The organism is Alcaligenes sp. Me129 (assembly GCF_050487245.1).
GTDB classification, from domain to species: domain Bacteria; phylum Pseudomonadota; class Gammaproteobacteria; order Burkholderiales; family Burkholderiaceae_B; genus Alcaligenes; species Alcaligenes phenolicus.
This window is the reverse complement of record NZ_JBKQGX010000005.1, coordinates 112,873-170,543: the sequence shown is the minus strand read 5'-3', so window position 1 is coordinate 170,543 and position 57,671 is coordinate 112,873. Positions and strand designations below refer to the sequence as shown.

46 protein-coding genes, 1 tRNA gene and 1 other RNA gene (2 of these 48 only partly in view) are annotated in these 57,671 nt (G+C 57.0%); 38 read left to right on the top strand and 10 right to left on the bottom strand.

Features of this window, described 5'->3' with window-relative positions; all coding sequences use genetic code 11:
• A protein-coding gene (locus tag ACLPGZ_RS07550) for a glutamine--tRNA ligase/YqeY domain fusion protein (protein WP_009455073.1) crosses the window boundary here: on the bottom strand, positions 1-446 show its 5' portion. Its footprint begins 1,312 nt before the window's first position; the window shows 446 of its 1,758 coding nt (coding positions 1-446); it begins with the start codon at positions 444-446; its stop codon lies beyond the left edge, outside the window.
• A gap of 161 nt (positions 447-607) precedes the next feature.
• Here ACLPGZ_RS07550 and ACLPGZ_RS07545 point away from each other — a divergent pair, with 161 nt between their 5' ends.
• The 8 genes from ACLPGZ_RS07545 (at position 608) to yfaE (ending at position 11,707) form a co-directional block, all read left to right on the top strand.
• Positions 608-1,948: a cytochrome ubiquinol oxidase subunit I gene (locus ACLPGZ_RS07545; protein ID WP_239055168.1), complete on the top strand. Its 1,341-nt coding sequence runs from the start codon at positions 608-610 to the stop codon at positions 1,946-1,948.
• A complete protein-coding gene (locus tag ACLPGZ_RS07540; protein WP_009455069.1) occupies positions 1,945-2,994 on the top strand; it encodes a cytochrome d ubiquinol oxidase subunit II in 1,050 nt (349 codons plus the stop codon). The genes ACLPGZ_RS07545 and ACLPGZ_RS07540 overlap by 4 nt, the downstream gene beginning before the upstream one ends.
• 8 nt (positions 2,995-3,002) lie before the next feature.
• The gene (locus ACLPGZ_RS07535; protein WP_060185606.1) at positions 3,003-4,775 is read left to right on the top strand and encodes a ClcB-like voltage-gated chloride channel protein; all 1,773 of its coding nucleotides are present in this window, start codon (positions 3,003-3,005) and stop codon (positions 4,773-4,775) included.
• 21 nt (positions 4,776-4,796) lie between these two features.
• On the top strand, positions 4,797-5,933 hold the full coding sequence (locus ACLPGZ_RS07530) for a fimbria/pilus outer membrane usher protein (protein ID WP_035271098.1): 1,137 nt from the start codon (positions 4,797-4,799) through the stop codon (positions 5,931-5,933).
• 9 nt (positions 5,934-5,942) lie between these two features.
• Positions 5,943-7,769, top strand: a complete 1,827-nt coding sequence (gene recQ, locus ACLPGZ_RS07525) for a DNA helicase RecQ (protein WP_035271096.1) — start codon at positions 5,943-5,945, stop codon at positions 7,767-7,769.
• 198 nt (positions 7,770-7,967) lie between these two features.
• On the top strand, positions 7,968-10,247 hold the full coding sequence (gene nrdA / locus ACLPGZ_RS07520; RefSeq protein ID WP_239055169.1) for a class 1a ribonucleoside-diphosphate reductase subunit alpha: 2,280 nt from the start codon (positions 7,968-7,970) through the stop codon (positions 10,245-10,247).
• Between the two features lie 18 nt (positions 10,248-10,265).
• Positions 10,266-11,402, top strand: a complete 1,137-nt coding sequence (nrdB, locus tag ACLPGZ_RS07515) for a class Ia ribonucleoside-diphosphate reductase subunit beta (RefSeq protein ID WP_026485169.1) — start codon at positions 10,266-10,268, stop codon at positions 11,400-11,402.
• The gene (gene yfaE, locus ACLPGZ_RS07510) at positions 11,399-11,707 is read left to right on the top strand and encodes a class I ribonucleotide reductase maintenance protein YfaE (RefSeq protein ID WP_009455057.1); all 309 of its coding nucleotides are present in this window, start codon (positions 11,399-11,401) and stop codon (positions 11,705-11,707) included. The genes nrdB and yfaE overlap by 4 nt, the downstream gene beginning before the upstream one ends.
• 15 nt (positions 11,708-11,722) lie before the next feature.
• Here yfaE and ACLPGZ_RS07505 read toward each other — a convergent pair whose 3' ends face one another.
• Positions 11,723-13,537 carry an ATP-binding cassette domain-containing protein gene (locus tag ACLPGZ_RS07505; RefSeq protein ID WP_083054110.1) on the bottom strand — a complete coding sequence of 605 codons (1,815 nt, stop codon included), beginning with the start codon at positions 13,535-13,537 and terminating at the stop codon, positions 11,723-11,725.
• 65 nt (positions 13,538-13,602) lie between these two features.
• Here ACLPGZ_RS07505 and rnpB point away from each other — a divergent pair.
• From rnpB to lpxC, 16 genes are all read left to right on the top strand, one after another.
• Positions 13,603-14,009, top strand: an RNA gene (gene rnpB, locus ACLPGZ_RS07500) — RNase P RNA component class A.
• A gap of 289 nt (positions 14,010-14,298) precedes the next feature.
• Positions 14,299-14,727 carry a division/cell wall cluster transcriptional repressor MraZ gene (mraZ, locus tag ACLPGZ_RS07495; protein ID WP_009455053.1) on the top strand — a complete coding sequence of 143 codons (429 nt, stop codon included), beginning with the start codon at positions 14,299-14,301 and terminating at the stop codon, positions 14,725-14,727.
• 7 nt (positions 14,728-14,734) lie between these two features.
• Positions 14,735-15,805, top strand: a complete 1,071-nt coding sequence (rsmH, locus tag ACLPGZ_RS07490) for a 16S rRNA (cytosine(1402)-N(4))-methyltransferase RsmH (protein WP_415708999.1) — start codon at positions 14,735-14,737, stop codon at positions 15,803-15,805.
• On the top strand, positions 15,802-16,104 hold the full coding sequence (gene ftsL, locus ACLPGZ_RS07485; protein ID WP_009455049.1) for a cell division protein FtsL: 303 nt from the start codon (positions 15,802-15,804) through the stop codon (positions 16,102-16,104). Before rsmH ends, ftsL begins: the two co-directional genes overlap by 4 nt.
• Positions 16,101-17,840 (top strand): peptidoglycan D,D-transpeptidase FtsI family protein, encoded by a 1,740-nt coding sequence (locus ACLPGZ_RS07480; RefSeq protein WP_115634209.1) that lies wholly within the window; start codon positions 16,101-16,103, stop codon positions 17,838-17,840. Before ftsL ends, ACLPGZ_RS07480 begins: the two co-directional genes overlap by 4 nt.
• Positions 17,837-20,614 (top strand): bifunctional UDP-N-acetylmuramoyl-L-alanyl-D-glutamate--2,6-diaminopimelate ligase MurE/UDP-N-acetylmuramoyl-tripeptide--D-alanyl-D-alanine ligase MurF, encoded by a 2,778-nt coding sequence (murF, locus tag ACLPGZ_RS07475; protein ID WP_115634208.1) that lies wholly within the window; start codon positions 17,837-17,839, stop codon positions 20,612-20,614. Before ACLPGZ_RS07480 ends, murF begins: the two co-directional genes overlap by 4 nt.
• Positions 20,604-21,776, top strand: a complete 1,173-nt coding sequence (gene mraY / locus ACLPGZ_RS07470; protein ID WP_035271084.1) for a phospho-N-acetylmuramoyl-pentapeptide-transferase — start codon at positions 20,604-20,606, stop codon at positions 21,774-21,776. The genes murF and mraY overlap by 11 nt, the downstream gene beginning before the upstream one ends.
• Complete coding sequence (murD, locus tag ACLPGZ_RS07465; protein ID WP_115634207.1) at positions 21,773-23,302, top strand: UDP-N-acetylmuramoyl-L-alanine--D-glutamate ligase; 1,530 nt, start codon at positions 21,773-21,775, stop codon at positions 23,300-23,302. The genes mraY and murD overlap by 4 nt, the downstream gene beginning before the upstream one ends.
• A complete protein-coding gene (ftsW, locus tag ACLPGZ_RS07460; RefSeq protein WP_022983452.1) occupies positions 23,299-24,492 on the top strand; it encodes a putative lipid II flippase FtsW in 1,194 nt (397 codons plus the stop codon). The genes murD and ftsW overlap by 4 nt, the downstream gene beginning before the upstream one ends.
• Positions 24,489-25,562: an undecaprenyldiphospho-muramoylpentapeptide beta-N-acetylglucosaminyltransferase gene (murG, locus tag ACLPGZ_RS07455; protein ID WP_239055171.1), complete on the top strand. Its 1,074-nt coding sequence runs from the start codon at positions 24,489-24,491 to the stop codon at positions 25,560-25,562. The genes ftsW and murG overlap by 4 nt, the downstream gene beginning before the upstream one ends.
• On the top strand, positions 25,559-26,965 hold the full coding sequence (murC, locus tag ACLPGZ_RS07450; protein WP_239055172.1) for a UDP-N-acetylmuramate--L-alanine ligase: 1,407 nt from the start codon (positions 25,559-25,561) through the stop codon (positions 26,963-26,965). Before murG ends, murC begins: the two co-directional genes overlap by 4 nt.
• Positions 26,962-27,912, top strand: coding sequence for a D-alanine--D-alanine ligase (locus ACLPGZ_RS07445; RefSeq protein ID WP_035271076.1), 951 nt, complete (start codon positions 26,962-26,964; stop codon positions 27,910-27,912). Before murC ends, ACLPGZ_RS07445 begins: the two co-directional genes overlap by 4 nt.
• Positions 27,913-27,929: 17 nt before the next feature.
• Positions 27,930-28,721: a cell division protein FtsQ/DivIB gene (locus ACLPGZ_RS07440; RefSeq protein WP_009455041.1), complete on the top strand. Its 792-nt coding sequence runs from the start codon at positions 27,930-27,932 to the stop codon at positions 28,719-28,721.
• A gap of 7 nt (positions 28,722-28,728) precedes the next feature.
• A complete protein-coding gene (gene ftsA / locus ACLPGZ_RS07435) occupies positions 28,729-29,955 on the top strand; it encodes a cell division protein FtsA (RefSeq protein ID WP_009455039.1) in 1,227 nt (408 codons plus the stop codon).
• A gap of 171 nt (positions 29,956-30,126) precedes the next feature.
• On the top strand, positions 30,127-31,293 hold the full coding sequence (ftsZ, locus tag ACLPGZ_RS07430; protein WP_035271073.1) for a cell division protein FtsZ: 1,167 nt from the start codon (positions 30,127-30,129) through the stop codon (positions 31,291-31,293).
• 210 nt (positions 31,294-31,503) lie between these two features.
• Positions 31,504-32,427: a UDP-3-O-acyl-N-acetylglucosamine deacetylase gene (gene lpxC / locus ACLPGZ_RS07425; RefSeq protein ID WP_026485180.1), complete on the top strand. Its 924-nt coding sequence runs from the start codon at positions 31,504-31,506 to the stop codon at positions 32,425-32,427.
• A gap of 33 nt (positions 32,428-32,460) precedes the next feature.
• On the opposite strand, the gene ACLPGZ_RS07420 is transcribed toward lpxC, so the two are convergent.
• The gene (locus ACLPGZ_RS07420; protein WP_115634326.1) at positions 32,461-32,943 is read right to left on the bottom strand and encodes a DciA family protein; all 483 of its coding nucleotides are present in this window, start codon (positions 32,941-32,943) and stop codon (positions 32,461-32,463) included.
• Positions 32,944-32,961: 18 nt separating this feature from the next.
• Here ACLPGZ_RS07420 and ACLPGZ_RS07415 point away from each other — a divergent pair, with 18 nt between their 5' ends.
• From ACLPGZ_RS07415 to ACLPGZ_RS07405, 3 genes are all read left to right on the top strand, one after another.
• Entirely contained in the window at positions 32,962-33,894 is a 933-nt protein-coding gene (locus ACLPGZ_RS07415) for a M23 family metallopeptidase (RefSeq protein WP_239055173.1), read from the top strand.
• Between the two features lie 119 nt (positions 33,895-34,013).
• Entirely contained in the window at positions 34,014-36,740 is a 2,727-nt protein-coding gene (gene secA, locus ACLPGZ_RS07410; RefSeq protein ID WP_239055174.1) for a preprotein translocase subunit SecA, read from the top strand.
• A gap of 212 nt (positions 36,741-36,952) precedes the next feature.
• The gene (locus tag ACLPGZ_RS07405; RefSeq protein WP_239055175.1) at positions 36,953-37,846 is read left to right on the top strand and encodes a DUF1932 domain-containing protein; all 894 of its coding nucleotides are present in this window, start codon (positions 36,953-36,955) and stop codon (positions 37,844-37,846) included.
• 346 nt (positions 37,847-38,192) lie between these two features.
• Here the strand turns inward: ACLPGZ_RS07405 and mgtE are convergent, their stop codons facing one another.
• The 3 genes from mgtE to ACLPGZ_RS07390 all read right to left on the bottom strand — a co-directional run bounded on the left by mgtE (position 38,193) and on the right by ACLPGZ_RS07390 (position 41,425).
• Positions 38,193-39,674, bottom strand: a complete 1,482-nt coding sequence (gene mgtE / locus ACLPGZ_RS07400; RefSeq protein ID WP_026485182.1) for a magnesium transporter — start codon at positions 39,672-39,674, stop codon at positions 38,193-38,195.
• Between the two features lie 21 nt (positions 39,675-39,695).
• A complete protein-coding gene (locus ACLPGZ_RS07395) occupies positions 39,696-40,040 on the bottom strand; it encodes an acyl-CoA thioesterase (protein ID WP_003803527.1) in 345 nt (114 codons plus the stop codon).
• A gap of 185 nt (positions 40,041-40,225) precedes the next feature.
• Positions 40,226-41,425: a M20 aminoacylase family protein gene (locus ACLPGZ_RS07390; RefSeq protein WP_088451031.1), complete on the bottom strand. Its 1,200-nt coding sequence runs from the start codon at positions 41,423-41,425 to the stop codon at positions 40,226-40,228.
• Between the two features lie 80 nt (positions 41,426-41,505).
• Between ACLPGZ_RS07390 and ACLPGZ_RS07385 the strand changes: the two genes are divergently transcribed.
• Entirely contained in the window at positions 41,506-43,203 is a 1,698-nt protein-coding gene (locus ACLPGZ_RS07385) for an AMP-binding protein (protein WP_115634204.1), read from the top strand.
• A 159-nt stretch (positions 43,204-43,362) separates the two neighbouring features.
• On the opposite strand, the gene ACLPGZ_RS07380 is transcribed toward ACLPGZ_RS07385, so the two are convergent.
• Positions 43,363-44,226: an inositol monophosphatase family protein gene (locus tag ACLPGZ_RS07380; protein ID WP_060185615.1), complete on the bottom strand. Its 864-nt coding sequence runs from the start codon at positions 44,224-44,226 to the stop codon at positions 43,363-43,365.
• A 132-nt stretch (positions 44,227-44,358) separates the two neighbouring features.
• Between ACLPGZ_RS07380 and mnmC the strand changes: the two genes are divergently transcribed.
• From mnmC to glnQ, 9 genes are all read left to right on the top strand, one after another.
• Positions 44,359-46,224 carry an FAD-dependent 5-carboxymethylaminomethyl-2-thiouridine(34) oxidoreductase MnmC gene (gene mnmC / locus ACLPGZ_RS07375; protein WP_239055176.1) on the top strand — a complete coding sequence of 622 codons (1,866 nt, stop codon included), beginning with the start codon at positions 44,359-44,361 and terminating at the stop codon, positions 46,222-46,224.
• 151 nt (positions 46,225-46,375) lie between these two features.
• Positions 46,376-48,544 carry a glycoside hydrolase family 31 protein gene (locus ACLPGZ_RS07370; RefSeq protein WP_115634325.1) on the top strand — a complete coding sequence of 723 codons (2,169 nt, stop codon included), beginning with the start codon at positions 46,376-46,378 and terminating at the stop codon, positions 48,542-48,544.
• Between the two features lie 265 nt (positions 48,545-48,809).
• A tRNA-Lys gene (locus tag ACLPGZ_RS07365) sits at positions 48,810-48,885 on the top strand.
• Positions 48,886-49,131: 246 nt separating this feature from the next.
• Positions 49,132-50,142, top strand: a complete 1,011-nt coding sequence (locus tag ACLPGZ_RS07360; protein ID WP_009455014.1) for a methionine ABC transporter ATP-binding protein — start codon at positions 49,132-49,134, stop codon at positions 50,140-50,142.
• Positions 50,139-50,798, top strand: a complete 660-nt coding sequence (locus ACLPGZ_RS07355; RefSeq protein WP_022983463.1) for a methionine ABC transporter permease — start codon at positions 50,139-50,141, stop codon at positions 50,796-50,798. Before ACLPGZ_RS07360 ends, ACLPGZ_RS07355 begins: the two co-directional genes overlap by 4 nt.
• Before the next feature lie 50 nt (positions 50,799-50,848).
• Complete coding sequence (locus tag ACLPGZ_RS07350; RefSeq protein WP_009455007.1) at positions 50,849-51,640, top strand: MetQ/NlpA family ABC transporter substrate-binding protein; 792 nt, start codon at positions 50,849-50,851, stop codon at positions 51,638-51,640.
• Positions 51,641-51,868: 228 nt separating this feature from the next.
• The gene (glnH, locus tag ACLPGZ_RS07345; protein WP_373568170.1) at positions 51,869-52,600 is read left to right on the top strand and encodes a glutamine ABC transporter substrate-binding protein GlnH; all 732 of its coding nucleotides are present in this window, start codon (positions 51,869-51,871) and stop codon (positions 52,598-52,600) included.
• 173 nt (positions 52,601-52,773) lie between these two features.
• Complete coding sequence (locus tag ACLPGZ_RS07340; RefSeq protein ID WP_429641108.1) at positions 52,774-53,553, top strand: ABC transporter permease subunit; 780 nt, start codon at positions 52,774-52,776, stop codon at positions 53,551-53,553.
• On the top strand, positions 53,550-54,278 hold the full coding sequence (gene glnQ / locus ACLPGZ_RS07335) for a glutamine ABC transporter ATP-binding protein GlnQ (protein ID WP_009454997.1): 729 nt from the start codon (positions 53,550-53,552) through the stop codon (positions 54,276-54,278). The genes ACLPGZ_RS07340 and glnQ overlap by 4 nt, the downstream gene beginning before the upstream one ends.
• Positions 54,279-54,388: 110 nt before the next feature.
• Here the strand turns inward: glnQ and ACLPGZ_RS07330 are convergent, their stop codons facing one another.
• From ACLPGZ_RS07330 to ACLPGZ_RS07320, 3 genes are all read right to left on the bottom strand, one after another.
• Positions 54,389-55,096 (bottom strand): hypothetical protein, encoded by a 708-nt coding sequence (locus ACLPGZ_RS07330; protein WP_009454993.1) that lies wholly within the window; start codon positions 55,094-55,096, stop codon positions 54,389-54,391.
• 163 nt (positions 55,097-55,259) lie between these two features.
• Positions 55,260-55,970, bottom strand: a complete 711-nt coding sequence (murU, locus tag ACLPGZ_RS07325; protein ID WP_115634202.1) for an N-acetylmuramate alpha-1-phosphate uridylyltransferase MurU — start codon at positions 55,968-55,970, stop codon at positions 55,260-55,262.
• Complete coding sequence (locus ACLPGZ_RS07320; protein ID WP_009454992.1) at positions 55,970-57,016, bottom strand: aminoglycoside phosphotransferase family protein; 1,047 nt, start codon at positions 57,014-57,016, stop codon at positions 55,970-55,972. The genes murU and ACLPGZ_RS07320 overlap by 1 nt, the downstream gene beginning before the upstream one ends.
• A 123-nt stretch (positions 57,017-57,139) precedes the next feature.
• Here ACLPGZ_RS07320 and ACLPGZ_RS07315 point away from each other — a divergent pair, with 123 nt between their 5' ends.
• Positions 57,140-57,671 carry the start of an LPS-assembly protein LptD gene (locus ACLPGZ_RS07315; protein ID WP_309544372.1) on the top strand. 1,856 nt of this gene lie beyond the right edge of the window, so the window shows 532 of its 2,388 coding nt (coding positions 1-532); its start codon is at positions 57,140-57,142; the stop codon falls past the right edge of the window.

The following is a 57,671-nucleotide window of genomic DNA, read 5'->3' as shown; positions in this document are numbered from 1 at the left end:
TAGGCATGGCCCGCGTTCACCAGGGCTTCGGCAAACTGGTACATATAGTCGAAGTAGTCGCTGGCAAAGTACAGGTTCTCTTCTTTATTGAAGGTCCAGTCAAAGCCCAGCCATTTCACCATGTCGATAATGGCGTCCACGTACTCCTGTTCTTCTTTTTCAGGATTGGTGTCGTCAAAGCGCAGGTGGCAGGCACCTTGGTAGTCGCTGGCCAGTCCGAAGTTCAAACAGATACTTTTAGCGTGCCCAATGTGCAGATAGCCGTTGGGCTCGGGGGGAAAGCGCGTACGGATACGCGCGGCATCAACAGCCGCCCCTTCCTGGGTACTGGCCGGGCCTGGCTGACCGGCCCAGGATTTTTGTGCGTAACGGCCAGCGCTCAGATCCTGGTCGATGATCGTGCGCAGAAAATTAGATACGGGAGCGGGAGTGGTGTCAGAGGTCATACACGTTTGAAATAAAGAAGCCGACAGACTAATCGGCCATTTTGCCACGTTCTTGTTTTAGAGGGGTATTTACCCCATGAACGGGTTCTAAAAAATCAGGAAAGAACTTGGGGTAGTATGGTGGCGTTTGCAGGCCAATTCACCCTACACTAGCGCTCATTATGACGCACTCCGCCCTTTCTCTGTCTCATGCCCAGTTTTTCCTTAGCCTGGGCTTCATGCTGCTGTTTCTGGCCCTGGAGCTGGGACTGGCCTGGGTGTTGCTGTATTTCAAGATCAGAACCTTTGGCAACAAGGCCGCGGCCTGGATGGGGGCGTACCGTTTTTGGGTGCGTCTGTTTGCGCTGGCGTTTATTTTAAGCTTTGCGGCGTCCATGCCCGTGCTGCTTCAGTTTGGCAGTGTCTGGCCGGGCCTGATGGAGCAGGTGGGTGATGTTATCGGTCCCATGCTGGCCGCCTCCATGCTGTCCTTGTTCATTTTCAAATCCTGCTTTTTGGGTGTGATGCTGTTTGCCCAGCGCATGCTGTCCAATCTGGTTCATACCGTGGTGGTGCTGATGGTGGCCCTGGGCGTTACCGTCACGGCGTTCTGGCTGGTGGCGATTGTGGCCTGGATGCAGGTGCCAACGGGTGTCGATGTGATTGAAGGCCATTATGTGGTGATGGAATGGCTGGATGTGCTCAGCACGCCCGCCTTGCCCTGGTATGCCGGTCTTTTGTTTGCAGGCAGTTTGCTGACGGTGGCCTTTTTCATGTTGGGTGTAACCTGCGCCCAGACCATGCAAAAGCCGGTTACCGACCAGGAGCGTCTGGCCTTTCGCAGTGCCTTGTTTCTGGGCGGGGTGGCTTGGCTGGCCCTGATCCTCGCTGTGATAGGCAATGGTTTCATGACTGCGGAGCATCAGCCTGCCAAGGCAGCGGCTGCGGCGGCGTACTGGGAAAGCGGCTCGCAGCCTGATTTGATTCTGGTGGCGGCGCCCTCCGCCATGCAGGACAGTGTTCTGGGTGTGCTGCGCTGGTCTCATGCAGGTGGACGCTGGTTGGGTCGTAATGACAGTGGCATTTTGATGGGTCTGGATCAGTTTTCCGACGCCATGCCGCCCGTCACCCTGACCTTCTGGTCCTTCCGTGTAGCCGTGCTGGCAGGAGCCTTGATGCTGTTCCTGCTGCTGTGGGTCTTGTTGCGCACTCGCCGTTATGGCCTGGACCCGCACTCTCTTTCTTATAGAGAACGTCAGCTCATGGTGGTCGCCTCGGTGTTGGGCTGGATCATGTTGCTGGGTGGCGTAGCCTACGTCTTGTTGGGCTTTTTGCCTTATCTGGTCGGTAACGATATTCAGGCCGTGCAAGTGCAAAGCACCGAGAGCGTCTTTACCGTCGGGCTGGGTTTGCTGAGTTACGGCCTGGTCTACATCTTGTGCATGATTGGTTTTTTCCAGAAGTTGCGACATGCCGTTCGTTTTGGTGTGGTACCGATCGCGCGACATCGGGGGCGGGCATGATTGACTCTTTTGCAAATGCGTTGGGCCTGGGCGCCCATGATCCGGCGTTCTGGATGCCGCTGGCGTTTCTGGCCCTGTTCTTTTTGATTATTGTGGCCGGGACGGTTCTGGACGGCTTCGATATTGGCGTGGGCTGTCTGTCCTTGCTGGCACCGGACTCCTTGCGTCCCCGCATGCTGTCATTGCTGAGCCCCTGGCGCGATGCCAACGAGTTCTGGCTGTTTCTTGGCCTGGGTTTGTTTGTCTGCGCTTTCCCCAAAGCCTGGGGGGCGGTGATGGGCGGCCTGTACGGACCGTTATGTGCGCTGGGCGTGGGCGTTTTTGCCCGTTCCGTCTCTTTCGAATTCCGACTGCGCGCGCCGGTAGAGCGTCAGTCCCGCTGGCAAATGGGTTTTGCCCTGGGGTCCTGGTTGACGGCGTTCTCCCATGGTGTGTTGCTGGCGCAGGTCGTAGTGGGCTTTCAGAGCGATGCCGGTTATATCTGGTTCTCTGTCTTCATGGGCTTTTGCGCTATTGCCGCGTACTGCTTGCTAGGTGCTAGCTGGCTCATCATGCGTGAAGCAGGCGAGCTGCGTGCCCGGGCGGTCAATTGGGGCCGTCGTTCGGTACGCTGGTTTGCGGCCGGTGCCGTGGGTGTGTCCGTCGTGTTGGCCTTTGTGAATGCCGGCGTGCTGCTTAAATGGAGCGACGGGCCGTATTGGGGTTTGGTATTGTTCCTGTGGGCCTTGATTCTCAGCTGCTTTGTGTCGATTGAAATGAGCCTGCAGCGCATGATCAACAGCAGCTATCGCACCACGACCTTGCCCTTTTTGCTGACCCTGTTCGTGATGGTGTCCGTCATGGCCGGGCTGGCGTTCAGCTTCTTCCCCTATCTGATCCTGGACGAGATGACGATCTGGGACGCCGCCGCCGGGGTGCCAGCCCTGAGCCTGATCCTGTCGGCGATTGTGATTACCTTGCCCATCGTGCTGATTTTCAACGTGTGGGTGTACTGGCGCATGTTTGGATTGTCCCGCCCACCTTTGCCGCCCAGCTTTAAAGGCTGACCTTTTTTATGATTGCCCATTCCGTGCTGTCGATGCGCAAGCGTCTGCAGGGTTTCAAGTGGTTGTCTGATATGCCCGCCATGCTGGCCTGGGCGGTCTTGGCTGGTATTTTGGGTGCCTTGGCGACTTTGGCCTTTCATCAGGGCATGCGCTTGGTGCAGCAAGTTGTCACGGGTCAGCACGGCGGGATCGTCGCAGTCACGGAAAGTCTGCCCTGGTACATGCGCCTCCTGTTTCCCACCTTGGGCGGTTTGTGTGCCGGTATCCTGCTATGGCTGGCAGGGCGTCTGCCGTCGGGAAGCAATTCTGACTATATGGAAGCTGTGGCCATTGGCGATGGCCGCTTGTCCATTCGCCAGGGGCTGCTGCGATCCTTGTCGTCCTTGATGACGGTGGCCTCGGGCGGCTCGATTGGCCGCGAAGGGGCGATGGTGCATCTGGCCTCTTTGTCCGCTTCCGCGATTGGCCGTTTCACCTTGTTTGGTGAAGCCCGTCTGCGCCTGCTGGTGGCCTGTGGTGCCGCAGCCGGTGTAGCTGCCGCTTATGGCGCTCCGATCGCCGGTGCCGTGTTTGTGGCCGAGATTGTGCTGGGTACCATGACCATGAGCAGCTTTGGCCCCCTGTTGATGGCGGCTGTCAGTGCTCACCTGACCATGCGTATGCTGGGCGGTTATCACGCCCCTTACGAAATGACGAATGTTCAGGCCGTTGCGGGTTGGGACATCTTGCCCTTTCTGGTCCTGGGTGTGCTGATTGGTCTGGCTGCACCCGCTTTCCTGAAATTGTTGAATCTGTTCCGCACCCTGTTCAAGCGTACTGGCCTGGGTTTGCCTTTGCGCTTGGCTTTGGGTGGTTTGTTGCTGGGACTTTTGCTGATTGTCATGCCGCGCGTGGCCGGTAATGGCTTTAGCGTAGTGTCCTCCATGCTGCACAGCGACTGGGCCTGGTACAGCGTGCTGCTTATCCTGGCGTTCAAGGTTCTGGCCACAGGGCTGACAGTTGGTTCGGGCGCTGTCGGCGGTGTGTTTACCCCCGCCATCTTTGTGGGCGCGGCCTTTGGCACCTTGTTTGGTCAACTGACTTTGCTGATCTTGCCGGGTCTGGATTTACCGTTGTACTTGTTCACCCTGGTGGGCATGGGCGCGTTTCTGGGGGCCGCCACCAGCGCTCCCTTCATGGCCATACTGATGTTGTTTGAAATGACATTGAGCTATCAGTTGGTGCTGCCCTTGATTGTGGCCTGTGTCATGGCTTATTTTGTGTCCCGTGGTGTGGCCGAGGTCGCCATGTATGAAGTCACCCTGGTGCGCGAGCGCGATGCCTTGCTGCGCCACAAGTTGCGTCACACCACCTTGGCCGAGCTGGTACGTCCAGCTGATACCGTCGTCAGCACCACTACTCAAATGCGCGATGCCTTGCAGATGTTTCTGGACTACCCCGTGCGCTATTTGTATGTGGTGAACGAGGAGCAGGTTTATCAAGGTGTGATTGCTCAGCCTGACCTGACTCGAATGTTGTTGGACGACAACGCTGCCCAGGAGCGTGTGGTGGGCGATATTCTGCGCATGGATTTCGTCAAGACGCTCTACCCGAACATGAGTCTGGACGAGGCTCAGGAACACTTTGTGAGCTTTGCTGGAGAGCGTCTGCCCGTATTGAATGGTGACGGCTCGGGTCGTCTGATTGGTGTAGTCTATAAGTCTGCTGTGCTGGAAAAATACTCCGCCATCAAACGCTCCCTGGATGCGAGCGGCGAAGTGATGCTGGATGCCCGGCGCTAAACTCTTTTTGTGACATAAATCATGCGTACAAAAGCTTGCCAGCGAGGCTTGGCAGGCGGGCTGTTGGTCGGTCTTGCCATGCTGTTCGCTGTTCCATTGGCCACCGCTCAAAATCGTGTTGGGCTGGAGAATTTGTCTGCTACCCGCGTGTATGGCGTGGATGAGGCACAGGCCATTCCGGCCCAGGAGCTCCCGCCTGTGGAGCCATTTTTTGATGCTACGCAGTGGCATCGCCAAGGAGATCAGGACTTGCTCAGTCCAGCGGCCTCCATGGATTACACATTTTCCGATTTCAGTCTGAGCGGTGCCAGCACCGCCAGTCTGGCGCGCTCCATCCAATATAGTCAGCAGTCCTCTCCAATTTGGAGTGCCCGCTGGTTAAGTAGCGCGCCCGACCAGGTCTGGCAGTTTGGCGAGCGCAACTGGCGCTATGTGAATGAAGACGGACTGCAGCTGACCCTGGGCAATGACACGGTTACCGCACCGGACTGGGCGCGGCCCGTGGAACTGGGCGGTATCAATATCACTCAGCAGTTCGAGCAGGGCCCGGCCGGGCCATGGCGTTATGCCCTGGCTGTTGGCGCGCTGGATATGACGGGCAAGCAGGATAACGGGGATCTGGTGTATGGCTCTTCGGCCGGCAGCTTGATGCTCAGCACCGATGTCACCAGTCGTACCAGTATTGATACTCAGATGGAAAGCGCTCGTGATTTTGGGCTGACCGGTCTGGGTGCAACCTATCGATCGCCGGACTTTGGCGTGTGGCAGGCCAGCGTGGCCAAAGCTTCCCATGCGGTGGGGCAAGGTTGGCGTTATCAGGCAGCCTATGGCCTGGATGTGCTGGATGATTTGCATCTGCAGTGGCAGGGTGAACGCTACCAGGACAATTTTCTGGATTTGAGTCGTTACCAGGGCATGAAGGTGGATGCGGCTAGCAGTCGGCAGATTGTCGGCCTGTCCGTGCCCCTGCGCCGCTGGGGTGAAGTGAAGACTCAGTACGAGGTGCAGCAGGTAGTTGCCGGGGGGGAGAACCGCTACCTTGGGGTCACGCAGCAGTTCTGGTACAGTCCCCACCTTAGGGTGGGTTTGCAAGCTCGCCGTCATCTGGAAAGTCGTCAGTCGAACATCGCGCTGCGTTTTTCTATTCCGATTTTTTAAGCAGGCGGCATGGCCCAGTCAGCACTTGAGGTTCTTCAGGAAGTTTTTGGTTATGACAGTTTTCGTGGTTCTCAGCACGAGATTATCGAGACCCTGATCCAAGGCGGCGACGCCCTGGTCTTGATGCCCACCGGCGGCGGCAAGTCGCTCTGTTACCAGATTCCTGCTTTGGTGAGACCCGGCACCGGTGTGGTGGTGTCTCCCCTGATTGCCTTGATGCAGGATCAGGTGGACGCCCTCAACGAGTTGGGCGTTAACGCGGCGTATCTGAATTCCACCCAGGATTGGCAAACTGCCCGCGAGGTCGAGCGCGAGTTTCTGACGGGGCAGTTGGATCTGCTCTATGTGGCTCCCGAACGTTTGCTGACAGACCGCTGCCTGGATTTGCTGGCACGCGGCCAGATTTCCCTGTTTGCCATTGACGAAGCCCACTGCGTATCGCAATGGGGTCACGATTTTCGCCCTGAGTATCTGGGTCTGGACTTGCTGGCCCAGCGTTGGCCAGGTGTGCCACGGGTTGCCTTGACGGCTACCGCCACTCAGTTGACGCGGGTAGAAATTGCCCAGCGCTTGAAGCTGGAAGAGGCCCGGCATTTTGTTGCCAGTTTTGATCGTCCCAATATTTGCTACCGCATCATCGAAAAGAACGAGGTGCGCAAGCAGCTCCTGAGTTTCATTCAGGAAGAGCACTCCGGAGATGCGGGGATTGTGTATTGCCTGTCGCGTTCACGCGTGGAAGACACGGCCGAGTTCCTGTGCAAGAACGGTATTCATGCCTTGCCCTATCATGCAGGACTGGACGCGCAGCAACGCGCCATTAACCAGGCTCGTTTTCTTCGAGAAGAAGGAGTGGTCATGGTGGCGACCATTGCTTTTGGCATGGGCGTCAATAAACCGGATGTGCGTTTTGTAGCCCACATTGACTTGCCCAAATCGGTGGAAGGGTATTACCAGGAAACCGGACGGGCAGGGCGCGATGGCGAAGTGGCCACGGCCTGGCTGGCTTATGGCTTGCAGGACGTGGTGCAATTGCATCGCATGATTAACCAGTCGCAAGGCGATGCGGCACACCGACGCCAGCAGGGTCACGCGCTGGATGCCATGTTGGGCCTGTGCGAAACCATTTCCTGCCGCCGTCAGCGCTTGTTGGCGTATTTCGATCAGCAGATCGAACCTTGCGGTAACTGCGACACCTGCCTGGAAGCGCCAGAAGCCTGGGATGGCACAGTGGCGGCGCAGAAAATGCTCTCCACCATCTATAGATTGTGGCGTGAGCGCGGTCAGCGCTTCGGGGCCGGGCACCTGATCGACATTTTGCTGGGCAAGCTGACGGATCGTGTCAAAGAGCATGAGCACGACAAGCTTACCGTCTTTGGTGTGGGCAAGGATTTGACCGATCAAGCCTGGCGCGGAGTGCTGCGCCAGTTGCTGGCGCATAGCTTGGTCACGGTGGACCCGGAAGGCTACGGCACCTTGTTGCTGACCGAGGCCAGCCGTGAAGTGCTCAAAGGGGAGCGGACCTTGATGTTGCGGCGCGAAACCGTAACACGTGGACCGGCTGCACACCGAGTAAAAGGTCAGGCGCCTGCCGGACCTGCTCTGGAACCCGACCAACAGAGGCGGTTCGAGGCTTTGCGCGCCTGGCGTGCGGCTACCGCACGCGAACATGGTGTGCCGGCCTATGTCATTTTCCATGATGCCACTTTGCGCGAAGTGGCTATTCGTTGCCCTAGTTCAGAGGCTGATCTGGAGCCAATTACAGGCATAGGCGTACGCAAAAGAGAGGCCTATGGCGAGGCTTTGCTGCGCTGCGTGCAAGAGTTCCAGACGCAATAGGAAATTGTTAGCAGAGCAAAGTTTGGTTGCATTTTTATGTGCCGAATCTGCTCTGCAGTTCAAAAACCGCTATTCGCTCAATCCGCTATATGTAGTAGAATGACGTCAATATCACACTATATATGGTGTGCATCAACTGACGCTGGCGGCTGCAAAAGCCGCGTCTTCCGTCAATCTTCACCGATTTCCGAGACTGAAATGCAATCAACCGAACAGTTAATGGTCACTAAAAGAGATGGCCGTACAGAACCTATTAACCTCGACAAGATTCACCGAGTGGTTGATTGGGCCGCTGAAGGTCTGAGTAATGTGTCCGTCTCTCAAGTAGAGCTGCGCTCTCACATTCAGTTCTATAACGGCATTCGCACTAGCGACATCCACGAAACGATCATCAAGTCGGCTGCGGATCTGATCTCCGAAGATACGCCTGACTACCAATATCTGGCTGCCCGTCTGGCGATTTTCCATCTGCGCAAAATCGCTTTTGGTCAGTTTGAACCTCCAAGCCTGTTCGATCACGTGACCTTGCAAACCAAGGAAGGTCGCTACGATCCGCATCTGCTGCAAGACTACACGCGCGCCGAGTTCGATGAGCTGGATGCCCATCTGGATCACTGGCGTGACATGAACTTCTCCTACGGTGCCGTCAAGCAGCTGGAAGGCAAGTACCTGATTCAAAACCGCGTGACCAAGCGCATTTACGAAAGCCCCCAGTTCCTGTACATGCTGGTGGCCATGTGCCTGTTCGCTCGTTACCCTGCCGACACTCGCCTGGGCTTTATCAAGCGCTTTTACGACGCGGTATCGCAATTCAAGATTTCCTTGCCCACGCCCATCATGGCTGGTGTGCGCACACCCACCCGTCAGTTCAGCTCTTGCGTGCTGATCGAATGTGACGACAGCCTGGACAGCATCAATGCCACGACCAGCGCCATTGTCCGTTACGTATCGCAGCGCGCCGGTATCGGTATCAACGGTGGTCGCATTCGCGCCGTCGGTAGCGAAATTCGCGGTGGTGAGGCTCAGCACACCGGCTGCCTGCCTTTCTTCAAGATGTTCCAGGCCGCTGTGAAGTCCTGCTCGCAAGGCGGCGTGCGTGGTGGTGCGGCAACCTTGTTCTACCCCATGTGGCACCTGGAAGTGGAAACACTGCTGGTTCTGAAGAACAACCGTGGTGTGGAAGAAAACCGTATCCGTCACCTGGACTACGGTGTTCAGATCAACCGCTTGCTGTACCAACGCTTGATCAAGGGCAGCCACATCACGCTGTTCTCGCCTCATGACGTGCCCGGTCTGTACGAAGCCTTCTTTGCCGACCAGGACGAGTTCGAGCGTCTGTACGAGATGTACGAACAAGATCCCGCCATCCGCAAGCGCAGCCTGCCTGCTGTGGAGCTGTTCTCCCTGCTGATGCAAGAGCGTGCCAGCACCGGCCGTATCTACATTCAGAACGTGGACCACTGCAACACGCACAGCCCATTCCAGGCCGACCGCGCTCCCGTGCGCCAGTCCAACCTGTGCATGGAAATTGCCCTGCCCACCAAGCCTTTGAACGATCTGAACGATCCCGAAGGTGAAATCGCGCTGTGCACGCTGTCGGCTTTCAATCTGGGTGCTCTGGAGTCCCTGGACGAGCTGGACGGTCTGGCTGAACTGATTGTTCGCGCTCTGGATGCTTTGCTGGACTATCAGGACTACCCGGTCAAGGCTGCACTGAACGCAACCAACAAGCGTCGCTCCCTGGGCGTTGGCGTCATCAACTACGCTTACTACCTGGCCAAGAACGGCACCCGTTACTCCGACCCGGCAGCGTTGGGCCTGACCCACCGTACCTTTGAAGCCATCCAGTACTACCTGTTGAAGGCTTCGGTACAGTTGTCGCGTGAATACGGTCCTTGCGACGCCTTTGACGAAACAACCTATGCCAATGGACTGCTGCCTACCGACACCTACAAGAAAGATGTAGACGGTATTTGCAACGAGCCGCTGCACCTGGATTGGGAAGCCCTGCGTGCTGACATCGTCAAGCACGGTCTGCGCAACTCCACCCTGACCGCCTTGATGCCTTCGGAAACCTCCAGCCAGATTGCCAATGCCACCAATGGTATTGAGCCTCCGCGTGGCCTGGTGTCCGTCAAGCAGTCCAAGGACGGCATCTTGCGTCAGGTGGTGCCTGAATTTGAAAAATATAAGGATCAGTACGAGTTGCTGTGGCAAATGCCTGGTAACGACGACTACCTGAAGTTGGTTGGCGTGATGCAGAAGTTCGTTGACCAGTCGATCTCTGCGAACACCAACTATGACCCACAGCGGTTCGAGGGTGGTCGCGTACCGATGAAGCAACTGCTCAAGGACTTGCTGCTGGCCTACAAATACGGTGTGAAGACCTTGTACTACCACAACACCCGCGACGGTGCCGATGATTCGCATGGCGAAGTAGAGGACGACGGTTGCGCAGGCGGCGCGTGCAAGATCTAAGCAAGGGTAAAGAGCATCATGACTACCTATAGTACTTTTTCTAAAACGGATAACGACCAGCTCAAAGAACCCATGTTCTTTGGGCAGCCGGTGAACGTGGCTCGCTACGACCAGCAAAAATATCCGATTTTTGAAAAGCTGATTGAAAAGCAGTTGTCCTTCTTCTGGCGTCCGGAAGAAGTGGACATCACCCAGGATCGGATCGACTACCAGAACCTGCCTGACCACGAAAAGCATATTTTCATCAGCAACCTGAAATATCAGACCTTGCTGGATTCCATTCAGGGCCGCAGCCCCAACGTGGCCTTCCTGCCTCTGGTATCGATTCCGGAGCTGGAAACCTGGATTGAAACCTGGGCTTTCTCCGAGACAATTCACTCGCGCTCGTACACGCACATCATTCGCAATATTGCCAATGATCCGTCCGTTATTTTTGACGACATCGTGCGTAACGAAAACATTCAGCTGCGTGCGGCCGATATTTCTTCGTACTACGACGATCTGATCAGCGACACCATGCTGTATGCCCAACTGGGCGCGGGCGAGCATGAGATCAACGGTGAAACCCGCACGCTAAGCGTCTACGAGCTGAAGAAGAAGCTGTACCTGTGCATGATGAGCGTCAATATTCTTGAGGCCATCCGCTTTTACGTCAGCTTTGCCTGCTCCTTCGCTTTTGCCGAGCGCAAGTTGATGGAAGGTAATGCCAAGATCATTCGCTTGATTGCGCGTGATGAAGCGTTGCACCTGACTGGTACGCAACACATCATCAATATCCTGCGTTCCGGTAGCGATGATCCCGAGTTCGCTCAGATTGCCCGCGAACTGGAGCCGGTCTGCTTTGATATGTTCAAAGACGCAGCCGAGCAGGAGAAACAGTGGGCGGATTACCTGTTCCGCGACGGTTCCATGATTGGTCTGAACAAGGACATTCTGGGACAGTACGTGGAATACATCACCAATATCCGTATGGGTGCTGTGGGCCTGAAGCCTGCGTTTGAGTCCGTCAAACACAACCCCATTCCCTGGATCAACACCTGGCTGTCCTCGGACACCGTGCAGGTGGCACCTCAAGAGGTGGAACTGAGCTCTTACCTGGTCGGTCAGATCGACTCGGCCGTGTCGGCTGGCGACTTCGACGGTATCGAGTTATGAGTCAAGTCCGGACAACTGATCATGACTTTCAGTTGCGGGACGGCGAAACTTTGTTGGAAGGTTTGGAACGAACCGGCCATCAGGTTGAGTATCAATGCAGGAGCGGCTATTGCGGCTCCTGCCGTATTCCTCTTGTGTATGGAAAGGTTGCTTATAAAGAGCAGCCTTTAGCGTATGTCGGCCCAGGCGAGGTTCTGCCGTGTTGTTGCACGGTACTCGAACCGATCATGGTCGACTGTCAGCGCATTGCCCGGATTGAGGAGGAACCGGAGGATCAGTTCGGCTTTACCGGGCTGAATCCCTGATTCCTCTGTCTCCCTTTAGCTGGCCAAGCGCTTTTCTTCCAACTTTTCCCAACGCTCAAATAACTGCTCCAGGTCAGTGTTGAGCTGATCCAGTTGTTGGTTGATCTCGTCGGCTCGAGCAGAGCCATCTTTATACAGATCCGGTGCGCTCAGCTGTTCTGCCAGTTCGGCTTGCTGGCTTTCTATAGCCGCAATCTTCTCGGGCAACGCGTCCAGTTCCTTTTCTTCCCACGGGGCCAGACGGCCAGGCTTGTTAGCCTTATTGTTGCGCTCTGCAGCAGGCTTTTCAGTGGCGGCGGGAGTTGGAGTGCTGGCTGCCGGTGTCTCGGCTTTGGCTTGCGGGCGTTGTGCCAGCCACTCGTCGTAGCCACCCACATACTCGCCCCAATGGCCGTCGCCTTCGGCCGCAATCACCTGGGTGACCACGTTGTCCAGGAAGGTACGGTCGTGGCTGACCAGCAGCACGGTGCCCGTGTAATCCTGAATCAGGTCTTCCAGCAGCTCCAGAGTTTCGATATCCAGGTCGTTGGTCGGTTCGTCCAGTACTAATACATTAGTAGGTTGGGCAAACATGCGGGCCAGCGCCAGTCGGGCACGTTCACCGCCAGACAGACTGCGTACCGGGGAGTGAGCGCGGGCTGCCGGGAACAGGAAGTCTTCCAGGTAGCTCATGATGTGCTTGCGCTGATTGCCAATTTCCACCCACTCACTGCCGGGGCTGATGGTGTCCGCCAGAGTGGCGTTTTCGTCCAGGCGACTGCGCATCTGGTCAAAGTAGCCAATGTTCAGTTTGGTACCGTGGCGTACAGTGCCAGAATTAGGCTCTTGCAAACCCAGCATGATGCGTAGCAGTGTGGTTTTGCCGGCGCCGTTGTGGCCGATCAGGCCAATACGGTCTCCTCGCATCAGCACGGTGGAGAAATCCTTGATCAGGATGCGGTCGTCGTAGCCGTGTGTGACATCTTGCAGTTCAGCGACCAGCTTGCCGGAGCGCTGGCCTTCGGAAATGGCGAATTTGACGTCGCCCGAGCGCTCGCGTCGCTCGGCACGATCACGGCGCAATTGTTCCAGGCGGCGAACACGACCTTCATCTCGGGTGCGGCGGGCTTGCACGCCTTTGCGAATCCAGACTTCTTCCTGGGCCAGAAATTTGTCGAATTTGGCATTTTGTTGCTTCTCTGCTTCCAGGTATTCAGCCTTGCGTTCCTGCCATTGGCTGAAGTTACCGGGGAAACTGAACAACTTGCCACGATCCAGCTCGACAATCCGCGTTGCCACCACATCCAGGAAACGGCGGTCGTGGGTAATGATGACCGCGCTGCCACGGAAATCCAGCAGCAATTGTTCCAGCCAAAGAATGCCGTCAAAGTCCAGGTGGTTGGTGGGTTCGTCCAGCAAGAGCAGGTCGGGTTCGTTCACCAGGGCATTGGCCAGGGCGACGCGTTTACGCTGTCCGCCCGACAGGCTGCCAGCCAGTGCATCCGGATTCAAGCCCAGCTTGTCGATCAGGGCGTTGACGCGGGCAGGGCGTTGCCAGTCTTCGGCTTCGGTGAAATCGCCACACAGCAAATCGTAAATGCTCAGATTCGGATCCAGCTCCGGTTCTTGTTCGACGGTGGCTACTTTCAGCCCGCCCAGTCGTTTGACCTGACCATCGTCGGGAGCTTGACGTTGATCCAGAATTTTCAAAAGCGACGATTTGCCAGCACCATTGCGCCCGATCAGACCGATACGTTCGTTGCTTTGAATGACCAGATCGGCATGGTCCAGCAAAGCATGGTGGCCGAATGCCAATTGGGCATCGGTCAGGGAAATCAGATTGGTGGACATAAGACTCCAGATAAATCAGCGCGTCCTGCGAATTTCTCTATTGTCGCAGGTTACAATGCATCTGTGAGGCAGGCTGGGCAGTCGCGGTACGCAAGTATCGAGGAAGGTCCGGACTCCATAGGGCAGGGTAGCGGCTAACAGCCGTCCGGCAAGTGTGGCATCACGCCAGACGAGCCGAGGACCAGGGCCACAGAGACGAGACCACAGCAAGGGCTTGCGCAAGCAGGCACAGATACGGCGACTTCCGTGTTTTCTTGTACTTCGGTGCAAAGTGCTGTGGGGTGAAACGCGGTAACCTCTACCCGGAGCAATACCAAATAGGCATACGCAGGCTTTTAGCCCGAGAGGCGGCTCGTCTCAGTATGCGGGTAGGTAGCTAGAACCGGCCAGTAATGGTCGGTCCAGAGGAATGATTGCCGGCCAGCGGGTTCCCGCTGGCATACAGAATCCGGCCTATAGGCCTGTCTCACACTTCTCCCGGCGTTCGCCATCAATTGCACCGATTTCGTACATTTGAAAGCAATTGTTAAGGATGTTGAATCCTTGGCAAGAGTCGCTTGCGCGCATTTTTATAACAATTCACTTTTAATGCGCCCTGCAATTTCTTGATTTCACACAGTATTTTTTTTTAGCCACTTCTAGGATAGTGCGCTAAGTGCTTGTTGTGATTGAAAAAATTGCAACCACTGCCTTGACCGCAAAGGCTTTCCCCCGTAGAGTGGGGAAAAGTAGGAAATAGTGTAAAAAAGTGGGGGAAAATAGTGTTCCAAGGCAGCAGCGCACTCACACTGGATGCTAAGGGTCGGATGTCCATTCCGACTCGGCACCGTGACGCGCTTTTGCAGCAGGAACAAGGCCGCTTGACCCTCACTCGCCATCCCGACGGCTGTTTGCTGGTGTATCCGCGCAGTGTGTGGGAAGAAAAGCGCGAACAAATTGCCCGCTTCCCCATGAGTGCCCGTTTCTTGCAACGCCTGCTGCTGGGTAGTGCTCAGGACGTTGATCTGGACTCCGCTGGTCGGATATTGATCGCTCCCGAACTGCGCACCGCAGTGGGGTTGGAGCGCGACGCCATGCTGCTGGGTATGGCCACCCATTTTGAGTTGTGGAATGCGCAGGAACTGGAACGCCGACAGGCCCAGGATCTGGCTGAAAACTCCACAGACGTATTCGACACTTTTTCTTTCTGAGTAAGTCATGACGCTGGTACATCGATCCGTGCTGCTGGAGCCTACGGTGGCGGCCCTCGTGGATCCGTCCTTTGAGGCCCGGCGCTGGGCGCAAAACCCCGAAATCCAGGGTTTGGCCGATGGTGTGTACGTCGATTGCACTTTTGGTCGTGGCGGTCACAGCCGTCTGTTGTTGTCGCACTTGAGTCCCCAGGGGCGCCTGATCGTGATCGACAAGGATCCGCAAGCGATCGCCGTGGCCCAGGAGCTGGCAGCACAAGATAGCCGTGTGACGGTTGTACATAGTGGTTTTGGTGATTTGGCCCAGGCTCTGGACGAGCTGGATGTGGGGCCATTGCAAGGCGTCATGATGGATTTGGGCATTTCCTCGCCACAAATCGACGACGCAGAACGAGGTTTCTCTTTTATGCGCGAAGGTCCGTTGGACATGCGCATGGATACCAGCGGTGGTTTGACCGCTGAACAGTGGCTGGCTGAGGTCAGCGTAGAAGTTTTAAAGGAGGTCATTGCAGAATATGGCGAAGAACGGTTTGCTTTCCAGATTGCAAAGGCGATTGTTGATCGCCGCCAATCCCGCCCGCTACATACAACGCGTGATCTCGCCGAGCTCGTCGCCGGTGTCGTCCGCACGCGCGAAAAGGGTCAACATCCGGCAACCAGGACCTTCCAGGCTATACGGATTTACCTCAATCGTGAGCTCGAAGAGCTCGCGTACGCGCTTCCGTCAATTCTGAGTCGATTGGCGACTCGGGGCAGGCTTGCGGTGATTGCATTTCATTCACTGGAGGACCGCATGGTCAAACAGTTCATGAACGCAGCTGCGCGTCCCGCGCAGGAACAGTCACGTCTACCTATCCTAGAAAAAGACTTGCCCCAGCCTCTGGTGCAGTCTTTGGGCAGAATCTTGCCCACCGACGAGGAGTCCAGCGACAACCCCCGAGCTCGCTCGGCGGTATTACGTGTGGTGCAACGCACCGACACCCCCATCCCCCAGGACTGGATGCGCAGCGCCAGCGAGCGTCTGCTGCAACAGGCCGCCTATAGCCGACAGCCCGCCGGCAAGCGAGGCCGCCGATGATGCGCCTGGTCATCACCCTCTCTTTGGTGTTGATGCTTTCGGCCATCTCTTTGGTGACGGCGCGCTATCAGGCGCGCGAGCTGTTTGTGCAAACCGATCGGCTGGTCACCAAAGCCGGTGAACTGGATACGGACTGGCGTCGTCTGCAACTGGAACGGGCCGAGCTGGCCCGTAACGCTCGCGTGGACGATATTGGTCGCAACGAATTGGGCCTGGTGTTGAGCTCTCCCGAGCGCACTCTCTATTTGCAAGGGGGTGAGCTGAGCTCGACCCAGGTGCAGTCCGGAGGGCGGCCATGAAACGATTCGGTTATCACGAAAATCCCGTCCTGAGCGTCCAGATTCCATTCTGGCGCTCGCGTTTGGTGCTGGTCCTCTTGTTTCTGGGTTTTGGCGCCCTGATCGTCAAGGCTTTGTATTTGCAGGGCCTGTCTACCGAATTTTTGCAGCAGCAAGGCGAGCGCCGTTACGAGCGCACCCAAGTGCTGCCGCCCATGCGTGGCAAGGTTTTTGATCGTACGGGTTCTGTGGTGCTGGCCTCCAGTGTGCCTGTCAAAGCCATCTGGGCTATTCCTGATGATGCTCGGAATGCCAAACCCGAGCAGATCGATCAGTTGGCCAAGCTCCTTGGCATGGGGCAGTCTGATATCGAGCGTCGTCTGTCCGTTGAAGATCGTAACTTCGTCTACATCAAGCGTCAGGTGGATGTGGATGTGGCGGCTCAAATCGCTGAACTGAAAATCCCTGGTATCCACCAACAAGAAGAAATGCGTCGTTTCTATCCCGAAGGGGATGTCATGGCGCACATTGTGGGCTTTACGAATATTGAAGACCAGGGCATCGAGGGCATTGAGCTTGCCTTCAACTCCGCCTTGTCCGGCACGCCCGGTTCGCGCCGCGTAATTCGTGACCGTCTGGGACGTGTGGTGGAGGACGTACGCGCCATCATCCCGCCTACCCACGGTCAGGATTTGCACTTGTCCATTGATGCCGGCTTGCAGTTCGACGCGTACACCGCCTTGAAAAAAGGCATGGAAGACGTCAAGGCCAATGCCGCTGCGGCCGTGGTGATGGACGTGAAAACCGGGGAGATTCTGGCCCTGGTGAACTTGCCTACCTACAACCCAAACGATCGGGACGATCGTAAGGGTCCGGCCCTGCGTAACCGTGCCTTGACCGACACCTTTGAGCCCGGTTCCATCATGAAGCCGTTTACCGTGGCTTTGGCGCTGGATATCAACCGCATTACCACCGCTACCCAGTTCAACACGGGCAATGGTCAGTACCGCTACCAAGGTAGCGTGATCAGTGACGTTAGTCGCAACAATGGCATGCTGGATGCTGCCGGTATTTTGCGTCGGTCCAGCAATATTGGCATGACCATGATTTCCGAGCGCCTGACTTCGCAGGAAATGTGGAACAAGTTTACCGAGCTGGGTTTTGGCCGTTCTCCGCAGGCCGATTTTCCCGGTATTGCCAGTGGGAGACTGCGCCCCTGGGAGCGTTGGCGTCCCATCGAGCGCGCCACCATGTCGTATGGCTATGGCCTGTCGGTTTCCCTGCTGCAAATTGCCCACGCCTACACGGCGTTTGCGCGTAATGGCGACATGGTTTCCATGACTTTGCTCAAGCGCGAAGGCAAGCCCGCCAGCGTTCAGGTTTACACCCCTAAAGTGGCCGCGGAAGTTCGCGCCATGCTGGAAGCCGCGGCGGGTCCCGCCGGTGCCCGTCTGGCTCAGGTGCAAGGCTATCGCGTCGCAGGCAAGAGCGGTACGGCCCGCAAGATTGTGGATGGTCGCTACAGCAAGTCCTTGTATCGCGGCTCTTTTGTCGGCTTCGCGCCTGTCTCCGACCCTCGCATTGTGGTGGCCGTCACGATCGACGAACCACATAGTTCCAATTATTACGGCGGGCGTATTGCCGCGCCGATTTTTTCAGAAATTGTGGCCCGGAGCTTGCGACGCCTAGGTGTCCAGCCTGATGCGCCCATAGATTCGCTGGTGGCCGTTGGCCCCGGTGCGGAGAATGTACGATGAACGCCGCAGCAATATTGGAGTGGCTGGCGCAGCATGTAGCGCCCACGGCTAATCTGTGTTTGGATTCCCGCCAGATCAAGGCGGGTGATGCGTTTTTCGCCTGCCGCGGCCATCAGGGTGATGGTCGTGAGTACGAAGTTCAGGCTGTGCAGCAAGGTGCTGTGGCCATTGTGCGCGAGCAGGGCGATCAAACAGTTGATCCCGGTGTACCTGTTTTGCAGGTTCCCAATCTGGGTGCCTTGCTGGGTGAAGTGGCTCACGAATGGTGGGGCCGTCCTTCCGAGGCCATGACTGTCGTGGCGGTGACCGGCACCAATGGCAAGACGTCCACCGTGCAGTGGGTGGCGTCGGCCTTGAATCATTCCCAAGTGCCTTGCGGCACGATCGGTACGCTGGGCGTGACCTTGCCTGATGGCTCCAATCTGGGTGGCGTCCTGACCACGCCGGACGTGCTGACCGTACACCGTAGCCTGGCTGCTATTCGCGCCCAAGGCGGCAACGCCGTGGCCCTGGAAGCCTCGTCCATTGGTCTGGAGCAAGGCCGTCTGGATGGTGTCCGTATTGATATTGCCGGGTTCACCAATCTGACGCATGACCATCTGGACTATCACCACAGCATGGAAGAATACAAACAGGCCAAGCTGCGCCTGTTCAGTTGGCCTGGTCTGCGTAGCGCCGTCGTGAACGCTGACGATGAAACGGGCCGTGAATTGATGCAGGCCGGTCTGGCTGCCCGTGTGATTTCCTACTCCATGAGCCAGCCCGAGGTGGATTTGCTGGCTCAGGACGTGCATACCGGTGCCGACGGCCAGGTATTCAATCTGGTGACCGCTCACGGCACCGCACAAATTTTGACCCACTTGCTGGGCGAGCATAACGTGGCCAACCTTCTGTTGGTGGCGGGTGTACTGCAAGAAGTGGGTTGGCCTGTGTCCAAGATCGCGCGCATCATGGACAAGCTGGAGTCCGTGCCTGGCCGTTTGCAAATTGTGACGCCCAAGAGCACCGCAGGTCGTCAGCCCTTGCCTTTGGTCGTGGTGGATTACGCTCATACTGCCGATGCGCTGGAACGCGCCCTGCAAGCCTTGCGTGAAGTGGCCAGCGTACGTGGCGGCAAGCTGATTTGCGTATTTGGTTGCGGCGGTAACCGCGACACGGCCAAGCGCCCCATTATGGGTGAAGTGGCGGCCCGTCTGGCTGACAGCGTTCTGGTCACGACCGACAACCCGCGTTTTGAAGATCCTGCCGAAATCATTCGTCAGATCGTGGCTGGTATGCCTGAGGCGCCGGCCGTGCAGATGGATCGGGCTCGCGCCATCCTGTCTTCGATCTGGGCTGCCAGCCCTGAAGATATTGTTTTGCTGGCCGGTAAGGGCCACGAAACCTACCAGGAAGTGCAGGGCGAGCGCTCTGTGTTTGACGATTCCGACTGGGCCAAAGCCGCCTTGCTGTGGTTGCGTGGCGTGCGTTTGAGCACCGATTCCCGCAGCCTGAGCAAAGGTGATGTGTTCCTGGCCCTGAGCGGCGAGCAGTTCGATGGTCATCGCTATCTGGAAAAAGCGAAAGAGCAGGGCGCTGTGGCGGCCCTCGTGGCTCAGCGTGATGCCGACGTCGAACTGCCACAAATTGTGCTGGGCGATACGCGTCGTGCGCTGATGACCTTGGCGACCGAGTGGCGCTCGCGCTTTGACATTCCTGTCATTGGCGTGACCGGCAGCAATGGCAAGACCACGACCAAGGAAATGATTGCCGCGATCTTGCGCGCCTGGTTGGGCGAAGCAGAAAGCCTGGCAACTCGCGGTAATTTGAACAACGATCTGGGCGTACCCCTGTCCATCCTGCGTTTGAGCTCCGAGCACAAAGCCGCCGTTCTGGAAATGGGCATGAACCACCCCGGTGAGATTGCCGTGCTGGCGTCCATGGCTCGCCCCACGATTGCCCTGATCAATAACGCACAGCGTGAACACCAGGAGTTCATGCACAGTGTGGAAGCAGTGGCTCGTGAAAACGGTGCCGTGATTGACGCGCTGCCACAAGATGGTGCGCTGGTGATTCCTGATGATGATGCCTTCAGCGCCATGTGGGCTGAGCAGGCTGGTCAGCGTCCCGTATTGCGTTTTGGCCTGAGCGGTCAGGAAACGGTCTTTGCGGCCGATATGTTTGTCGAGCCAGCTCAAACCCGTTTTGTGTTGCATGTGGCAGGCCAGTCTGCTGCCCTGACCTTGAACAGCCCCGGTATCCACAACCTGCGCAATGCCTTGGCCGCTGCCGCTTGCGCTCATGCCGCCGGTGCGCCGTTGAGCGCGATTGTGCAGGGTCTGGAAAGCTTCCGTCCTGTCACGGGCCGTATGCAGCCCAAGCAGCTGTCTTCCGGTTACCAGTTGATTGACGACACCTACAACGCCAACCCGGATTCGGTACGTGCTGCCATTGATGTGCTGGCACAGCTGAAAGGCCGTAAGGTGCTGGTGCTGGGCAATATGGCCGAGATCGGTGATAACAGCTCCGAATTGCACGCTGAAGTGGGTGCCTACGCCAAAGAGCGTGGCATGGATGAATTGCTGACCTTGGGTGGCGATGCCAGCCATGCTGCCCAGGCTTTTGGTGCGCGTGCGCATCAATTCGAGACTTTGGAAGACATGGTGGCTTACCTGCTGGCGCTGGAGCCGTCTCATGTGTTGATCAAGGGTTCGCGCAGCGCTCGTATGGAGCGTGTGGTTGCCGCCCTGGAAAACCACTTCTCCCATAATGAAGGGGCCACTCATGCTTCTTGAACTGGCACGTTGGCTATCGGACGATCATATTCGCGCCTTTGGGGTGTTTGAGTACATCACCCTGCGTGCTATTTTGGCCAGCGCCACTGCGCTGGCAATTGGCTTGTTGGCAGGACCCTGGGTGATTCGCAAGCTGACCGAACTGAAGATTGGTCAGGCGGTACGCGCTTACGGCCCGGAATCGCATTTGCAAAAGAACGGCACGCCCACCATGGGCGGTGTCCTGATCCTGATTTCTATCGGTATCAGTACCTTGTTGTGGGCAGACTGGACCAACCGTTTTGTGTGGGTTGTTCTGCTGGTGACTTTTGGTTTTGGCTGGATTGGTTGGGCAGACGACTACAAGAAAGTCGTCAATCGTGACCCAGAAGGCATGTCCTCGCGTCAGAAATTTTTCTGGCAAGCCTTGATCGGTATCGTTGCGGCCGTGTACCTGAGCTTTGCCGTTTCGGTGCCTGCCAATACTGAGCTGTGGCCCTTGTTCAAAGAGTGGGTCCTGAGCGGCTTCACCATGCCCCTGCCTACGCAGGCTGACCTGATCGTGCCGTTCTTCAAGTCCGTCAGCTACCCGCTGGGTGTGCTGGGCTTTGTGGTATTGACCTGGGCAGTGATTGTTGGCTCCAGCAACGCCGTCAACCTGACGGACGGCCTGGACGGTCTGGCCATCATGCCTACCGTGCTGGTGGGCGCTGCCCTGGGTATTTTTGCCTACGTGGTTGGCCGAGTCGACTACTCCAAATATCTCTTGTTTCCCTATATCCCCGGCGCGGGTGAGTTGATGGTGATCTGTGCGGCCATAGCCGGTGCGGGTCTGGCCTTTTTGTGGTTCAACGCCTATCCCGCTCAAGTGTTCATGGGTGATGTGGGTGCGCTGGCCCTGGGCGGTGCGCTGGGCACGATCGCGGTGATCGTTCGCCAGGAAATCGTGCTGTTCATTATGGGTGGCGTGTTTGTGGTGGAAACCTTGTCGGTGATGCTGCAGGTGACCTGGTTCAAGTACACCAAGAAACGCTACGGGCAGGGCAGACGAATGTTCCGTATGGCGCCGCTGCACCATCATTTTGAAGTTGGCGGCTGGAAAGAAACACAGGTGGTGGTTCGCTTCTGGATCATCACCATGATGCTGGTCATGGTCGGTCTGTCTACATTGAAATTGCGATGAATGCGTTGAGTTTTCCTTCGATCCGTAAAGACGGTCTCATGCTTATCCTGGGGTTAGGCGAGACAGGCTTTGCTGCGGCTCGCTGGTCTTTGGCCCAGGGGGCCAGCATTCGTTTGGCGGATACGCGCGAAAACGTGCAGGGTCTGGACAAGCTTCAGGCCCTGAGCAGCTCGGCTCTGGATACGCGTTTGGGGCAAAACGCCCTGCAGGCCGATAGTCTGAGCGACGTGCAGACCCTGGTGATCAGCCCCGGCTTGTCGCCCCTGGATCCTGCTCTGGCCGCCTTTTTAAGCCAGGCACGAGATCGTGGAATCGAAGTCATTGGCGAGATCGAGCTATTTGCCCGTGCCTTGAAAGATCTGGCTGATCAAGGCCATGAAAGCCGTGTGGTGGCCATTACCGGCACCAATGGCAAGACTACCGTCACGGCCATGACGCGCCACTTGCTGGAGCAGGCAGGTGTTTCTGCACTGGCCGTGGGCAATATCAGCCCTGCTGCGCTGACCGCCCTGTGCGACGCTCTGGAAAACAATGCCTTGCCGCAGGTCTGGGTGCTGGAGTTGTCCAGCTTCCAGCTGGATAGCACTTTTAGCTTGCAGGCGGATGCTGGCGTTGTACTGAATATTTCGCAGGACCATCTGGACTGGCATGGCGGCATGGACGCTTACGTCGAGTCCAAGCAGCGTATGTACAGCATGTGTGATGTGGCCTTGGTCAATCGTGATGATCCAGCCGTTATGGCCATGATTCCCGATGCCAGCCAAGAGTCGGTGCGCAGCTTCGGTTTGGACCAGCCCGCTTTGCTGGGCGATATGGGCTTGCTGACGGATGGCGGCATGCAGTGGTTGGTGACCAATGAGCCTACCGATTTTGAGCTGCCGGCCACAGGCCTGAAAAAACGTAATGCATCGGCTGAGCCTGCCGTGCGCGGTAAAGGTGGCTTGAAACGCCTGATGCCGGTTGAGGCTTTGCAGATCAAGGGGCGCCACAACGCCTTGAATGCCCAAGCAGCCTTGTTGCTGGCTCGTTGTCTTGGTCTGGGTTGGGCTGAGTTGCTCAATGGTCTGCGCACCTATCAAGGGGAGCCGCACCGTGTCGAACTGGTGCGTGTGCTGGACGGTGTTCAATATCTGGATGACAGCAAAGGTACTAATGTCGGCGCGACTGTTGCCGCCTTGCGCGGGTTTGATCAGCGTGTCTGGCTGATTGCCGGTGGTTTGGGCAAGGGCCAGGATTTTGAGCCGCTGGCCGTTGCGGCTGCCTCGAATGTGGCCGAAGTGTTTTTGATTGGGCAGGACGCCAAGCTGATTGCCTCTGTTCTGGACACTCATGATGTCCGTCATCGTTTCTGCGAGGGTCTGGAAGCTGCTGTGCAAGCTGCTGCCGAGCAGGCGCGTTCGGGCGATGTGGTCTTGCTGTCTCCGGCCTGCGCCAGCATGGATATGTTCAAAAGCTATCACCATCGCGGCATGTGTTTTGTCGCCACCGTGACCGAGATGGCACTGGATAGAGGAGAGCCGGCATGAGTCTGTTTGCTGAGCTGACCTCGGGTGTCAATGCCGTACGTCCCGGACGCACGGCATTGCCTGCGTTTGATCGCCCCTTGCTGGCCGCCACACTGATGCTGACCCTGTTTGGTTTGCTGATGGTGTATTCGGCCTCGATCGCTTTGGCAGACGGACCGCGCTATGAAAGCTACGGTCGTTACTACTTTGTAATTCGCCACGCCTTGTTCATTGTGGTGGGTGTGGTGCTGGCCATGTTTACCGCAACTGTGCCGCTGCGTGTGTGGCAGAAGTTGGCCGTGCCTCTGTTTGCTCTGGCTATTTTCTTGCTGCTGGTGGTGCTGGTTCCCGGCATTGGCCGTGAAGTAAACGGTGCACGTCGCTGGTTGCCTTTGGGCATCATCAACTTCCAGCCTTCGGAGCTGATGAAAGTAGCCATGGTTCTGTATGCCGCTGATTACACCGTGCGCAAGCAGCAGCATCTGCATACCTTTATTCGGGGTTTCCTGCCTATGGCGGTGGCCCTGGGTCTGGTTGGTGTGTTGCTGTTGATGGAGCCTGACTTGGGCGCCTTCATGGTCATTGTGGCCATTGCGGTGGGCATTTTGTTCATTGGCGGAATTAACGGCAAGTTGTTCTCTGCCTTGCTGGGCATTATGGTCAGCAGCTTCCTTTTGCTGATCTGGCTCTCACCGTGGCGTCGTGAACGTTTGTTCGTGTATCTGGACCCCTGGAATCCTGACAATGCTTATGGCAGTGCCTATCAGTTGTCGCACTCGCTGATTGCTTTGGGCCGAGGCGAATGGTTTGGCGTGGGTCTGGGTTCCAGCGTGGAAAAACTGCATTACCTGCCTGAAGCCCACACCGACTTCATCGTCGCGGTAATTGGTGAAGAGCTGGGCTTTGTTGGCGTGGCCGCCCTGATCCTGACCTTTGGCTTTGTCGTATGGCGCAGCTTCAATATTGGTCGTCAGGCCTGCGCCATGGATCGCTTGTTCAGCGGTGTCGTCGCTCAAGGTGTGGCGCTGTGGTTCGGCGTGCAGGCTTTTATCAATATTGGTGTGGTGCTGGGTTTGTTGCCTACCAAGGGTCTGACCTTGCCTTTGGTCAGTTACGGTGGTTCGGGCATTGTGATGAATTTGGTGGCTTTTGCCTTGTTGCTGCGGGTGGATTTTGAGAATCGGCAAATGATGCGAGGTAAGCGCACATGAGCACTCCAACCATCCTGATCATGGCAGGCGGTACAGGTGGGCACATCATGCCCGGGCTGGCCGTGGCTGAAGCCATGCAGCAACGCGGCTGGCAAGTGTTGTGGCTGGGTCATCCCGAGCGCATGGAAGGTAGCTTGGTCCCACAGCATGGGATTAAAATGCTGCCTCTGCGATTTTCCGGACTACGAGGCAAAGGCGTGAAGGCATTGCTCTCTTTACCCTTTACTTTGATCCGTGCCTGCTGGCAGGCGCATCGCTGCCTGCAGGAAGCCAAGCCGGATGTGGTACTGGGTATGGGCGGCTACGTGGCTTTTCCCGGTGGCCTGATGTCTTTTGTGTCGCGCCGCCCGCTGGTAGTGCACGAGCAAAATGCGGTGGCCGGTACGGCGAATCGCTACCTGGCCAAAATGGCGACCAGTGTGTTGACCGGCTTCCCCGGTGCCTTGCCTGGTGCAGTAACTGTGGGCAACCCGGTGCGCGATGCCTTCGTAGGCCAAGGTCCGGCTGCCGAGCGTTATGCCAAACGCAGCGGACCGCTACGCATTCTGGTGGTGGGGGGCAGCCTGGGGGCCGCCGCACTGAACAAAGTGGTGCCTGAGGCCATGGCGCTGATCCCTGCCGATCAGCGTCCGCATCTAACCCATCAGTCCGGCCAGCAGCATCTGGAAAGCTTGCAGCAAAGCTACGCAGACAATCAGGTGCAGGCCGACTGCAAGGCCTTTATTGGCGATATGGCGCAGGCCATGAAAGAGGCCGATGTGCTGATTTGTCGCGCCGGTGCCATGACGGTAGCTGAAGTGGCTGCAATCGGCGTAGCGGCTCTGTTCGTGCCGCTGCCACACGCGATTGACGATCACCAGACAGCCAACGCCCGCTACCTGAGCGAATGCTCGGGTGCGTGGCTCAAGAAACAATCGGAGTTGACGGCTCAGTGGCTTGCGCAATGGTTGCAAGGACTGAACCGTGAAGAGTTAAGTCGTGTGGCCAGCCACGCGCAAGAACATGCACAGTTGAATGCCACGCAGCAGATTGCCGAAGCATGTCAGCAGGCGGCAAGGAGGGTGGGATGAAACACCGCATTCAACATATTCATTTTGTAGGGATTGGCGGCTCGGGCATGAGCGGCATTGCCGAAGTCATGCTGAACCTGGGCTTTGCCATCAGTGGCTCGGATATTCAGGAAACGGCGGTGACTCGTCGCCTGGAGCAGCTGGGTGCTCGTATCGTGATCGGTCATAAAGCCGAAAACGTCGCTGGCATGGGCGCTATCGTCACCTCCACCGCCATTGCGGGTGACAACCCCGAAGTGCTGGCCGCGCGTGCCGCCCGCATTCCGGTGGTGCCACGTGCCCTGATGCTGGCCGAGCTGATGCGCTTGAAGCGCGGCATTGCCGTGGCTGGTACGCACGGCAAGACCACCACCACCAGCCTGGTAGCGAGCCTGCTGGGCGCGGCTGATCTGGACCCCACCTTTGTGATCGGTGGTCGCCTGAATTCGGCCGGTGCCAATGCCCGCTTGGGGCAGGGCGATTACATCGTGGTGGAAGCGGATGAGTCTGATGCTTCTTTCCTGAACCTGTTGCCGGTGATGGCCATCATCACCAATATCGATGTCGACCATATGGACACCTATGGTCATGACGTTGCCCGACTGAAAAGCGCCTTCATCGACTTCACGCACCGCCTGCCGTTTTACGGTAGCGCCATCGTGTGCAACGACGATGCGAATGTGCGCGAAATCATTCCTTTTGTATCGCGTCCTGTCACGACTTACGGCATTGATACCGATGCCCAGGTCCGCGCGATCAACATCGAAAGCCGTGGCACCACCATGTGTTTTGATGTGCAGCGCAAAGGGGCCACAGGCGATCTTCCCCTGCTGTCCGTGTGCCTGAATCTGCCCGGAAAGCACAATGTACTCAATGCCTTGGCTGCCATTGCGGTTGCCACTGAGCTGGGTGTCAGTGATGAGGTCATTGCCCGTGGCCTGAAAGAGTTCACCGGCGTGGGGCGCCGCTTCTCCATGGTGGGTGACTTCCCGGTTTCCCAGGAGCAAGGTGGTGGCACGTTTACCGTTGTTGACGATTATGGTCACCATCCTGTCGAAATGGCTGCTACCTTGGCGGCCGCACGTGGTGCTTGGCCTGATCGCCGCATCGTGCTGGCATTCCAGCCGCACCGCTACACACGCACCCGTGATTGCTTTGAAGATTTCGTGCAGGTACTTAGCCAGGCCGATGCGGTCCTCCTTGGAGAGGTCTATCCCGCCGGTGAGGCTCCCCTTGTGGCCGCCGATGGCCGAGCCTTGAGTCGCGCAGTGCGTGTGCTCGGCAAGGTCGAACCCATTTTCGTGGCCGAAATCAGCGATATGGCACAAGCCGTTCTGGACTTTGTCCGTGACGGCGATGTGGTGTTGGTAATGGGTGCAGGGTCCATCAGCCGGATCCCTGCTCAATTGGGAGAAATGGCATGACAGCGGATTTTGGTCGGGTCGGCGTGTTGTACGGCGGCAAGTCCGCCGAACGTGAAGTGTCCTTGATGTCTGGCGCAGGCGTGCATGAAGCGCTGTGCAGCATGGGCGTGGATGCGCATTTGTTCGATATGGGCGAGAAAGGACTGACCGAACTGGCTCAGGCCGGTTTTGACCGCGTGTTTATTGCTTTGCATGGTCGTTATGGCGAAGACGGCACCTTGCAGGGTGCTTTGGAGTGGATGGGCATTCCTTACACCGGCAGCGGTGTGATGGCCTCCGGCCTGGCCATGGACAAGATCATGACCAAGCACATCTGGCAGCACCTGGGTTTGCCCACTCCCGGTTTTGCGCAACTGGATCATGTTAGCCAGGTTGCCGCTGCGGTTGAACGTCTGGGTGTGCCCCTGATCATGAAGCCGCCCCATGAAGGTTCCACCGTGGGGGTGGTGCGTGTGGATCGCGCCGAGGAGGCTGTTGCCGCCTTTGAAACCGCCATGCATTACGACACGGTCGTGCTGGCTGAGCAATTCATTCGTGGTCGCGAATTGACTGTACCCATCATCGGCGTGGGCGCCCAGGCACGTGCCTTGCCCGTGATCGATATTGTGGCCCCACAAGGCAATTACGACTTCGAACACAAGTATTACTCGGACGAAACCCAGTACTTCTGTCCTGCAGATCTGTCGCCTGAGTTGACGGCACATATCCAGGATCTGTCCGTCCGCGCGTTCAATGCACTGGGCTGCGAAGGCTGGGGCCGTGCCGATTTCATGCTGGACGAGCAAAACCGCCCCTGGCTGCTGGAGATGAATACCTCTCCGGGCATGACCAGCCACTCTTTGGTGCCCATGGCAGCCAAAGCAGAGGGCACCAGCTACGCCCAGTTGTGCGTGAACATTTTGGCAACGGCGCGCTGCAAGGTGCAGGCCATTGCTCGCAGCTTATAGAACGGGGAGCCTGACTCATGTTTTCCGATGCACGTCTGACCAACCTGATCGCCAATACGCTGGCTTTGCTAGCGGTATCGGCATTGGTGATCAGTGTTGTGGTTTGGGCTGTGCGTCGTCCGTACTTCAATATCGAACGCATTCAGATCGAGTCCTCGCAAGGCGAGCGTCTGGCTTATGTGACTCCTGAAGGGGTGAAAGCCACGATTGCCGGTCGTCTGCAAGGCAACTTCTTCACCGTAGATCTGGACAAGTCCCGCGCTCTGATTGAAACGGCTCCTTGGGTACGTCGCGCGCAGATCCGCCGCGTTTGGCCCAATAGCTTGTCGGTACGGATTGAAGAACAGCAGCCGCTGGCCTATTGGAACGAAGACGAAATGATCAACACCTGGGGTGAATCATTTTCGGCCAATAAAGCCGTGGTGCCTGATGACGTGGATTTACCCCAGCTAAGCGGTCCTCCGAATTCGGAGCGTCTGGTGGTGCAACGGTATGCCGAGCTGGCACGCTGGTTTGGGCCGCTGGATGTACAGGTCAGTGAAGTGACGCTGAGCCCGCGCTACGCCTGGGATGTGGTGTTGTCCAACGGCATGCAGCTAAGCCTGGGGCGTGACCCGGCTGCTGATATTGCCGACCCGCACGGTCGTAAAGGTGCATTGCCCTTTGCGGTACGTGTTGAACGATTTGTGCAGGCTTGGCCTGCCTTGATGCAACGGCTTGGCGACCGTGCTTTGCAAAGTGCCGACTTACGTTACCCGAATGGCTTTGCGATAACGCTGGCTCCGGTTTCATCTACCCCTGTGAAGTAAAGAACATATGACTCGTGACATCAAAGACCTGATCGTTGCATTGGACATCGGCACCAGCAAAGTGGTTGCGGTGGTGGCCGAAGTGCTGCCGGAAGGCCGGTTTGAAGTGCTTGGTCTGGGACAGCATGAATCCCAGGGCATGCGCAAAGGGGTGGTCGTCAATATCGAGACGACAGTCAATTCCATCCAGCGCGCTTTGGAAGAGGCGGAGTTGATGGCCGATTGCAAGATCCGTGAGGTCTACACCGGAATTGCAGGCAGCCACATCACCAGCTTCAACTCCAGCGGCATGGTGGCGGTGAAAGACAAGGAAGTCACGGCGACCGATGTGGCACGCGTGATTGAAACGGCCAAGGCCGTGAATATCCCCACCGACCAGCAAGTGCTGCACGTGCTGACGCAGGAGTTCATCGTGGATTCGCAAGAAGATATTCGCGAACCCATAGGCATGAGCGGTCTGCGTCTGGAAGTGCGGGTACACATTGTGACCGGTGCCGTCAGCGCGGCGCAGAACATCGTCAAGTGTGTGCGTCGTTGTGGTCTGGAAGTACAGGACCTGATTTTGCAGCCTCTGGCCTCCAGCTTGTCTTGCCTGACGGCGGACGAGAAAGAGCTGGGCGTGGTGCTGGTAGACATTGGTGGCGGTACAACCGATATCGCCATCTACACCGGCGGTGCGATTCGTCATACCGACGTGATCCCGATCGCGGGCGACCAGATCACCAGCGACATTGCCGCCATGTTGCGCACCCCTACGCCGGATGCGGAAGAGATCAAGCTGCGTTTTGGTGTGGCCAAGCAATCGCTGGCCCATCCGGAAGAAATGATTGAAGTGCCCGGTCTGGGTGATCGTCCCAACCGCCAGGTCAAGCGCCAGGCCCTGGGTGCCGTGATCGAGCCGCGTGTGGAAGAGCTGTTTACCTTTGTGCAGCAAAGCCTGCGCGAATCGGGCTACGAAGACTTGCTGTCCTCGGGCGTGGTGCTGACTGGTGGTACGGCCATGTTGCCGGGCATCGTGGAGCTGGCCGAGGACGTGTTCCTGAAACCTGTGCGTATTGCTGTGCCCAGCTATGAAGGTAGCTTGGCTGATGTCATGCGCAACCCACGTTTTTCGACCGTGATGGGCTTGTTGACCGAGGCACGCCTGCAAAGCGCTCGTGGCCGCAAGGTGGCCCAGCAAAAAGGCAGCGTCAAAGGTCTGATGGCCCGTATGAAGGAATGGTTCATGAATTAAGGGCGTTGCAAGACGCTCAGGTCGGGCAGCCTGAAAGGGCGGTCCAGGAGGCAGTTCAAACCGGGTGCGAACCCCTTGGTTGGCAGATGTTTTGAGCTGATTCCAAATTTCAGTTGTATCGGGGAAGTACGTAGAAACTTGACTAATTAAGTGTTTGAGTGGGAGTCAATCATGATGAACTTTGAAATGTTAGATACCAGCGGTAGCGGCACGGTCATCAAGGTCGTGGGCGTGGGCGGCGCAGGCGGTAACGCTGTGACGCATATGATCAACTCTGGTGTTCAGGGCGTTGATTTCATTTGCGCCAATACCGATTCGCAGGCGCTGGCCAGCAGCGATGCACCTATCCAGATTCGTCTGGGCCGCAGCGGCTTGGGCGCCGGTGCCAAGCCTGACCAAGGCCGTGCAGCCGCTGAAACCGCTCGCGAAGAAATTCGCGCAGCATTGAATGGCGCCAACATGGTGTTTATTACAGCCGGTATGGGCGGTGGCACCGGTACGGGTGCCAGCCCCGTTGTGGCTGAAGTGGCCAAGGAATTGGGCATTTTGACCGTGGGTGTCGTCACCAAACCTTTCTCCTTTGAAGGCAATCGCCGTCTGCGCATGGCCGAAGAAGGGATCGAGGAGCTGAGCAAGCACGTTCACTCCCTGATCGTTGTATTGAATGAAAACCTGTACGACTTGATGGATGAGGACGCAACACAGTCCGATTGCTTCAAGGCAGCTGACGATGTCTTGCACAATGCCTGCGCCGGTATTGCCGAGATCATCAATGTTGAAGGTAACGTGAACGTCGACTTCGAAGACGTGAAAACCATCATGGGCGAGCAAGGCCAGGCCATGATGGGTACCGCTGTGGCTTCCGGCTCGAACCGCGCTCGTGAAGCGGCTGAGCGCGCCATCGCTTGCCCATTGCTGGAAGGTGTGGACCTGCACGGTGCCCGCGGCATGCTGGTGAACATCACCTCTTCGTCGTCCCTGAAGATGCGCGAAACGCGCGAAATCATGGACACCATCCGTGGCTACGCTGCAGAAGACGCCACCGTTATCTTTGGTACCGCTTACGATGAGTCCATGGGCGACAGCCTGCGTGTGACTGTTGTTGCTACTGGCCTGGGTCGCAAGCAAGCGCGCCCACAGTTGGTACAAAACAACGAAGAAGTGTTACGTACAGGTACGGACAACATGCCTGTCATCGGTGCGGATTACGCCAACGCCGACGTGCCTGCCGTCATCCGCAATCCACGCAGCCAGGCTTCGGCTCAGGTGCGTGCACTGGAGACTGCCGGTATGGATCACTTCGACATTCCGGCGTTCTTGCGCAAGCAGGCTGATTAAAAATCAGGTTCGGCGATTACCCGAGTCGCCAATTTGATTTCTCCCACGACTCCCCCTGGGCGTTCGCGCTCAGGGGGCGTAAGTGCTTTGTTGTGTCGTGGTGTTTGACGCTTGACAATTGCTTATGTTTTTAGAAAGCGTATAGTGGATAACCCGTATTACGGTTACAATAGTCTTTGCGAACAACACTTTACAAATACAAGAACAGCCATGCTTCGTCAGCGCACCATCAAGAATGTCATCAGTACCAAAGGAGTCGGCTTGCACTCTGGTCGTCGTGTCGAACTGACACTGCGCCCTGCTGCGCCTGACACGGGTATTGTGTTTCACCGTATCGATCTGCCCGAAATCGTGGATTTGCCCGCACAGGCAGACAAGGTCGGTGGTACGCGTATGGCTTCGGTGCTGATCAAGGATAATGTTCGGGTTTCAACCGTCGAGCATTTGATGTCGGCCATCGCTGGCCTGGGCATTGATAATCTGCACGTGGACCTGACGGCTGAAGAAGTGCCCATCATGGATGGCAGCGCCGGCACATTTGTGTATTTGTTGCGTTCGGCGGGCTTGCAGGAGCAGGAAGCCGCCAAGAAGTTTTTGCGTGTCCTCAAACCCATCGAAGTCTCTGAAGGCGAGGGGCAGGACATCAAGTGGGCCCGTCTGGAGCCCTACGAAGGCTTTGCCCTTCAGTTTTCTATCGATTTTCACCACCCGGCCATTGATGCAACGGCCAATTTTGCCGAGGTGGATTTTGCGCATGACTCGTACGTGAAGACTATTTCACGTGCGCGCACCTTCGGGTTCGCCAGCGAAGTGGAAGCTTTGCGTGCGGCCGGTCTGGCCCGTGGCGGCAGTTTGGACAATGCCATTGTCATGGACGAGTACCGTGTCCTGAACAGCGACGGTCTGCGTTACGAGGACGAGTTCGTCAAGCACAAGATTCTGGATGCTATTGGCGACTTGTACCTGATTGGCCACCCCCTGATTGCACGCTATGTGGCGTGCAAATCCGGCCATGGTTTGAATAACCAGCTGGCGCGTGCCTTGCTGGCCGCCCAGGATAGTTGGGAGCTGGTGACTTTCGAGTCGGCTGCCAGTGCACCCCACGCTTTTTCCAGCGAGTGGAAATTCGCTTGATACTTGCTTAGGGGCCCGATCCTGGTGCTTTGCTTAGCCGCGATGATGACGCAACAAGCGTTCGATGGCTTGCGCCAAGGGACCTTGCGGCAATGAGTCATGCAGCTTTTCAAATGATTCCAAGGCCCGTTCGTCCAGGACTTGTACCTGGCGCGCGGGCTTTTCTGTCACAGCTGCAAACAAATGGGCTTGCACGTGCACCAGCGCCTCGCTAATGTTCCAGCCAGCGGCATTCATCTGCCGTGTGACAGTGGGCAACAGCTGACGCAGCTTGGCCGCATGTGCGGCGCTGGGAACTGCCAGCGTCAATTGCTGTCTGTCTATACGGGCTACTTTACAAGCCTTGCCCAAAGCAGGTGGCAAGGCTTTGCTTACATGGGTCTGCGCCGCCATCAGCTGCCGGGCCATTTCCAGTACCTGGGAACCTTGCTGGTCGCTGGCCAGCCAACCCAAAGCGTGGCTTTGCCCGCTACTGCGTTTTGGCGCGGATGAGGAAAAAGGGGGCTTCCAGGTCATGTTCGAGGTTATACGATAGTGGATCAACATAAAGACTATACGTCCTTAGATGCCAAAGCCAAAGGGGTGCGCCGTACGGTGATCGCCCTGGTGGCTCTGGTATCGCTGGGCGTTTCCGCAGCGGCGGGAGCTCTGGTGCAGTCGCACTGGGGTGAACGCGGTGGCATGTCGCTGGACGCGGATATGGCCCAGAGCCAGGTCGCTGCCATGCAGGACAACGTGACCCGCCTGGCCGAAAAAGTCGGCGGTTTGCAGGCCAAACTGATCGAGATGGACGGTGTCAGCAAGCGCGTGGCCAAGGCGGCCGGCATTGAGTACACCGATCCGGAGCTGGCCGGTGCCATGCCCGTGCAGGATCTGGCCGTCATGGACAGCATGGATGGAGCCGACCTGGTCTGGAACGCCGACCGCCTGGGCGAGCAGCTGGATAATCTGGCCAAACAGATGTCCGAGCAACAGGACTGGTTTCAGATGCTGGATTCCGTGCTGACCGAGCGTACCGGCAACGAAGCCCGTCTGCCCAATTACCGTCCGGTGGACTATGACGAGGTAGCTTCTTCCTTTGGCTGGCGTCGTCACCCGATCTCGGGCCGTCATGCCTTGCACGAAGGCCTGGACTTTCCAGCACCCAAGGGGACGCCTATCTATGCCGCATCCGGTGGGGTGGTATCGGAAGCCCGCTATATGACAGGCTACGGCAAGCTGGTGGAAATCAATCACGGCAATGGCATGAGCACGCGATACGCCCATGCCTCATCAATCGTTGTTAAATTAGGCGACGTAGTAGAAAAAGGGCAGTTGATCGCCCGTGTCGGATCTACCGGGCAGTCCACAGGCTCGCACCTGCACTTTGAAGTGCGCATGGCCGGACATGCCCTGGATCCCAAGCTTTTTCTGCCGGCGCGTGAGTACGTAGAGCAGCAAGTCGCGCAATTGGATTCGGACAAGTAGTTCCGTCTTGCAGCATGTGCGTTAAACTGATTGTTTGCTTGCGCATCCCTTTTAACCAGAGATAGGCTCGAGGCACAGATTCAAGCCCTTGCGGCCTCGCCTACATTGACGACACAAGAATGGTTTCATTGCTGAAAAAGCTTATTGGCAGTCGTAACGACCGACTGCTCAAACAGTACCGTAAGCAGGTCGCCCAGATTAATGCTCTTGAGCCTACTATTCAGGGCCTGAGCGACGAGGCCTTGGCAGCCAAGACGCAGGAGCTGCGCCAACGTGTTCAGGATGGCGCCTCGCTTAACTCGCTCCTGCCCGAGGCTTTTGCTGTAGTGCGCGAGGCGGGTGTCCGTGTATTTGGCATGCGCCACTTTGACGTGCAGATGCTCGGTGCCATTGCCTTGCACAACGGCAAGATTTCCGAAATGCGTACGGGTGAGGGTAAAACCCTGACTGCGACCTTGGCCGTGTACCTGAATGCACTGTCCGGCAAAGGCGTGCACGTGGTGACCGTCAACGATTACCTGGCTCGACGCGATGCGAACTGGATGGGGCGTCTGTACAACTTCCTGGGTCTGAGCGTGGGCGTCGTAGTTCCCCAGCAAGACAATGCCGAGAAGATTGCTGCCTATCAGGCTGACATTACCTACGGTACCAACAACGAATTTGGTTTTGACTACCTGCGCGACAATATGGAATACCGCGCCGAGGATCGCCGCCAGCGCGGTTTGTCCTACGCGATTGTCGACGAAGTTGACTCCATCCTGATCGACGAAGCCCGTACACCGCTGATCATTTCCGGACAGGCCGAAGACAATACCGAGCTGTACGTGCGCATGAACGTGGTCCCGCCCATGCTGACCCGCATGACGCAAGAGCCTCGTCCACACGAGCCCGAGCCCGAAGGCGACTTCTGGGTCGATGAAAAGGGCCAGCAGGTTCATATTTCCGAAGCCGGTCACGAACGTGCCGAGCAGATCCTGACCGAAATCGGTTTGCTTCCCGAAGGCGAGTCGCTGTACGAGCCACGCCACATTTCCCTGATGCACCACCTGATGGTCGCCCTGCGCGCCCACAACCTGTTCTTCCGCGATCAGCAATACGTGGTCCAGGACGGCGAAGTGGTGATTGTGGACGAATTTACCGGCCGTTTGATGGCTGGTCGCCGCTGGTCGGATGGCTTGCACCAGGCTGTGGAAGCCAAGGAAGGCGTTCGTATCCAGAACGAAAACCAGACGCTGGCGTCGATTACTTTCCAGAACTACTTCCGTATGTACGACAAGCTGTCGGGCATGACGGGTACGGCCGATACCGAAGCCTATGAGTTCCAGGAAATCTATAGTCTTGAAACCGTCATCATTCCACCGAATCGTCCGCTGGCCCGTAAGGACCAAAACGACCAGGTCTTCAAAACCGATGACGAGAAGTTCAATGCCATTCTGAAAGACATTCAGGACTGCCACGAGCGTGGTCAGCCTGTACTGGTGGGTACCACCAGCATTGAAAACTCCGAGCTGATCTCCACACGCCTGAATGCCGCTGGCGTCAAGCACGAGGTGCTGAACGCCAAGCAACACGCCCGTGAAGCCGACATCGTGGCTGAAGCTGGTATGCCCGGTCACGTGACCATCGCCACCAATATGGCCGGTCGTGGTACGGACATTGTCTTGGGTGGCAGCATCGAACGTGCAATTTCTCAGGTGCGTGAAGACGAGTCCCTGAGTGCCGAGCAAAAAGAAGCCAAGATCCAGGCTATTCGTGCTGCTTGGGAACCCCTGAACCAGCAGGTCAAACAGGCTGGTGGTTTGCGCATTATTGGTACCGAGCGTCACGAATCCCGCCGTATCGACAACCAGCTGCGTGGTCGTGCCGGTCGTCAGGGTGACCCAGGTTCCTCGCGTTTCTACCTGTCGCTGGAAGATTCGCTGATGCGCATCTTCGCCGGTGATCGTGTGCGCGCCATCATGGAGCGTCTGCGTTTGCCTGAAGGCGAGCCTATCGAAGCCCGCATGGTGACTCGTTCCATCGAATCCGCTCAGCGCAAGGTCGAGGCCCGCAACTTCGATATTCGTAAACAGCTGCTGCAGTATGACGACGTGGCCAACGATCAGCGCAAGGTGATCTACGCCCAGCGTAATGAAGTGCTGGAGTCGGCTGATATTTCCGACACCATCAGCAGCCTACGCGAAGCCGCCGTTAGCCGTCTGTTCCGTGAATACGTGCCGCAAGACACCATGGAAGAGCAATGGGATATTCCCGGCTTGACCACCGCTTTGCAGAGCACCTTCCAGATTGAGCTGCCTTTGGCTGAAATGCTGGAGAAAGAGTCCAATCTGACCGACGACGATTTGCATGATCGCGTTATCGAAGAATCCCAGCGTCTGCTGCAAGCCAAGATTGATCTGGTGGGTCAGCCTAACTGGGGCAATTTCGAGCGTTCTGTACTCCTGCAGTCCATTGATACGCAATGGCGTGGCCATTTGCAGGCTCTGGATCATCTGCGTCAGGGGATTCATCTGCGCGGTTATGCCCAGAAAGACCCCAAGCAGGAATACAAGCGCGAAGCTTTCGAGCTGTTCTCCGACATGCTGGACCGTGTGCGTGATGAAGTGGTCAAAGTGCTGATGACCGTGCGTATTCAGACTCCGGAGCAGGTCGAGGAAGCCGCGGTTGAGGTTCCTGCCAACTCCAATGTCCGTTTCCATCATTCGGACTACGATGCTGCCTTGAGCGGTGAAGATCCCGGTCTGGACGAAGCGACCAAGGGCGAAGTGCCACGCGTGGGCCGTAACGATCCTTGCCCATGCGGCAGCGGCAGGAAATACAAGCAGTGCCATGGCCGCTTGAATTGATTCTGACTCAAGCTGCCCAGCCTGCAGGCTGCGAGATCAAACCCCATGAGCCCCTGGCGCATGGGGTTTTTTCTTGGATGCCAGCTTTGTTGCTGCGAACTGATCTGTGAATGGTTATATCCCGCTCATGCAGGGCCGTTTTTCCCTGTAAGCTACGGGACGCAGCTTGGAGCTACCGGCTGCGGCTGATCGTTTCTTCTGTGTGTTTTTCTATGACAACATCTCCCTTATTACATCGTGTTGCCCTGATCGGGGCGGGCGAAGTCGCGCGTTTTTATGGTGCTGCCTTGAAGTCGGCTGGTGTGCAGGTGCCGTTTATCCTGGTGCGCCGGGAAAGTGCCGCAGCCAGCGAACTGGCGCAGCAATTGGGAGCGAAACTGTGCTTGCAGGCGGATACGGATTGGCGGAGTCTTGACGGCGTGTTGTCGGCAGTGACGGGAACACAGGCATACATAGTGGCCAAGGCCGTCATGCCGCATTTGTCTGTGGGAATGCTGTACATGGATTTGTGTACGGCCGAGCCCCAGGACATGGAGAGTATGGACGCTTTGGCGCAACAGCACGGAATCGAGCTGGCTGACCTGGCGATCATGGGCTCTGTGCCCTCTACAGGCGCTCAGACGGCTTTGTTGGCGGCAGGGCAAGGGGCAGGCAGGGCTGCGGCATTTTGGCAGGCTCAGGGCGCTTCTGTGCGTATCTTGCCGGGACAGGCGGGGGATGCAATGCGCTTGAAGCTGCTGCGCAGTTTGATGACCAAGGGGCTGGAGGCCTTGGGAATTGAAAACTTGATGCTGGCCGAGCGCATGGGTTTGCGGGCCGAGCTGTATGAAGTCCTGGAGGATTTGAATCAGCGGGGCTTGCAGGACTTTATGGAGTCCTGCCTGCGCAGCCATTTGGTGCACGGCGTGCGCCGCCGTGACGAGGTTCTGCAAGTGCGTCGTCAGCTGGAGTTGGCAGGCATTGCGCCGCGAGTGACCAATGGCGTACTGGATTTTTTTGAGCACACAGCGCAGACCGAGTCTTTGCAAAGAGCTCAGGCCGTGGGGACACAGGAGAGTCTGGAAGTGTTCTTGGAAGAGGCCCGACTGTCGTCCTCACGCTCTTAGTTGTTTGGAAGGACAGTTTGGTGCGCGTGTTTGAGTTTGCAGCAACTTCTGAGATTGGCTACCACGTTTTTCCCCGGGAAAAGGTAGAGAGCTTGTGCTTAACAAGATAAGGCAAACATACTGAAATCCAACGGATCAACGGATCAACGGATCAACGGATCAACGGATCAACGGATCAACGGATCAACGGATCAACGGGCCAACGTCCCGATATTTAGGTGTTCCAGTGTTCGGGTTTTCAGGTTTCCTGGGGCCAAAAGATTAAAAGAGGCGATTTACTCCTTTTGATGCAGAAATCAAAAAACCGGCCAGAAGCCGGTTTTTTTTAATCATACCCGCAGGCGATTTACAGCAAGAACACCGTCGCCAGTCCCAGGAACAGCAAGAAACCTAGCGAGTCCGTCGCAAAGGTCAGCAATACCGAGGAGCCCACAGCCGGGTCATTGCCAAAGCGATCACGCAGAATCGGGATCATCACGCCCAGCGCCGCGCCAATCAACATATTGCCGATCATGGCGGCCATCATCACGGCAGCAATGGCGATCGAGCCGGAGATAAACCAGGCAAAGAATGCCGTTACCGCGCTGCCACAGACACCAACCAGAAAGGTCACCAGCAGTTCGCGCTTGATCAATGGCAGGACGTTGGAACCTGTGACTCGGCCGGTGGCAATGGCACGAATGATCATGGTCATGGTCTGGTTGCCGGAGTTGCCACCAATACCGGCCACAATCGACATCAGGAAAGCCAGGATCACGATGTGGCTGACAGTGTCCTCAAAGCGCGAGGCAATAAAGGAAGCCGTTGCTGCCGTACAGAGGTTGATCAGCAGCCAGGGAGCCCGGTTGCGGATAGCCGTACGGATGGGCGAGAAAATATCGTCCTCTTGCAGACCGGCACGAGACAGGGCCTGTTCTTCCGAGTCCTCTTGCAGCACGTCCACTACTTCGTCAATGGTGACTCGGCCAATCAGGCGGCCAATATCGTCCACCACAGGAGCAGACACCAGGTCATAACGCTCAAAGGCCCCGGCCGCATCCGAGTCCGAATCCAGTGGATTCAGAGTCAGATAATCGGTGGACATGACAGAGGACACCAGGGTTTCAGGCTCGCTGACCAGCATGCGGGTCAGGGACAGCGTGCCTTGCAGTTTATCGGCCCGGTCCACCACGAAAATCTGGTCAGTGTGGTCGGGCAGTTCCTGCAAACGACGCAGGTAACGCAGGACCACTTCCAGGGTGACGTCCTCGCGTACGCGCACCATGTCAAAGTCCATGATGGCGCCCACGGTGTCTTCGGGGTAGCCCATGGCTTCGATCAGCTGTGCACGCTCCTCGTCCGTCAGGCCGCGCTGCACGGCTGCCACCACATCGGGCGGCAGGTCAGGGACCAGATCGGCAATTTCGTCGGCATCCATATTGCCGGCGGCCGCGATCAGGTCCGCGGCGTCCATGGAACGAATCAGCGATTCACGTGCCCAGTCCGCTACTTCCAGCAGCACGTCGGCGTCGTGCTCGGCATCCACCAATTGCCAGATGGCCTGGCGCTCCAGCTCGGGCAAGGACTCCAGAATGAAGGCAATGTCGGCCGGGTGCAGATCGTTCAGGATGGCCTTGATCTCGCTTTCATGCTGGCGATGGATCAAGCCCTCAAGCAGGTTGGAGCGGTCGTCGTCCTCGAACTGGCGCTGGGCCAGCGATTCCACCACTTCCTGGCGCTTGAGGATGTTTTTCAGGCGATAAAGTGCCTGCTGCGCATCCTCGGGCTCCAGGCGGCGTGGCTTGGGAGTGTCACTGGGCGAAGTAGGGGGTACCAGGTTTTCCTGCATAGGCCTGCCTGTCACGAATACTTAGAGAGGGGGCAGCGGGCGGCTGCGGCGCTCGTCATCGGTAGCCACATAGGTAAGCGTGGCTTCCGTTACCTTGACCGTTTCAAGTTGCAGGCGTTTGCGTTCTGCATACACTTCCACCGAAACCGTAATGGAGGTGCGGCCTGTTTTGATGATTTCTGTGTAGAAACTAAGCAAATCACCCACAAACACGGGCTGCTTGAAGGTGAAGGCATTCACGGAAATGGTGGCGACCCGGCCTTGGGCGCGTCGTGTTGCAGGAATCGCTCCGGCAATGTCCACCTGGGACATGATCCAGCCACCAAACACGTCACCGTGAATATTGGCGTCTGTGGGCATGGGCATGACGCGCAGGGTGGGGGCTCCGTCCGGGAGCGAAGAGATGTTGCTTGAAGTAGTCACAAATACTCCCGTATAGGAAGAAAGGGTGGTGGGACAGATGCCCGTCGCGCGGAGCGCACGCCGTCAACAATAGAACCTGCCATTGTAACGGCAAGCTTTGGCCCCGCTATGAAACATTTGTTAAAGCATTAACGGTGTTGTGCCAGCCAGTCTAGAGCCAGTTTGGCCCAGTAGCTGGCGCCAATAGGAATCAGGGCGTCGTTGAAGTCGTAGCTGCCGTTGTGCAGCATGCACGGACCCATGCCGTGGCCCTGGCTGCGATGGTCGCCATCGCCATTGCCTAGCCAGACATAGCAGCCGGGGACTTCTTGCAACATGAAGGAGAAATCTTCGGCACCCATGGAAGGGCGGATGTCTTGACGCAGCTTGTCGGGGCCAACCAGCTCCTTGATGACTTGTGCGCAAAAGGCCGCTTGCTCGGGATTATTGATGGTGGGAGGGTAGCGGCGGTCAAAGTCGAACTCGGCCTTGCAACCCTGGGCGGCACAGCTTTGCTCGCACAGTTCGCGCATGCGGGTCTCGACCAGGTCCAGGGCTTCGGTGGAGAAGGTGCGTACCGTGCCGCGCATGACTGCTTCGTTGGGAATAACGTTATCGGCAGAGCCGGCATGAATCTGGGTAATGCTCAGCACTACGGGTTCGAGGGGGTCCACATTGCGGCTGACAATGGTTTGCAGACTTTGCGCCAGTTGCACGGCCGCCATGATGGGGTCCACGCCCAGATGGGGCATGCCTCCATGGGCGCCTTTGCCTTCAATGCGAATTTCAAAGGTATTGCTGGAGGCCATCATGCCGCCTGGCAAAACCCCGAAGGTGCCGGCAGGCATGCCGGGCCAGTTATGCAGGCCAAAAACAGCTTGCATGGGGAACAGCGTGAACAAGCCATCCTTGATCATTTCGCGTGCGCCGCCAAAACCTTCTTCGGCAGGCTGAAAAATCAGATAGATGGTGCCCGCAAAATCACGGTGCTCGGACAGGTAGCGCGCTGCACCCAGCAGCATGGCGGTATGTCCATCGTGTCCACAGGCATGCATCTTGCCGTCGTGACGGCTTTTGTGTTCGAACTCGTTCAGCTCCTGCATGGGCAGGGCGTCCATATCGGCGCGTAGCCCCACGGATGGACCTTCGCCGCCCGTACCCTTAAGGATACCGACAACGCCTGTCACGCCCAGGCCACGATGTACCGGAATATCCCATTTCTCCAGCCAGGACGCGACTTGATCGGCCGTCCGGGTTTCCTCGAAAGCCAGTTCGGGGTAGGTGTGGAGATCGCGCCGGATGGCCGCAATTTCATGCGACCAGGCGGAAATGGGTTCAAACAGCTTCATGATGCGGGCTTGTCCTTGGGTTTGAACAATAAAGTAGAGTAGAGTTAACCATAAATAAACACGTATTAGGTGACAAGCCCTTGGATACTCAGCAAAAACCTTGGCTCGAGCATTATCCGGCCTCCGTGCCCCATGAGATTCAGTTAGGCGCCGAGCAGACTTTGATCGATTGTCTGGATGCCGCCATGAAAAAGCATAAGGACAGGACTGCGCTGACCTTTATGGGGCATGACATTTCCTATGAACATCTGGACCGTAGCGCGGATGCCTTCGCGGCCTGGTTGCAGGCACAGGGTCTGGAGCGTGGCAGCCGTGTGATGCTGATGCTGCCCAATGGTTTGCCCTTCCTGATTTGCCTGCTGGGCACCATGCGAGCGGGTATGGTGGGCGTCAATACCAACCCGCAATACACCGAACGCGAACTGGAGTTCCAACTGGCCGATAGCCAGGCCCAGGTCATTGTGATTCTGGAAACCTTTGCGCATGTGCTGCAGCAAGTTCCTGACAATGTGAAGCCTGCCCACGTGGTGTTGAGTACCGTGGGTGATCTGATGGGGCTCAAGGGCAGCGTGGTGAATTTCGCCGTGCGTTATTTGAAACGCATGGTGCCGTCTTATTCCTTGCCGGGTTCGCACAGTCTGGAGGCCGTGCTGGAGCAGGGCAGCAAATTGAGCCTGAGCCGTCAGCCCGCCAAACCGGATGATCTGGCGCTGTTGCAATACACGGGCGGCACAACGGGCCGTCCTAAAGGCGCCATGCTTAGCCAGCGCAATTTGATGGCAAACGTCTTGCAGGTGGAGGCCGTGGGCTTTCCCGCTTTGGGTGACTTTAAAGGCCCGGCTTACACCATGATGGTGGCCTTGCCGCTCTATCATATCTTCGCGCTGACGGTTTGCGGTCTGTTTGCCATGTATGCAGGTATGCATATGGTGCTGGTGATGAATCCGCGCGATCTCAATTCGGTTTACAAGGCCTGGAAACGCAATCCGCCTGAAGTCGTTCCAGCGGTGAATACCTTGTTCAATGCGCTGGCGAATCACGAAAAATTCCGTACCTTGCCGTTTGCGCAGCTCAAACTGTGTCTGGCCGGTGGTGCCGCCTTGCAAAAAGCCGTGGCCGAGCGTTGGCTGGCTGTGACGGGCTGCCCTTTGATTGAAGGCTATGGTCTGTCGGAAACCTCCCCGGTGGTGGCGGTGAACTCGACGGATTCACGCGATTACAGTGGCACGATTGGATTTCCCTTGCCTTCAACCGATGTGCTCTTGCTGGACGAACAGGGGCAACCGGTTGCCATGGGCGAACAAGGCGAGCTGGCCGTCAAAGGGCCGCAGGTTATGTCGGCTTACTGGAACCAGCCGGAGGAAACCGCCAATGTCTTTACGCCTAATGGTTTCTTGAAGACAGGTGATATCGGTGTCATGGATCAGCAGGGACGTATTCGTCTGGTGGATCGCAAGAAAGACATGATTCTGGTGTCGGGCTTTAACGTCTATCCGAACGAAATTGAAGACGTGGTGGCGGCGCATCCCGATGTGCTGGAAGTGGCGGCGGTGGGGGTGCCCAGCGAGCACAGTGGTGAAAGCATCAAGCTGTTCGTGGTCAAACGTAATCCGTCCTTGACTGAAGCCGATATCAAGCAATGGTGCAAAGAGCGTCTGACGGCGTACAAGCGTCCCCGCATTATTGAGTTCCGTGATGAACTGCCCAAGAGCAATGTGGGCAAGATCTTGCGTCGTGTCCTGCGGGATGAGGAAGCCAAGCCTGAAGCGCAGGCTTGATTTGGAGGTTTGGAGGACGGGGCGACTATTTAGCAAATTGCTAAACCTGGCCTGCAACCTGATCTGCATGAAAAAAGCGAGCCGTTTTAAATGGCTCGCTTTTTTATCGGGCGATGAAGATCGGAGCAGGAGGTTTGGCAACTGGCCCCGAATAAGACGTTAAGGCTTGGGTTTGGTCGGACGCTGTGTCAGCGACGGACGCACCATGCCCAGCAACTCATCGGCAATGTGGGCATTGCCTGCGTAGACGTGACCGCTGACGGGCCAGGGCTCTTCCTGATACAGGTCCTGACACACACCCTTGGCTTCACGCACCAGCAAGGTGCCAGCGGCAACGTCCCAAGGAGCCAGACCCATTTCCCAGTAACCGTCGTAACGACCGCAAGCCACCCAGGCCAGATCCAGTGCGGCAGCACCCATGCGGCGCACACCACGGCTGCCTGTAATGGAAGCGTTCAGGCTGGGCATGTATTGGTCGGAAAAAGAGAAGTCGCGGAAGGGAAAGCCTGTGGCCAATACCGAGTCCGCCAGTTTTTTCGATGAGGATGTCTGAATACGGCTGCCATTTAACCAGGCGCCCACACCGTACATGGCGGTAAACAGCTCTTCTCGATTGGGGTCGTAGACCACGGCAATGACCGGCGTGTCCTGGGCCAGAACGCCGTTATCCATTTGCGTGCCGGCCGGGGCAATCAGGGCAACTGAGACGGCATAGTGAGGAATGCCGTGCAGGAAGTTGGTCGTGCCATCCAGCGGGTCGATATACCAGGTGGGACGGCCTGTATTCACGCCGCCGCTTTCCTCGGCCACGATATCAATGTCCGGGGTGCGCTCCATCAGCACACTGATGCAGGCCTGCTCGGCTTCATGATCGGCTTGCGACACCAGATCGTTGTGCATTTTGTTGCTGATCACCAGAGAGCTACGGTCCGACGCATAGGCTTGTAAAATAGCGGCGGCGGCATGGGCTGCGGTAACAGCAGCGTCCAGGCAGGCGCTGAGCGGTAAACGTGACAATGGCATGGCAATCCGGTTTTAAAAAAGAAAAGTCTGAAGCTGAGACTTTTCATTGTACGTGTTTGTTGGTGTCAGTTTGATTAAGGCCAGTTTAAGGGGTTAGAGCGTGTGTGAGTGTTGTTATGGGCAGGAAAATTAATGGCTGCCTCTGCGTTTGAGCCCCTGGTCCCGGCCGTTCTGGAGTTCAATGAGCATGGCGTGCCCGTCAGCGCGGTGTATCAGGATAGCTATCACCCGGCAGATGGCCCTTTGGGGCAGGCACGACGGGTGTTTCTGCACGGTAATGGTCTGCCCGAGCGTTGGCGGGGGCGATCCCAATTTACGATTTGTGAAACCGGCTTTGGACTGGGGGCCAGCTTTCTGGCTACCTGGCAGGCCTGGCGTCAGGACCCGGAGCGCAGCCAGCGGCTGCATTTCGTGTCGGTTGAGGCCCATCCTTTCCGCCAGGCAGATTTGGCGATTCTGTACGCCCGCTTGCCCGAGGAGTTGCAGACCCAAGCCCAGGAACTGCTGGCAGCCTGGCCCATACTGGTGCCGGGCATACACAGGCTGGAGCTGGATAGGGGACAAGTCACACTGACCTTGGCCTTTGGGCAAGCCGAAACCATGATGCACGAGCTGCACTGCCATGCGGACGCGTTTTACCTGGATGGCTTTGCGCCCCGTGGCAATCCTTCCATGTGGTCGCGGTCGGTCCTGGGGCAACTGGTGCGTCTGGCTGCGCCGGGGGCGACAGCGGCTTCCTGGTGCTGTGCCGGGCAGGTGCGACGTGATCTGGCCTCGGTAGGTTTTGAAGTGGAAAAAGTCCCCGGTGCCGGGGGTAAGTGGTGCACCATTCGCGCTCGCTTGCGTCCCCACCTGGGACGACGCAGCAATTTGCCACCACAGCAAGGGCGGGCGGTAGTGATTGGTGCCGGTTTGGCGGGGGCGGCCTGTGCCTGGGAGTTGGCCCGCAAAGGTGTGCCCGTTCTGGTTTGTGATCCGGCACTGAGCCAGGGCCTGGATGCAACGCATCAAGGTCACCGTCTGGCTGCCATCTCCCCCGTGTTCGCCCTGGATGATGCCCCCTTGGCCCGCTTGAGCCGTAATGCTGTTCTGCATGCCTGGCAGGGCTGGAAAGACTTGCCGGAAGCGGCTCGCCCGCGTCGAGTCGGAACCTTGGTGTTTGGGCAGGCGGGCAATAGTGATGCCGAAATTCAGCAGGCGCTGGAGCGTTTGGCCTTGGACCAGGATTGGGTGCAATGGCTGGATCGTGAGCAGGGCTCGGCCTTGGCTGGGGTGCCGCTGCAAGGCGGTGGCCTGTATTTTCCGCAAGGCATGGTGGTGAATCCCGGCGCACTGGTTGCCTATCTGCTGGATCACCCCTTGATTCAATGCCTGCCAGAGCAGGTGTCCTTGCGAGCCGGCCAGGAGCCGGAAGTGTGGGAGGTCTGCAATCAGCAGGGGGAGTGCCTGGAAAGCAGCAATCGTGTAGTGATAGCTGCGGCAGCCCAAAGCCTGAGTTTGCTGCCCGACGAGTTCTTGGCCCAGCATCCCCTGCCACGGCTGGCGGCCATGCAGCGTCTGGCCGGGCAGGTGACATACTTGCCTGCCGAACAGGCTTTGACTCGTGGCGAAGTGACTTTAAGCGGTCAGGGCTATATCCTGCCTGTAGGCCCGCAGGGGCAAGTCATTGGTAGCACCTACGAACGTTTGGGTGAGGCTGCCCAGGTCAGCCGCCAGGGTCATCAGCAAAATATAGAAAAAGTTTCTGCCATGCTGGCTCATCCCGCTGTGGCGGTGGCAACACCCGAACAAGGATGGGCCGGTTGGCGCTGTGCTTTAAGTGATCATTTGCCCGTGATGGGTTTTGTGCCGGGCCCGCCCGGTTTGTTTATGGCTGCGGCTTACGGCTCACGTGGTTTGAGTTGGAGCCTGCTGGCAGCCAGTTTGTTTGCCGCTTATTGTCTGGAGGAACCCATTCCTTTGGAGCGGCGTTTGGAGCAAGCCTTAATACCTCGCTAAGGCCCTTTTTTCGAATTATTTCGGCGAAATTTGAAGCAACATTTTCCTTTGTAGCGCAAATACGTCAAAATAGTGGCCTTGTTAAGTAATCTTGAGCGTGACCCTGCGATCAGCATCGTGCCGTTCGCTCCACTCTGACGACGTGACACAATTGTTTAATCATCTGAGTTTGTTGACGACGAAACCGGCCCAGGCCGATTTCGCTTTTGTCGAAACCGATTTTGCGCTGCGCATCGAAGCTCATGCGCCGGGTGTTTTTCGTTTCCGCTGTATGCCGGCTACCCGGCTCGATAATGAAAAGCTCAGTACCCGTGCCAAAGCTTTGGGCGATATGCTGCTGGCCCGCCATGAGGCGGTCAGCGAATTTCAACTGGAAGCAGCCGATTCGGGCTGGCGGATTGAGCAGGGCGAGCTTGCCCTGCACATTCAGGCCAATCCGTGGCGCTTTGAAGTCCGGCGTGGCGAGCAACTGCTCTTGAGCAGTGGCGATCAGCCATTGACACTCGAGCAAGAGCCCAACAGTTGCTGGCAGCTGGCTCTGGCCCTGGCCGAGGAAGATGCCCTGTATGGTTTGGGCGAAACCCTGGGCGAGCTGGACCGCCGCGAGGAAACAGTCGACACCGATCGCCCGGACGACCGCAGCCTGCCTTTGCTCTGGAGCACCCAAGGCTGGGGTTTATACATCAATACCTTCGAGCGGGTTGAACATGATCTGGGTCAGCAAGATCTGGATGCGTACCGCGCTCGTGTACACGCTGCCGACCTGGATTTCTTCCTGTTCCTGGGTGATCCCAGCGAAATTATCAACCAGTACTCCGCCTTGACGGGCCGTGCTGGTCAGCCCGGTGTCACGCCTATGGGCTTGTGGCTGGATGGCGCTCAGGCGCAGGATGTAACGTCCTTGCGTGAGCTGGCCAATCAGTGCCGCGAGCAGGGCATTGCGCTGGATGTGGCCGTCTTGCCGCCACCGGAGCCTTACGATTTTCAGCAGGACAAGCCTACGCTGGAGTGGGATGCCGCCCGCATGGCTGACCCTCGCGACGCTTTCTCTGCCTTGCAGAATGATCAGTTGCAGCTGGCCGCCTGGACTCGTCCTTGCGTACTGGCGGGCACCAGCTTGTTCGAAGAGTGGGAAGATCGCGGTTGGTTGCTTATCAATGATGACGACGGCTGCGCCTATGTCTTCCCTGGCGATGAGCTAAGCGGTGGTCGCGACTACGGTTTGCTGGACCTGACCCACAAAGACGTGTTCCGCATGTGGACCGAGCGCCAGCGTCAGATGGTCGACGATGGTCTGGGTGCCGTGCTGTGCAATGCCCGTTTTGATATTCCGGATGCCATCACCAGCCGTGGTGGCGAGTCTGGCGCCCTGTTGCGTGCAATTTACCCTGTGTTGGCACGTCAGGCCCTGTTTGATGCTGTTGCCGGTCACAAGACACCGCAAGAAGGCGTGGTTGCCAGCCGCGACCTGAGCCCATCTTCCCAGCGCTTTGCCTGGCAGTTGGGCCCGCAGGTGGAAAATACCTGGGCAGGTCTGACGCAATCCTTGAAGTCCGCCTTGGCTACCGGTAATAGCGGCGTGCCTATCCAGATTCATGGCTGGGGCAATGCGGCTGCATCGACCAGCGAAATGACTCCCGAGCTGTACCTGCGCTGGTTGGCCATGTCGGTTTTCTCGGCAAACTTCAGTCTGCAAGGTATTCCTGCCTTGCGTCCTGATGCGTTTGACGAAGAAACCCAGGCTCAGGTTGCTCATTGGCTGGAGTGGCGTTTCCGTCTGGTGCCTTATGTATTGGGCATTATTGAAGACGCCGTGCGTACTGGCTTGCCGGTACAGCGTTCCATGGCTCAAAGCTTCCCGGCAGATGCCCAGGCTCGCTTGTGGGATACCCAGTATTTGTTGGGTCCTGCCTTGCTGGTGGCTCCTGTCTTGCAGCCCGGCCAGGATATCGAGGTCTACCTGCCTGAAGGCGATGCCTGGTGGGATCTGAGCACGGGCTGGCGCTATGAAGGCGGCACCATCCTGAAAATGACTGTGGGTCTGGACCGCTTGCCGGTCTTTGGCCGCGAAGGCCATATGCTGTGTCTGGGACCGGTGGTCAAGCATACATCCGAGTTCAACTCGGCTCGTTTGCTGGATGAGGTCTGGATGTTTGGCATGCCCGAGCATAGCCCGGTTGTGATGCGCAACAAGATTCGCGTCATGCAGATGCAGGGTTCCAGCTACATCAAGGGTCTGGAAGGATTGAAGATCCTGCCGTCCGAAGGGCTGGAGGTCAAACGCCGTGGTGCCGAGGTTCGTATTTCTCGTGCCCGTTAAGCGCTAGACGAGCCTGATCGTCTTTGAATGCCTCCCGGCATTGGGGTCTGACCTCAGTCTCGGGAGGCATTTTCTATTTTCAGCAGTAAATGCTCCTGGATAGATGTTCCGATTTTGTTTCTGAAACAGGGAAAAGGGCAGGGGCGGGGCCTTAGCAAGACGCTGTTTTCAGGTTTTTTAAAGAAAAACGCCTTTTTCCCAATTATTTTGCATTTAGTGCTTGACGGCTCCTTCGAATCAGGCCATAATTTCATCTTTCAGTAGGGGGTCGTTAGCTCAGTCGGTAGAGCAGCGGACTTTTAATCCGTTGGTCGCGCGTTCGAGTCGCGCACGACCCACCACTAAACTGAAACGTAGAAACAAGGCCGCTCTTAGCGGCCTTTTTCTTTGGGCGCTTGCCTTGCACAGCCAAGGTCACATCCGCGCATTGGCCGGTCGGAAATCTTGCTATACAGTGCAGCCCTCAGTATGGTTTCAATATTTCCTTGGGTTATATCTATCTGGTCATAGTCAAATTTGCTTTATGGTAAATTTCGCTTACAGCTCAGGCTTTTATAACTCGACTGACTAACTAGGCTGAGTTCATCTTGATTCGTCTTGAACACATCTCAAAAACCTATTCCTTGGCAGGCAAGACCGTTCATGCTTTGAACGACGTTTCCTTGCAGATTCACCAAGGAGAGGTCTTCGGTATTATTGGTCGCTCGGGTGCTGGGAAAAGTACGCTGATCCGCATGCTCAATCTGCTTGAGCAACCCAGTTCAGGTCAGGTCTGGGTACAGGATCAGGACATCACACGCTTTTCGGGTGCGCAGTTGCGCGCGTTCCGACAAGGCGTGGGCATGGTGTTCCAGCATTTCAACCTGCTCCATTCCCGCACGGTTCTGGATAATGTCTGTTTTCCTCTGCGCCTGGCAGGGGTGGATCGCGCCCAACGTCACGCTCGTGCTCTGGAAGTGCTGGAGCTGGTGGGCTTGAAGGACCATGCCAATAAGTATCCCCGTCAGTTGTCGGGCGGACAGCAGCAGCGCGTCGGTATTGCCCGTGCCCTGGCTAATCGGCCACAGCTTTTGCTGTGCGACGAAGCGACCTCGGCGCTGGATCCGGAAACCACCCAGTCGATCTTGCGTTTGCTGCGCGAGATCAATCAGGAGCTGGGGCTGACGATTGTCCTGATTACGCACGGCATGGATGTCATTCGCTCAGTCTGTGATCGGGTTGCCGTGATTGATGCTGGCAAGATTGTGGAGTGTGGCGAAGTGCTGGATGTGTTCCTGCACCCGCATCATCCCACTACGCAGTCCTTGCTCAGTGAAAGCGGCGTGAACGCTGACGACTGGCATGCCTTGGCAGAAGGTGTGCCCGGTAGTGTCATGCGCTTGAGCGTGCGCGGTGTGGCGACAACGGAGCCTTTGATCAGCCGCATTACCAGCCAGCTGGGGCTGAATGTCAGCATCTTGCAGGGAGCCATTGGCCGCATCAAAACCGAGCCCTACGGACAACTGGTCGTGGCCGTGCAAGGGGATGCGCAGGCTAAAGCAGGGCTGGATGCCTTGCTGACTGAATTGAATGTCCAATTTGAGGTATTGCGACCATGAACTTTAGCAACCTGGATTGGGCGCTGATTGGTGAAGCCACGATTGATACCTTGTTGATGACGGGTATTTCGCTGGGCTTTACCGCAATTATTGGTTTGCCATTAGGCGTGCTGCTGTTTCTGACCAGCCGCAAGCAGATGCTGGACAATGCCTGGATCTACCAGAGCTTGTCCCTGATCGTGAATATTTTGCGGTCCGTGCCGTTCCTGATTCTCCTGATCGTCATTATTCCTTTGACACGCATTCTGGCCGGTACGTCGTTGGGGGTGCAGGGCGCTATTCCACCCTTGGTCCTGAGCGCCGCGCCGTTTTTTGCCCGTTTGGTGGAAAACGTCCTGCGTGAACTGGACCCCGGTGTGAATGAGGCCTGCCGTGCCATGGGAGCGAACTCCCGTCAGACCGTTTTGCTGGCTTTGCTGCCTGAGGCGACGACCGGCATTGTGGCGGCCCTGATTGTGACCGCCATTGCCCTGGTGGGGTATTCGGCCATGTCCGGTGTGATCGGCGGTGGTGGCCTGGGTGACCTGGCCTTGCGCTTTGGTTATCAACGATATCAAACGGATGTCATGGTGGTGACCGTGACTATCCTGGTGGTGCTGGTGCAACTCCTGCAGGTGTTTGGAGACGCCATGGTGGCTCGCTTGAGCCGAAAATAAGTCCTGGCAGCTATCGTCATAGTCTTGCCTTTCTGAAACTGGAGTCGCTCATGTCTTTGAAGAAATTTGTTCCCGTTCTGGCCTTGTCCGTGTCGGCTCTGCTGGCCAGCGTGGCCCAAGCTGCCGAGACCCTGTCGGTTGCTGCTACCCCCGTGCCGCATGCCGAGCTGCTGGAGTTTGTGAAGCCTGCTTTGGCCAAGGAAGGTGTGAACCTGGATATCAAGGTGTTCACCGATTACGTGCAGCCCAACCAGCAAGTGGCTGACGGCCATATCGATGCCAACTTCTTCCAGCACAAACCTTACCTGGATACCTTCAATAAAGAACACAAAACCGATCTGGTGTCGGTGGCTGTGGTTCACGTTGAGCCCTTCGGTGCTTACTCCACCAAGATCAAGAGCCTGGATGAGCTGAAAGAAGGCGCGTTGGTGGCGATCCCTAACGATCCTTCCAACGGTGCCCGTGCCTTGCTGCTGCTGCAAAAAGCCGGTGTTCTGACTCTGAAAGATCCCTCCAACATTCTGGCAACCTCGCGTGATGTGGACCAGAACCCCAAGAAGCTGAAGTTCAAGGAGCTGGAAGCCGCTACCTTGCCTCGCGTTCTGGCTGATGTGGATATCGCCCTGATCAACACCAACTACGCGCTGGAAGCCGGTCTGAACCCCACCAAGGATGCTTTGGCTATCGAAGGTGCAGACTCCCCTTACGCCAACTTGATCGCTGTAGCTGCCAAGTCCAAGGATGACCCACGCGTGGCCAAGCTGATCCAGGCTCTGCATAGCGAAGACGTGAAGAAATTCATCGCTGACAAGTACAAAGGTTCTATTGTTCCTGCGTTCTGAATTTGAGTGTTGATACGACTCGCTGTATGAAAAAACCTCGGGATTTCCCGAGGTTTTTCTTTTTTTAAAACTATTAAATACAAACAGTTGTGCTGCTTCGGGTAGGATAGATCAACGCTGGGGCAGGTCATGAGCCTGCGCTGACTTGGGTAAAACATCGAACTGGCTGGTTTTGGGTCAGTCCCTACAGAGGAGTAACGGATGTTCAATAAGAAAATGAAAACCCTGATGGCCGGTTTGGCCTTGGCTTTGGCTTTGCCCGCTGGGCAGGCTCTGGCACAACAAGGCAAAGAGCTGGTGGTCGCAACCGATACGGCGTTTGTGCCTTTTGAGTTCAAGCAAAACGGTAAATACACCGGTTTTGACATCGACCTGTGGGATGCGGTCGCCAAGAAGGCCAATCTGAATTACCGCTTCCAGCCCATGGACTTCAACGGCATTATTCCGGGCCTGCAAACTCGCAATCTGGATGCTGCGCTGGCCGGGATCACCATTCGTGATGACCGCAAGCAAGTGATTGATTTCTCCGATCCTTACTACGAAAGCGGTCTGGCCATTCTGGTCAACACCGATAACTCGGCCATCAAGACTGCCTCCGATCTGGAAGGCAAGACTGTAGCGGTGAAGATCGGTACCGCCACGGTGGACTTCATGCAGCGCTCGGTACCTACTGCCAAGCTCAAGCTGTTCCCCAATATCGACAATGCCTTCCTGGAGCTGGCAACAGGCCGTGTGGACGCGGTGGTGCACGATACGCCTAACGTGCAGTACTACGCCCAGACCGGCGGTAAGGATCGTGTGAAGGTCACTGGCGCCGTGAAAAGTGGCGACTTCTACGGTATTGCCTTTCCCAAGGACAGCGAACTGGTTCCGGTCGTGAACCAGGCTTTGAAAGATATTCGTGCTGATGGCACCTACGACAAAATCTACCAGAAATGGTTTGGTAAACAGCCTGAATAAACAGGCGTAAAGCCAAGCGCATGCCAAGCGGTGATCGCGTGTCGTAACGGGATCACCGCTTTTATTTTTTGACGCTCTGTTGTGGGCGTTTATTCAAAGACAAAGGTAGCACTGTGACTTTTGAATGGGACGCTATCTGGGGGGCTTTACCCAGCCTTCTGGAAGGTACAAAAATGACGCTGCTCATTACCCTTTTGGGGTTGGTGGGTGGCGCTATATTGGGTTTTCTGACCGGGGTGATTACCACCTATATTCGGGTGCCGGTCACCTGGCGCCGAGCCGCCTTGTTCGTGTTGGGCGTGTTTGCACTGGGCTTTGCGCTCAAGGGCCTGTCCTGGCTGATGAGCAATTGGCTAAGCTTTGTGCCAGCCTGGATCTGGAGCTCCATACAGGCGCTGATCGCTCTGTCGCTATTGGGTTTTTTCAGACGCTATCTGCTGTATGTACTCTCTTTCCTGTGTCAGCTTTACGTGCTGTTCATCCGCGGCACGCCTATCGTGGTGCAGGTGATGTTCATCTACTTCGCGCTGCCCATGCTGGCCAGTATCCGAATTGACGGGCTGACCGCGGCGATCTTCACCTTGATGATCAACTCCGGGGCCTATATTTCCGAGATTGTGCGTGGTGCCTTGCAATCTGTGCCCAAGGGCCTGAAAGAGGCCGGAGAGGCCATGGGCCTGCCATTTCACAAGATCTTGCGCCACATTATTGGACCGGTGGCGTTTCGCCGCATGATTCCCGCCATGGGTAACCAGTGCATCATCAGCTTGAAGGATTCTTCGCTGTTTATTGTGATTGGGGTTGCCGAGCTGACTCGTCAGGGCCAGGAAATTATTGCGAATAACTTCCGTTCGGTGGAGATTTGGGGAGCGGTGGCGGTGATCTACCTGATCCTGACCAGCCTGATTGCCCTGATTCTGAAGTTTATTGAACACCGCATGAGGATTGTATGAGTATTGTCGAGTTCAAGAAGGTAACCAAGCGCTTTGGCGACAATATCGTGCTCGACGATATCAGTCTGAATATTGATAAAGGCGAAGTGGTTGTGGTGGTTGGCCCGTCCGGGTCGGGGAAATCCACCTTCCTGCGCTGCATCAACAAGCTGGAAGACATTCAGGCTGGCGATATCGTGGTCAATGGTTTGAGCGTCAATGGCACGCCCGCTCAGGTACGCGATTTGCGCCGGGAAGCAGGGATGGTGTTCCAGCAGTTCAATCTGTTTCCACAGATGAGCGCTTTGGAAAACGTCATGTTCGGGCCTATCCATACGCGTGGCACCAGCCGCTCTCAGGCGCGTGAGGAAGCGACGGAGTTGCTGGCCAAGGTCGGTCTGGCCGAGCGTATGAACCATTATCCTAACGAGCTGTCCGGTGGTCAGCAGCAGCGGGTCGCCATTGCTCGTGCCTTGGCGATCAAACCCAAGCTGATGCTGTTTGATGAGCCTACCTCCGCACTGGACCCGGAACTGCGTCAGGAAGTGCTCAAGGTCATGCAGTTGCTGGCTGAGGAGGGCATGACCATGGTGGTGGTGACACACGAGATGGATTTTGCGCGTCGTGTGGGTAGCCGTCTGATCTTTATTGATCAGGGCAGGGTGGCGCACGATGGCCCGCCTGCGGAGTTGCTGAGCAATCCACCTAGCCAACGTTTGAAAGACTTTTTGCAGCACGTGGCTTAAGAGTCTGGCTGGATCGTCGGCTAAAAAAAGCCCTTCAGGATTTTGGCGATGAAGCCAAGGGCCTGAAGGGCTTTCTTGTGACTATCAGCCTGTGCGTGACAGGTCAGCGCTTATCGGGAGGGCGTCACGTAGATGGTGCGCGTGGCAACGACGCGGTTCGCGCCATCCGGCTTGATGCGGATCGTGACCTGACGGGGCGTAAAGCCGGCGGGCAGCTCTGCGGAGCCATTGATGTAGGCGTAACGGCCGACGCTGACAGGCTGGCTGGGCAGGTCCACATTGCCGCTGCGACCATTGCTGTAGCGGCCAGCAGCAACCAACTCCATGGTGCCGGTGAATTCGGCGTCCTTGCCCTTGTCCTGCATTAGCAGCACAAAGTGGTTCAGTTGGCCGTCCGTAACCGAGAACTCGGCAGCGCGAATGCCAGGGGAGGTGCCGCGCGGGTCAGGAGGCATGGCATCGGCAAATAGCGCGATATCCTTTTCCAGCTTGGTGACCATGGCCTGCAGATCGCTGGTCTGTTTGCCCAGCTTGTCTTCCTTCTGGCTGACATCTTCAAGATCGCGACTGGTCTGGTTCAACTGAGCTTGCAGACGTTGCTTGTCAGCATTGGCGCTGTTGAGGTCATAGTGCAGTTGTTCCGACTGCTCCACGGTCAGGCGCGTAGGGCCATAACTTTTTTGCAAGAACAGCAGACCACCAGCACCTAGGGCAATACCTGTCAAAAGCAGGACAAACCAGCGTGGAATACGGCGTTTTCGACGGCTGGAGCCGTAGGCGGTGGGTTTGAATACGGTGCGTTTGGAGGAACCAAGCATGAGAACAGACGTTCCTGTCAGACAAGGGACTCAAAGCAAATCAAGTCCCGATTACAAAACCCATTAGCATAGACGTCATTGGGGCTACGGAGGCGGGATGGCTGGCTTTGTTGCCCTTTGTTGTGCTTGGAAACGTCTGCCAGCTAGCCTGGAAAATATCAGTTTACTGTGAGGGTGCTAACGATTCCAAGTGTTGGTTTAACTGGGCTAATCGTTCGGGGGTACCGACATCCATCCAGAAACCTTCATGCAGACTGCCCAGCACCTGCCGGCGCTCGATGGCGGCATGCAGCAGGGGGGCGGCTTTGGCAGGCTGATCTTTGGGCAGATGGGTAAAGAGTTCGGGTTTGTAGACCCCTATGCCGCTCAAGGTGGCGCTGCGGGCACCCGCAAGGGTTTTGGCACATAGGTGCAATTGTCCTTCTTGCATGCCAAAGTCGCCTTCGGGGTGGTGGGGCGGGTTGGGGGTCAGGATCAACCAGGCCTGCTCCGGGCCAGCTTGCAAACGTTCGGCCATGGCAAAGGCTTGGGCAGGATCCCAATCGGACCAGATATCGCCATTCATTAACAGGAAAGGCTGGCCCTGGAAAAAATCCAGTGCCTTGGCAATGCCACCGGCAGTTTCCAGGGCAGATGATTCAGGCGAGTAGCTCAGGCGCAGGCCCCATTGGCTGCCATCACCCAGAGTGGATTCAATCTGCTCACCCAGCCAGGCGTGGTTGATGATGACTTCTCGAAAGCCGGCTTTGGCCAGCGCGCGCAAGTGCCAGACGATGAGAGGCCGACCACCTGCCGGAATCAGGGGTTTGGGGCAGGTGTCGGTCAAGGGGCGCATGCGCTCACCTCGACCGGCCGCCAGAATCATGGCGCGCATCAGACCGTCATGCCCAAAACAGTTTGGCGACCTTCCAGGCGGTTCAGCAGGCGCAGCAAACCGTTAAAACACTCGTAGCGGCTGGCCACCTGATGTACATAGCCCAGCAGGCGGGGCATATGGTCCAGATAATGATGTTTGCCGTCACGCAGAGAGAGGCGGGCAAACACACCCAGAATGCGCAGATTGCGTTGCAGGCCCATCCATTCGTATTGCTGGTGGAACACGGCAAAGTCGGCAGGCACATCCAGGCCGGCTTCCATGGCGGCTTGCCAGTAGCGAATTGCCCAGTCCAGTTGCTGCTCTTCCGTCCAGGTAACACGCGCGTCCATCACCAGGGAGGCAATGTCATAGGTGATAGGGCCAGCCAGGGCGTCCTGGTAGTCGATAACACCGGGCTCGCTTTGGCCGGGCAGGGGCATCATCAAATTAGGGCTGTGGAAATCCCGGTGCACGAGTACAGTAGCGCTTTGCACATTGGCCTGAACCAGCTCGGCAAAGGTTTTGCGCAACATCTCCTGATCTTTTTCGCTCAGTTCGAACTGGCGATGTTTTTGGATGTACCACTCGGGGAACACCTGCAGCTCTTCCAGCAAACGCTGTTCGTTGTAGGGAGGCAAGCCCGTGGTGTCGGCTTGTTGCAATTTCACCAAGGTCAACAGCGTACTGCGGTACAGTTTGTCCAGCTCGCTTTGCGGCATGGGGTTTTTCAGCGCGGTCTGAAAATTGTCCTGACCCAGATCGCTGAGCAGCAAAAAGCCTTGTTCAGTGTCTGCTGCCAGGATTTCGGGCACGTGGATGCCCGTCGGTGCCAGCAGTTCGGTAACGTGCACAAAGGGCTTGCAGTCTTCCGTGGCCGGAGGCGCATCCATCAAAATGACGGTTCGATCCTGGGCTTGCAGGCGAAAGTAACGGCGAAAGCTGGCGTCGCTGGAGGCCGTTTGCAGGCTGTCCAGATCCAGTCCAAACCGGGACTTCAGGGTGTTCAGCCAGGTAATTGCTTGCTGCAAACGAGGGTCGGTAGCGGCAGAAATAGAAGCAGACATAAATAAAGGGAAGCAGAAGATCGTAACGGATTAGTGTTTAGCAGTGCCGCTAAACGGCAGGCTTAACTATAATACCGGGTCGCCAGGGTTTTTCGTCTCTGGTGGAACAAATGCAGGACATAAATGCAGGACACAACTGGAGGCGCAGTCTTAGTGCGAGTTGCGGCGTGGTATATCGTGTTGATGATGACAGGCATGGGGGTCGCCCAGGCTCAGTCGTCCGTGCGTCCGTCTTTAAAGACGTCCCCCGGTTTGCAAGTGCGCAAGCTCCAGGAAGAGGATATGGCCGTCTATCTGATAGGCGACCAGATGAAAACACTGGAAGATGGCACCTTGCGTCTGGAAGGCGGTGCCCAGGTCCGGCGCATTGATTCTGTCGTCAAAGGCGACCGGATCGACTATCAGGAAAAAACCGGCCAGGTGGAAGTACGTGGCAACGGCTTGATCATGCGTGATGGGGCCCTGGTGCGCAGCCCGGAGTTTGATTACAACCTGGACGCGGATACAGGGCGCATGTCGTCCCCGGAGTTCTGGCTGGGAGCCACCGGCGGTAGCGGTACCGCGACGCAGGCTGATATTCTCAGTTCCAACCATATGCGGCTATCCGATGTGAATTACTCGGGTTGTCCATGTCCTGAACCTGCCTGGTATATCC

Excerpts from the sequence above, each read along its gene's own strand:
- ACLPGZ_RS07545 (WP_239055168.1), top strand. The coding sequence starts at position 608 with ATGACGCACTCCGCCCTTTCTCTGTCTCATGCCCAGTTTTTCCTTAGC.
- ACLPGZ_RS07540 (WP_009455069.1), top strand. The coding sequence starts at position 1,945 with ATGATTGACTCTTTTGCAAATGCGTTGGGCCTGGGCGCCCATGATCCG.
- ACLPGZ_RS07535 (WP_060185606.1), top strand. The coding sequence starts at position 3,003 with ATGATTGCCCATTCCGTGCTGTCGATGCGCAAGCGTCTGCAGGGTTTC.
- ACLPGZ_RS07530 (WP_035271098.1), top strand. The coding sequence starts at position 4,797 with ATGCGTACAAAAGCTTGCCAGCGAGGCTTGGCAGGCGGGCTGTTGGTC.
- recQ (WP_035271096.1), top strand. The coding sequence starts at position 5,943 with ATGGCCCAGTCAGCACTTGAGGTTCTTCAGGAAGTTTTTGGTTATGAC.
- nrdA (WP_239055169.1), top strand. The coding sequence starts at position 7,968 with ATGCAATCAACCGAACAGTTAATGGTCACTAAAAGAGATGGCCGTACA.
- nrdB (WP_026485169.1), top strand. The coding sequence starts at position 10,266 with ATGACTACCTATAGTACTTTTTCTAAAACGGATAACGACCAGCTCAAA.
- yfaE (WP_009455057.1), top strand. The coding sequence starts at position 11,399 with ATGAGTCAAGTCCGGACAACTGATCATGACTTTCAGTTGCGGGACGGC.
- ACLPGZ_RS07505 (WP_083054110.1), bottom strand. The coding sequence starts at position 13,537 with ATGTCCACCAATCTGATTTCCCTGACCGATGCCCAATTGGCATTCGGC.
- rsmH (WP_415708999.1), top strand. The coding sequence starts at position 14,735 with ATGACGCTGGTACATCGATCCGTGCTGCTGGAGCCTACGGTGGCGGCC.
- ftsL (WP_009455049.1), top strand. The coding sequence starts at position 15,802 with ATGATGCGCCTGGTCATCACCCTCTCTTTGGTGTTGATGCTTTCGGCC.
- ACLPGZ_RS07480 (WP_115634209.1), top strand. The coding sequence starts at position 16,101 with ATGAAACGATTCGGTTATCACGAAAATCCCGTCCTGAGCGTCCAGATT.
- murF (WP_115634208.1), top strand. The coding sequence starts at position 17,837 with ATGAACGCCGCAGCAATATTGGAGTGGCTGGCGCAGCATGTAGCGCCC.
- mraY (WP_035271084.1), top strand. The coding sequence starts at position 20,604 with ATGCTTCTTGAACTGGCACGTTGGCTATCGGACGATCATATTCGCGCC.
- murD (WP_115634207.1), top strand. The coding sequence starts at position 21,773 with ATGAATGCGTTGAGTTTTCCTTCGATCCGTAAAGACGGTCTCATGCTT.
- ftsW (WP_022983452.1), top strand. The coding sequence starts at position 23,299 with ATGAGTCTGTTTGCTGAGCTGACCTCGGGTGTCAATGCCGTACGTCCC.
- murG (WP_239055171.1), top strand. The coding sequence starts at position 24,489 with ATGAGCACTCCAACCATCCTGATCATGGCAGGCGGTACAGGTGGGCAC.
- murC (WP_239055172.1), top strand. The coding sequence starts at position 25,559 with ATGAAACACCGCATTCAACATATTCATTTTGTAGGGATTGGCGGCTCG.
- ACLPGZ_RS07445 (WP_035271076.1), top strand. The coding sequence starts at position 26,962 with ATGACAGCGGATTTTGGTCGGGTCGGCGTGTTGTACGGCGGCAAGTCC.
- ACLPGZ_RS07440 (WP_009455041.1), top strand. The coding sequence starts at position 27,930 with ATGTTTTCCGATGCACGTCTGACCAACCTGATCGCCAATACGCTGGCT.
- ftsA (WP_009455039.1), top strand. The coding sequence starts at position 28,729 with ATGACTCGTGACATCAAAGACCTGATCGTTGCATTGGACATCGGCACC.
- ftsZ (WP_035271073.1), top strand. The coding sequence starts at position 30,127 with ATGATGAACTTTGAAATGTTAGATACCAGCGGTAGCGGCACGGTCATC.
- lpxC (WP_026485180.1), top strand. The coding sequence starts at position 31,504 with ATGCTTCGTCAGCGCACCATCAAGAATGTCATCAGTACCAAAGGAGTC.
- ACLPGZ_RS07420 (WP_115634326.1), bottom strand. The coding sequence starts at position 32,943 with ATGACCTGGAAGCCCCCTTTTTCCTCATCCGCGCCAAAACGCAGTAGC.
- secA (WP_239055174.1), top strand. The coding sequence starts at position 34,014 with ATGGTTTCATTGCTGAAAAAGCTTATTGGCAGTCGTAACGACCGACTG.
- ACLPGZ_RS07405 (WP_239055175.1), top strand. The coding sequence starts at position 36,953 with ATGACAACATCTCCCTTATTACATCGTGTTGCCCTGATCGGGGCGGGC.
- mgtE (WP_026485182.1), bottom strand. The coding sequence starts at position 39,674 with ATGCAGGAAAACCTGGTACCCCCTACTTCGCCCAGTGACACTCCCAAG.
- ACLPGZ_RS07395 (WP_003803527.1), bottom strand. The coding sequence starts at position 40,040 with ATGCCCATGCCCACAGACGCCAATATTCACGGTGACGTGTTTGGTGGC.
- ACLPGZ_RS07390 (WP_088451031.1), bottom strand. The coding sequence starts at position 41,425 with ATGAAGCTGTTTGAACCCATTTCCGCCTGGTCGCATGAAATTGCGGCC.
- ACLPGZ_RS07380 (WP_060185615.1), bottom strand. The coding sequence starts at position 44,226 with ATGCCATTGTCACGTTTACCGCTCAGCGCCTGCCTGGACGCTGCTGTT.
- mnmC (WP_239055176.1), top strand. The coding sequence starts at position 44,359 with ATGGCTGCCTCTGCGTTTGAGCCCCTGGTCCCGGCCGTTCTGGAGTTC.
- ACLPGZ_RS07355 (WP_022983463.1), top strand. The coding sequence starts at position 50,139 with ATGAACTTTAGCAACCTGGATTGGGCGCTGATTGGTGAAGCCACGATT.
- ACLPGZ_RS07350 (WP_009455007.1), top strand. The coding sequence starts at position 50,849 with ATGTCTTTGAAGAAATTTGTTCCCGTTCTGGCCTTGTCCGTGTCGGCT.
- glnH (WP_373568170.1), top strand. The coding sequence starts at position 51,869 with ATGGCCGGTTTGGCCTTGGCTTTGGCTTTGCCCGCTGGGCAGGCTCTG.
- ACLPGZ_RS07340 (WP_429641108.1), top strand. The coding sequence starts at position 52,774 with ATGACGCTGCTCATTACCCTTTTGGGGTTGGTGGGTGGCGCTATATTG.
- glnQ (WP_009454997.1), top strand. The coding sequence starts at position 53,550 with ATGAGTATTGTCGAGTTCAAGAAGGTAACCAAGCGCTTTGGCGACAAT.
- ACLPGZ_RS07330 (WP_009454993.1), bottom strand. The coding sequence starts at position 55,096 with ATGCTTGGTTCCTCCAAACGCACCGTATTCAAACCCACCGCCTACGGC.
- murU (WP_115634202.1), bottom strand. The coding sequence starts at position 55,970 with ATGCGCGCCATGATTCTGGCGGCCGGTCGAGGTGAGCGCATGCGCCCC.
- ACLPGZ_RS07320 (WP_009454992.1), bottom strand. The coding sequence starts at position 57,016 with ATGTCTGCTTCTATTTCTGCCGCTACCGACCCTCGTTTGCAGCAAGCA.